At 70.4% G+C, this 56,387-nt stretch carries 49 protein-coding genes and 6 pseudogenes (1 of these 55 only partly in view); 27 read left to right on the top strand and 28 right to left on the bottom strand.

The window, feature by feature from the left end:
- A protein-coding gene (locus tag ABZ919_RS06305; protein ID WP_361243357.1) for an SDR family oxidoreductase crosses the window boundary here: on the bottom strand, positions 1-443 show its 5' portion. The gene continues 238 nt to the left of window position 1, outside the view; the window shows 443 of its 681 coding nt (coding positions 1-443); it begins with the start codon at positions 441-443; its stop codon lies beyond the left edge, outside the window.
- A gap of 20 nt (positions 444-463) precedes the next feature.
- Positions 464-1,507 carry a zinc-dependent alcohol dehydrogenase family protein gene (locus ABZ919_RS06300; RefSeq protein ID WP_361243355.1) on the bottom strand — a complete coding sequence of 348 codons (1,044 nt, stop codon included), beginning with the start codon at positions 1,505-1,507 and terminating at the stop codon, positions 464-466.
- A gap of 111 nt (positions 1,508-1,618) precedes the next feature.
- Here ABZ919_RS06300 and ABZ919_RS06295 point away from each other — a divergent pair, with 111 nt between their 5' ends.
- On the top strand, positions 1,619-2,557 hold the full coding sequence (locus tag ABZ919_RS06295; RefSeq protein WP_361243353.1) for a LysR family transcriptional regulator: 939 nt from the start codon (positions 1,619-1,621) through the stop codon (positions 2,555-2,557).
- 222 nt (positions 2,558-2,779) lie between these two features.
- Here the strand turns inward: ABZ919_RS06295 and ABZ919_RS06290 are convergent, their stop codons facing one another.
- Positions 2,780-3,736: a helix-turn-helix domain-containing protein gene (locus ABZ919_RS06290; protein ID WP_361243351.1), complete on the bottom strand. Its 957-nt coding sequence runs from the start codon at positions 3,734-3,736 to the stop codon at positions 2,780-2,782.
- Positions 3,737-3,796: 60 nt separating this feature from the next.
- Here ABZ919_RS06290 and ABZ919_RS06285 point away from each other — a divergent pair, with 60 nt between their 5' ends.
- Both ABZ919_RS06285 and ABZ919_RS06280 read left to right on the top strand, forming a co-directional pair.
- The gene (locus tag ABZ919_RS06285; protein ID WP_361243349.1) at positions 3,797-4,618 is read left to right on the top strand and encodes a crotonase/enoyl-CoA hydratase family protein; all 822 of its coding nucleotides are present in this window, start codon (positions 3,797-3,799) and stop codon (positions 4,616-4,618) included.
- A gap of 71 nt (positions 4,619-4,689) precedes the next feature.
- Positions 4,690-5,781 (top strand): lipocalin-like domain-containing protein, encoded by a 1,092-nt coding sequence (locus tag ABZ919_RS06280; protein ID WP_361243348.1) that lies wholly within the window; start codon positions 4,690-4,692, stop codon positions 5,779-5,781.
- A gap of 206 nt (positions 5,782-5,987) precedes the next feature.
- Here ABZ919_RS06280 and ABZ919_RS06275 read toward each other — a convergent pair whose 3' ends face one another.
- Positions 5,988-6,143 (bottom strand): hypothetical protein, encoded by a 156-nt coding sequence (locus tag ABZ919_RS06275; protein WP_361243346.1) that lies wholly within the window; start codon positions 6,141-6,143, stop codon positions 5,988-5,990.
- Positions 6,144-6,532: 389 nt separating this feature from the next.
- A complete protein-coding gene (locus ABZ919_RS06270; protein ID WP_361243344.1) occupies positions 6,533-7,180 on the bottom strand; it encodes a TetR/AcrR family transcriptional regulator in 648 nt (215 codons plus the stop codon).
- A 319-nt stretch (positions 7,181-7,499) separates the two neighbouring features.
- On the opposite strand from ABZ919_RS06270, the pseudogene ABZ919_RS06265 reads away from it, so the two are divergent.
- Both ABZ919_RS06265 and ABZ919_RS06260 read left to right on the top strand, forming a co-directional pair.
- Positions 7,500-7,547 (top strand): annotated as a pseudogene (locus ABZ919_RS06265) (hypothetical protein); the annotation flags it as partial.
- A 154-nt stretch (positions 7,548-7,701) separates the two neighbouring features.
- On the top strand, positions 7,702-8,718 hold the full coding sequence (locus tag ABZ919_RS06260) for a PHB depolymerase family esterase (protein WP_361243342.1): 1,017 nt from the start codon (positions 7,702-7,704) through the stop codon (positions 8,716-8,718).
- A 446-nt stretch (positions 8,719-9,164) separates the two neighbouring features.
- Here the strand turns inward: ABZ919_RS06260 and ABZ919_RS06255 are convergent, their stop codons facing one another.
- A complete protein-coding gene (locus tag ABZ919_RS06255) occupies positions 9,165-9,473 on the bottom strand; it encodes an FAD-dependent monooxygenase (RefSeq protein WP_361243340.1) in 309 nt (102 codons plus the stop codon).
- An 82-nt stretch (positions 9,474-9,555) separates the two neighbouring features.
- Here ABZ919_RS06255 and ABZ919_RS06250 point away from each other — a divergent pair.
- Positions 9,556-9,798 (top strand): annotated as a pseudogene (locus ABZ919_RS06250) (GTP-binding protein); the annotation flags it as partial.
- Positions 9,772-9,954 carry a 30S ribosomal protein S18 gene (gene rpsR, locus ABZ919_RS06245; RefSeq protein ID WP_361243496.1) on the top strand — a complete coding sequence of 61 codons (183 nt, stop codon included), beginning with the start codon at positions 9,772-9,774 and terminating at the stop codon, positions 9,952-9,954. The pseudogene ABZ919_RS06250 and the gene rpsR, both read left to right, overlap by 27 nt.
- 23 nt (positions 9,955-9,977) lie before the next feature.
- Here the strand turns inward: rpsR and infA are convergent, their stop codons facing one another.
- From infA to ABZ919_RS06225, 4 genes are all read right to left on the bottom strand, one after another.
- The gene (gene infA / locus ABZ919_RS06240; RefSeq protein ID WP_014675926.1) at positions 9,978-10,202 is read right to left on the bottom strand and encodes a translation initiation factor IF-1; all 225 of its coding nucleotides are present in this window, start codon (positions 10,200-10,202) and stop codon (positions 9,978-9,980) included.
- Between the two features lie 74 nt (positions 10,203-10,276).
- Positions 10,277-11,074 (bottom strand): GNAT family N-acetyltransferase, encoded by a 798-nt coding sequence (locus tag ABZ919_RS06235; RefSeq protein ID WP_361243337.1) that lies wholly within the window; start codon positions 11,072-11,074, stop codon positions 10,277-10,279.
- Positions 11,075-11,482: 408 nt separating this feature from the next.
- Entirely contained in the window at positions 11,483-11,707 is a 225-nt protein-coding gene (locus tag ABZ919_RS06230) for a hypothetical protein (RefSeq protein WP_361243335.1), read from the bottom strand.
- A 378-nt stretch (positions 11,708-12,085) separates the two neighbouring features.
- The gene (locus ABZ919_RS06225; RefSeq protein WP_361243334.1) at positions 12,086-12,913 is read right to left on the bottom strand and encodes an alpha/beta hydrolase; all 828 of its coding nucleotides are present in this window, start codon (positions 12,911-12,913) and stop codon (positions 12,086-12,088) included.
- 265 nt (positions 12,914-13,178) lie between these two features.
- Between ABZ919_RS06225 and ABZ919_RS06220 the strand changes: the two are divergent.
- Positions 13,179-13,358, top strand: a pseudogene (locus tag ABZ919_RS06220) (4-hydroxy-2-oxovalerate aldolase); the annotation flags it as partial.
- 81 nt (positions 13,359-13,439) lie between these two features.
- Here the strand turns inward: ABZ919_RS06220 and ABZ919_RS06215 are convergent.
- The 6 genes from ABZ919_RS06215 to ABZ919_RS06190 form a co-directional block, all read right to left on the bottom strand.
- Entirely contained in the window at positions 13,440-14,144 is a 705-nt protein-coding gene (locus ABZ919_RS06215) for a hypothetical protein (RefSeq protein WP_361243332.1), read from the bottom strand.
- A gap of 72 nt (positions 14,145-14,216) precedes the next feature.
- Positions 14,217-14,564, bottom strand: a complete 348-nt coding sequence (locus ABZ919_RS06210) for a DoxX family protein (RefSeq protein ID WP_361243330.1) — start codon at positions 14,562-14,564, stop codon at positions 14,217-14,219.
- The gene (locus ABZ919_RS06205) at positions 14,561-16,594 is read right to left on the bottom strand and encodes an acetoacetate--CoA ligase (protein ID WP_361243328.1); all 2,034 of its coding nucleotides are present in this window, start codon (positions 16,592-16,594) and stop codon (positions 14,561-14,563) included. The genes ABZ919_RS06210 and ABZ919_RS06205 overlap by 4 nt, the downstream gene beginning before the upstream one ends.
- Positions 16,591-18,231 carry a bifunctional 3-(3-hydroxy-phenyl)propionate/3-hydroxycinnamic acid hydroxylase gene (locus ABZ919_RS06200; protein WP_361243326.1) on the bottom strand — a complete coding sequence of 547 codons (1,641 nt, stop codon included), beginning with the start codon at positions 18,229-18,231 and terminating at the stop codon, positions 16,591-16,593. The genes ABZ919_RS06205 and ABZ919_RS06200 overlap by 4 nt, the downstream gene beginning before the upstream one ends.
- The gene (locus ABZ919_RS06195; protein ID WP_361243324.1) at positions 18,228-19,166 is read right to left on the bottom strand and encodes a fumarylacetoacetate hydrolase family protein; all 939 of its coding nucleotides are present in this window, start codon (positions 19,164-19,166) and stop codon (positions 18,228-18,230) included. The genes ABZ919_RS06200 and ABZ919_RS06195 overlap by 4 nt, the downstream gene beginning before the upstream one ends.
- Positions 19,163-20,308 carry a VOC family protein gene (locus ABZ919_RS06190; RefSeq protein ID WP_361243323.1) on the bottom strand — a complete coding sequence of 382 codons (1,146 nt, stop codon included), beginning with the start codon at positions 20,306-20,308 and terminating at the stop codon, positions 19,163-19,165. The genes ABZ919_RS06195 and ABZ919_RS06190 overlap by 4 nt, the downstream gene beginning before the upstream one ends.
- Positions 20,309-20,446: 138 nt before the next feature.
- On the opposite strand from ABZ919_RS06190, the gene ABZ919_RS06185 reads away from it, so the two are divergent.
- A complete protein-coding gene (locus ABZ919_RS06185) occupies positions 20,447-21,085 on the top strand; it encodes a TetR/AcrR family transcriptional regulator (RefSeq protein ID WP_361243321.1) in 639 nt (212 codons plus the stop codon).
- On the opposite strand, the gene ABZ919_RS06180 is transcribed toward ABZ919_RS06185, so the two are convergent.
- The 3 genes from ABZ919_RS06180 to ABZ919_RS06170 all read right to left on the bottom strand — a co-directional run bounded on the left by ABZ919_RS06180 (position 21,051) and on the right by ABZ919_RS06170 (position 26,240).
- Positions 21,051-21,701 (bottom strand): TetR/AcrR family transcriptional regulator, encoded by a 651-nt coding sequence (locus ABZ919_RS06180; protein ID WP_361243320.1) that lies wholly within the window; start codon positions 21,699-21,701, stop codon positions 21,051-21,053. The two genes, ABZ919_RS06185 and ABZ919_RS06180, sit on opposite strands and share 35 nt — an antisense overlap.
- Before the next feature lie 108 nt (positions 21,702-21,809).
- A complete protein-coding gene (locus tag ABZ919_RS06175) occupies positions 21,810-22,856 on the bottom strand; it encodes a zinc-binding dehydrogenase (RefSeq protein ID WP_361243318.1) in 1,047 nt (348 codons plus the stop codon).
- A gap of 162 nt (positions 22,857-23,018) precedes the next feature.
- The gene (locus ABZ919_RS06170) at positions 23,019-26,240 is read right to left on the bottom strand and encodes a cytochrome P450 (protein ID WP_361243316.1); all 3,222 of its coding nucleotides are present in this window, start codon (positions 26,238-26,240) and stop codon (positions 23,019-23,021) included.
- A 251-nt stretch (positions 26,241-26,491) separates the two neighbouring features.
- Between ABZ919_RS06170 and ABZ919_RS06165 the strand changes: the two genes are divergently transcribed.
- The 3 genes from ABZ919_RS06165 to ABZ919_RS06155 all read left to right on the top strand — a co-directional run bounded on the left by ABZ919_RS06165 (position 26,492) and on the right by ABZ919_RS06155 (position 28,694).
- Entirely contained in the window at positions 26,492-27,145 is a 654-nt protein-coding gene (locus ABZ919_RS06165; protein ID WP_361243314.1) for a TetR/AcrR family transcriptional regulator, read from the top strand.
- Positions 27,146-27,251: 106 nt separating this feature from the next.
- Positions 27,252-27,470, top strand: coding sequence for a hypothetical protein (locus ABZ919_RS06160; protein WP_361243312.1), 219 nt, complete (start codon positions 27,252-27,254; stop codon positions 27,468-27,470).
- A gap of 150 nt (positions 27,471-27,620) precedes the next feature.
- Positions 27,621-28,694, top strand: coding sequence for a PP2C family protein-serine/threonine phosphatase (locus tag ABZ919_RS06155; protein WP_361243310.1), 1,074 nt, complete (start codon positions 27,621-27,623; stop codon positions 28,692-28,694).
- A gap of 107 nt (positions 28,695-28,801) precedes the next feature.
- On the opposite strand, the gene ABZ919_RS06150 is transcribed toward ABZ919_RS06155, so the two are convergent.
- The 4 genes from ABZ919_RS06150 to ABZ919_RS06135 all read right to left on the bottom strand — a co-directional run bounded on the left by ABZ919_RS06150 (position 28,802) and on the right by ABZ919_RS06135 (position 31,030).
- On the bottom strand, positions 28,802-29,227 hold the full coding sequence (locus ABZ919_RS06150) for an SsgA family sporulation/cell division regulator (protein WP_361243308.1): 426 nt from the start codon (positions 29,225-29,227) through the stop codon (positions 28,802-28,804).
- Positions 29,228-29,573: 346 nt separating this feature from the next.
- Complete coding sequence (locus tag ABZ919_RS06145) at positions 29,574-29,903, bottom strand: NIPSNAP family protein (RefSeq protein WP_361243306.1); 330 nt, start codon at positions 29,901-29,903, stop codon at positions 29,574-29,576.
- A gap of 40 nt (positions 29,904-29,943) precedes the next feature.
- Complete coding sequence (locus ABZ919_RS06140; RefSeq protein ID WP_361243305.1) at positions 29,944-30,366, bottom strand: SsgA family sporulation/cell division regulator; 423 nt, start codon at positions 30,364-30,366, stop codon at positions 29,944-29,946.
- A gap of 244 nt (positions 30,367-30,610) precedes the next feature.
- Positions 30,611-31,030 carry a hypothetical protein gene (locus ABZ919_RS06135; protein WP_361243303.1) on the bottom strand — a complete coding sequence of 140 codons (420 nt, stop codon included), beginning with the start codon at positions 31,028-31,030 and terminating at the stop codon, positions 30,611-30,613.
- Between the two features lie 484 nt (positions 31,031-31,514).
- On the opposite strand from ABZ919_RS06135, the gene ABZ919_RS06130 reads away from it, so the two are divergent.
- The 4 genes and pseudogenes from ABZ919_RS06130 to ABZ919_RS06115 all read left to right on the top strand — a co-directional run bounded on the left by ABZ919_RS06130 (position 31,515) and on the right by ABZ919_RS06115 (position 35,771).
- A complete protein-coding gene (locus ABZ919_RS06130) occupies positions 31,515-31,733 on the top strand; it encodes a ferredoxin (RefSeq protein WP_361243301.1) in 219 nt (72 codons plus the stop codon).
- Positions 31,730-33,133, top strand: a pseudogene (locus ABZ919_RS06125) (FAD/NAD(P)-binding oxidoreductase). Before ABZ919_RS06130 ends, ABZ919_RS06125 begins: the two are co-directional and overlap by 4 nt.
- Before the next feature lie 73 nt (positions 33,134-33,206).
- Positions 33,207-34,475: a cytochrome P450 gene (locus ABZ919_RS06120; protein WP_361243300.1), complete on the top strand. Its 1,269-nt coding sequence runs from the start codon at positions 33,207-33,209 to the stop codon at positions 34,473-34,475.
- A gap of 72 nt (positions 34,476-34,547) precedes the next feature.
- Positions 34,548-35,771, top strand: a complete 1,224-nt coding sequence (locus tag ABZ919_RS06115; RefSeq protein ID WP_361243299.1) for an alcohol dehydrogenase catalytic domain-containing protein — start codon at positions 34,548-34,550, stop codon at positions 35,769-35,771.
- On the opposite strand, the gene ABZ919_RS06110 is transcribed toward ABZ919_RS06115, so the two are convergent.
- A complete protein-coding gene (locus ABZ919_RS06110; RefSeq protein WP_361243297.1) occupies positions 35,687-36,790 on the bottom strand; it encodes an AI-2E family transporter in 1,104 nt (367 codons plus the stop codon). The two genes, ABZ919_RS06115 and ABZ919_RS06110, sit on opposite strands and share 85 nt — an antisense overlap.
- Positions 36,791-37,161: 371 nt before the next feature.
- Here ABZ919_RS06110 and ABZ919_RS06105 point away from each other — a divergent pair.
- The 8 genes and pseudogenes from ABZ919_RS06105 to ABZ919_RS06070 form a co-directional block, all read left to right on the top strand.
- Positions 37,162-37,347, top strand: a pseudogene (locus ABZ919_RS06105) (diacylglycerol kinase); the annotation flags it as partial.
- Between the two features lie 300 nt (positions 37,348-37,647).
- A complete protein-coding gene (locus tag ABZ919_RS06100; protein WP_361243295.1) occupies positions 37,648-40,110 on the top strand; it encodes a SpoIIE family protein phosphatase in 2,463 nt (820 codons plus the stop codon).
- A 67-nt stretch (positions 40,111-40,177) separates the two neighbouring features.
- A complete protein-coding gene (locus tag ABZ919_RS06095) occupies positions 40,178-42,616 on the top strand; it encodes a SpoIIE family protein phosphatase (RefSeq protein WP_361243294.1) in 2,439 nt (812 codons plus the stop codon).
- A gap of 110 nt (positions 42,617-42,726) precedes the next feature.
- Positions 42,727-43,077: pseudogene (locus ABZ919_RS06090) on the top strand (IS110 family transposase); the annotation flags it as partial.
- Entirely contained in the window at positions 43,074-44,363 is a 1,290-nt protein-coding gene (locus ABZ919_RS06085) for an alpha/beta fold hydrolase (protein WP_361243292.1), read from the top strand. The pseudogene ABZ919_RS06090 and the gene ABZ919_RS06085, both read left to right, overlap by 4 nt.
- 51 nt (positions 44,364-44,414) lie before the next feature.
- On the top strand, positions 44,415-45,050 hold the full coding sequence (locus tag ABZ919_RS06080) for an MBL fold metallo-hydrolase (protein ID WP_361243291.1): 636 nt from the start codon (positions 44,415-44,417) through the stop codon (positions 45,048-45,050).
- A gap of 41 nt (positions 45,051-45,091) precedes the next feature.
- Positions 45,092-45,871 carry an exodeoxyribonuclease III gene (locus ABZ919_RS06075; RefSeq protein WP_361243289.1) on the top strand — a complete coding sequence of 260 codons (780 nt, stop codon included), beginning with the start codon at positions 45,092-45,094 and terminating at the stop codon, positions 45,869-45,871.
- 15 nt (positions 45,872-45,886) lie between these two features.
- Positions 45,887-46,342, top strand: coding sequence for a DUF6278 family protein (locus ABZ919_RS06070; protein WP_361243287.1), 456 nt, complete (start codon positions 45,887-45,889; stop codon positions 46,340-46,342).
- 266 nt (positions 46,343-46,608) lie between these two features.
- Here the strand turns inward: ABZ919_RS06070 and ABZ919_RS06065 are convergent, their stop codons facing one another.
- Positions 46,609-48,177 (bottom strand): alpha/beta fold hydrolase, encoded by a 1,569-nt coding sequence (locus ABZ919_RS06065; protein ID WP_361243285.1) that lies wholly within the window; start codon positions 48,175-48,177, stop codon positions 46,609-46,611.
- A 108-nt stretch (positions 48,178-48,285) separates the two neighbouring features.
- Positions 48,286-49,029, bottom strand: coding sequence for a hypothetical protein (locus ABZ919_RS06060; protein WP_361243283.1), 744 nt, complete (start codon positions 49,027-49,029; stop codon positions 48,286-48,288).
- A 143-nt stretch (positions 49,030-49,172) separates the two neighbouring features.
- Here ABZ919_RS06060 and ggt point away from each other — a divergent pair, with 143 nt between their 5' ends.
- Positions 49,173-50,975, top strand: a complete 1,803-nt coding sequence (gene ggt, locus ABZ919_RS06055) for a gamma-glutamyltransferase (protein WP_361243282.1) — start codon at positions 49,173-49,175, stop codon at positions 50,973-50,975.
- Between the two features lie 51 nt (positions 50,976-51,026).
- On the opposite strand, the gene ABZ919_RS06050 is transcribed toward ggt, so the two are convergent.
- Positions 51,027-53,564 carry an ATP-dependent Clp protease ATP-binding subunit gene (locus tag ABZ919_RS06050; protein WP_361243280.1) on the bottom strand — a complete coding sequence of 846 codons (2,538 nt, stop codon included), beginning with the start codon at positions 53,562-53,564 and terminating at the stop codon, positions 51,027-51,029.
- 135 nt (positions 53,565-53,699) lie between these two features.
- Positions 53,700-54,470 (bottom strand): type I methionyl aminopeptidase, encoded by a 771-nt coding sequence (gene map, locus ABZ919_RS06045; RefSeq protein WP_361243278.1) that lies wholly within the window; start codon positions 54,468-54,470, stop codon positions 53,700-53,702.
- Positions 54,471-54,533: 63 nt separating this feature from the next.
- Between map and ABZ919_RS06040 the strand changes: the two genes are divergently transcribed.
- Both ABZ919_RS06040 and ABZ919_RS06035 read left to right on the top strand, forming a co-directional pair.
- Complete coding sequence (locus tag ABZ919_RS06040) at positions 54,534-54,785, top strand: helix-turn-helix transcriptional regulator (protein ID WP_361243277.1); 252 nt, start codon at positions 54,534-54,536, stop codon at positions 54,783-54,785.
- 138 nt (positions 54,786-54,923) lie between these two features.
- The coding region (locus tag ABZ919_RS06035) for a hypothetical protein (RefSeq protein WP_361243275.1) at positions 54,924-56,387 on the top strand (1,464 nt) is incomplete at its 3' end.

Here is a 56,387-nt window from a genome sequence, read left to right as displayed (position 1 = left end):
TCGAGGTCCTGTGCCATGACGTGCTCGTCCGCGGCGGTCTTGGCGTGCACGTAGGCGGCCCAGACCTCGTCGGCGTGAGCCGGGGGCGGACTGCCGGCGCCGCGGGTGGAGACCATCACGTACCGCCGTACGTTCGCCCGCCGAGCGGCCTCGGCCAGGAGCACGGCGGCCTGATGATCGACGGTGTACTTGCGGGCCGCACCGCTGCCGGGGCCGGCCCCGGCAGCGAAGACCACGGCATCGGCTCCGGACAGGGCCGCGGCCACGTCCTCGGACGACGCCGCCTCGAGGTCGCAGACGATCGGCCGTACCCCGTCGTCCGACAGGTCATCGGCGTGGGTGGGATTACGGATGAGCCCCACGACGCTGTCTCCCCGGGCGGTGAGAAGTCGGCCCAGACGCCGGGCGATCTGGCCGTGCCCGCCGGCGATGGCGATCTTCATGAACATCTCCTCGTGGCTGATCAGAAGGTGATGCGGACTTTCAGCGCCGACCGGTCGTCCATGGCGCGGTAACCGTCCGGCACCCCGTCGAGGCCGACGGTGCGGTCGAAGACCGGAGCGGGATCGATGACGCCCGCCAGCACATCGGTGAGCAGTTCGGGTATGTAGGCGCGTGCCGGGGCGACGCCACCTGCCAGAGTGATGTTGCGGTCGAACATCTGGGCGATATCCACGCCGGCGCTGCCGCCGTGCGGTACGCCGACATAGCCCACGGCGCCGCCGTCGCGAGTGAGGGAGATGGCGGTACGCATCGACTCCTCCGTCCCGACGGCTTCCAGCACGGCGTGGGCGCCCTGGCCGCCGGTCATTTCCCGGATCGCCTCGATCGCTGCCTCGCCGCGCTCGGCGACGACGTCGGTGGCGCCGAACGAACGGGCGATGTCCGTGCGGCTCCGGTGGCGGCCGAGCGCGATGATCCGGTCGGCGCCGAGACGGCGGGCGGCGAGCACGCCGCACAGGCCGACCGCTCCGTCGCCCACGACGGCGACCGTGGCTCCGGGACGGACCCGCGCCGAGACGGCGGCGTGGTGTCCGGTGCTCATCACGTCGGAGAGGGCCAGCAGACCGGGGAGGAGCTTGTCGTCGGTGACGGCGTCCGGGGGCAGTTGGACGAGAGTCCCGTCGGCGTGGGGCACACGGACCGCTTCCCCCTGGCCGCCGTCGGATCCGACCTCTCCCCAGAACCCGCCGTGCGGGCAGGACGTCTGCAGGCCCTGCCGGCAGTAGTCGCACGTGCCGTCGGACCAGACAAAGGGCGCGACCACGAAGTCGCCCGGAGTGAAACCGGTGACGTCGTTGCCGACCTCCTCCACGACGCCGAGGAACTCGTGGCCGATGCGCTGCCCGGGTACGCGCGAGGCCACGCCGCGGTAGGCCCAGAGGTCGCTGCCGCAGATACATGCGCTGACCACGCGCACCACCGCGTCCGCAGGGTGCTGGATCCGGGGGTCCGGGACCTCCTCGATGCGGATGTCGTTCGGTCCATGGATCACGGTGGCGCGCATGGGGGGACTCCTGATGCTGCTGAACGGGGGTGGGACAGGCCGCCCAGCGTCGTCGCATGAGGTCACTTCTGTCCAGCTACATCAGGTACATCATTCCTTTAAGCTGAACTAATGCTCGATGTCCGACGACTGGTCCTCCTGCGCGACCTGGCCGCACACGGCACCGTGACAGCCGTGGCGGAACTGCACGGCGTCACTCCCTCCGCCGTCTCACAGCAACTCCGGCTCCTGGAGGAGGAGACCCACACGCGCCTGCTGGAACGCACGGGCCGGTCCATCTACCTGACGCCCGCCGGGCACCGGCTGGCCGAAGACACCGAGCACGTGCTCGACGCCCTCGAACGCGCGCAACGCCACCTGCGCAGCCATGCCACGGAGCCGGCCGGGCCACTCCACCTCGCCGCCTTCCCCAGCGCCCTCGCCCCACTGGCAGCCCCACTCGGCCAGGCGCTGGAGGACGCCCACCCCGGGCTGAGCCTGCACATCACCGAGGCCGAACCCGACCTCGCCGTGCGCCTGCTGCTCCAGCGACGCGTCGACCTCGCGCTGGTCTACCGCTACACGAACCTCGCTGATCCCGTGCCCCTGGGCGTCGAGACCCACGAGCTGCATGTCGATCCGCTGGCGGCCGTAGTCCGGCGTGATCACCCCGCGGCCGGCGCAGAAGGATCTCCCGTCGCACTGCGGGATCTCGCACACACGCCGTGGATCACGGCCCTCGCGGACACCGCCTGCGGCGCAGCCGTCCTCCATGCCTGCCGGTCGGCGGGATTCACCCCGCGGGTGCAACACACCTGCTCCGACTTCAACGCCATGATCGCCCTCGCAGCGAGCGGCGGCCACCCAGTCGTCCTCCCTCGCATGGCCGCGGCTCATCTCCCCCCCACGCTTGTCGCGCGGCCGGTGGCCGACCCCACGCTCGCTCGCACGATCGAGATCGTCACCCGGATCGACGCAGGCCACGAACCCGCGATCGGAGCCTGCCTCGATGTACTGCGCTCCCTTGCGCCGAGCAGTACGGATGACCGAGAAGTGCGGATGCCGGTGTAGGTACCGACGCCGTCTACCGGGAGGCCGGTGAACGCGGCGCCGAGGCGGCGCGCGGCACTCCGATCGCAGGTGGCTCCACTCCACCCGATCGCGGCGCCGACCGAAGGCGAGGATGCCGACGCGGCGACCCACCACCATGAGCAAGCCCCACTCCACATGCGTGCGAGCTCCTCCGCGTCGCAGGCAGTCGAAATCGATCCCCCCGACGGCCCGGCCGTCTTTTCATCTCGGGAACTGCTGCCTGCCGCCCCGGAGCCGACGCACCGTGGTTGCGTCCTGGTAGCCGACCTGCCGCGCAATGTCCGCGGCCGGCAATGCCGTTGTGACACGGAGATGTTCCGCCCGCTCCGCTCGCAGCGACCGGATGAAAGCGTAGGGGGACGTTCCCAGCCGGTCCCGGACACGACGTTCCAGAGTGCGCCGGGTGACCCCGAGAGCCAGCGCCGCGTCAGCCACTCCTACAGGTCTGTGCAGATGCGCACGAGCCCATGCCTCGAAGTCGCTGGTCAACTGATCATGATCCTCGAGATGGTCGGACATCGCCCCCGTGCTCGGCGAGGGACGCTCCTCGATGAGCAGGGCGCCGGCCGTCTCGGCAGCCAGTCGGGGACTGACCTGCGCGACGATACCGAGAGCCAGATCGATGTGCGCAAACGCCGCGCCCGCTGTGACGACGCCGGCATCGCTCACCACCATCCGCGACATGTCCAGCCGCACAGCGGGATAGCGATGCCGGAAGAGACCGGACAGCCACCACGTGGTGGTGGCCTGCCGCTGATCCAGCAGTCCCGCCTCGGCGAGAACGAAAGTGCTCGTGCAGGCCGCCGCAAGGGCTCCGCCACCGTCCGCCCAGCGCCGCAGTGCCGTGCGCACCCCTCGGACGTCTCGTCGCATCAGGAAATCGACCACGGTCGCCGGACTCTGCGCGGCCAGCGCGGGAACGAGGAGCAGATCCAGATCTGCCGCGGCCACACAGTCGTCGATCAAGCGGCCCGCCGGTATCAGCAGGCCACCCGCCGTGCGGACCGGTTCGTCCGTCGGGGCGACGAACATGCACTCCAGCGCGGGGATCGTGGCATCGACCCGAGTCCTGGCAGCATCGGCCGTCCGCAGCACATCAAGCACAGAAGTGACCCCCGAGTCCCAGCATCCGCCGAGCGCCACCACACCGATCTTCATGTCGCAAACTCCCTTGCCGATGTCGCATCGGGCACCATCGTGCTCCCTACGGTGAACCACATGGCACCCACGCAGCAGGCAAGCGGCTCGCACACCGCTTCCGCCAAGGTACTGGTCGAGCAGGACGGCCCTGTCCTGCGCATCGCGCTCAACCGGCCCGAAAAGGCCAACGCCCTCGACGCAGACATGATCATGGACCTGTCCCATGCCCTGACTCGGCTCTCGGACGACTCCGGCCTGCGCGTCGCGGTCATCCACGGCAACGGCAAGCATTTCACCGGAGGACTCGATCTGGCCTCCCTCGCACCGAGACTGGCCGTCGGCGACGACAGCCTCATCCCCGAGGGCGGACGTGACCCATGGGGTCTTTACCGGGCGCCCGCAACCAAGCCCGTCGTCACCGCCGTCCACGGCCGCTGTTTCACCGCGGGCCTGGAACTCGTCCTCAACAGCGAGACATGTATCGCAGCAGACGACACGGTCTTCGGTCAGCAAGAGGTCACACGCGGCATCCTGGCACTCGGCGGAGCAACGATACGCCTGCCCCACCGCGTCGGCTGGGGCAACGCCATGCGCTACCTGCTCACCGGCGACCAGTTCGATGCGCGGGAAGCCTGGCGCATGGGCATCGTGCAGGAAGTAGTGCCGGCAGGCCAGGAGCTGGGTCGCGCCATGGAGCTGGCCCACCGCATCGCCGCCCAGGCCCCGCTTGCCGTGCAGGCCACCCTGGCCGACGCGCGCACCGTACTGGCTGCACACATCGAGGCGTCCGGCGCCAGCCTGCGCAACGATGTCGGGCCGCGACTGTTCGCGACCGCCGATGTCACGGAAGGCATCGCCTCCCTCATCGAGCGCCGACCCCCTGTCTTCAAGGGCATCTGACAGCCCTGGGCAAGCCCTTCCAACGGACGCGGCGGGCCGTCGCTCCGGTGTACGCAGAAGCGGAGAACCACATGCATGCACTCATAGGGGACCAGCCGCGGCACTACGAGCGGCTGAACCTCACCCCCGGTGTCATCCAGCCCTGGGAGGACGGGCTGCGCACCGACCCCGCTGCAGGAACGTTCGAATGGTGGTACTGCGATGCCCACCTCGATGACGGCTCCACTCTGACCGTGGAGTTCCACACCAAGCCCCCCTTCATCTCGCCCAAGTCCCCGCTGACACCCTTCGTCCTGCTCACCCTCACCCGCCCCGACGGCACCAGGACGGACAAGACCTGCACCGCTGGGCCGAGCGCGTTCTCGGCCTCTTCCGAGCGCTGTGACGTCGTCATCGGACGCAACACCTTCCGTGGGGGAGACGGCGAGTACGTCATCCACGTCGAGATCGACGACGTCGTCCTCGACCTGGAACTCACCGCGCAGGTGCCGCCGTGGCGCCCGGCCACCGGCCACGCCTTCTTCGGGGCGCGGGAGGAGCACTACATCGCCTGGCTGCCCGTCGTGGCCCGGGGATCCGTGGACGGCACCCTGACCGTCGACGGCGCCACCCGGCATCTCACCGGCAGTGGGTACCACGACCACAACTGGGGCAACATCGCCCCGCGCAGGGTGCTCGACCACTGGTACTGGGGACGCGCGAGGATCGGCTCCTACACCGTCGTCACCCTCATGTTCGTGAGCCACGAGCAGTACGACAAAGCCCAGTTGCCCGCGGTGCTGGTGGCCCACGACGACGAGATCCTGGTCTCCGCAGTGGGTGACGACGAGGTCACCTTCACCGCACGGGACATCCGGGTCCACCCCACCACTTCGGCCCCGGTCGGGGCACACCTCGCATACCAGGTGGCAGACGACGCCGACACCTACACCGTGACCTTCCAGCACGAGCAGGACGCCTTCCTGCTCGACTTCGGCGAGGCCGGGTCGTACCACAGGTTCCTGGGAACCGTAGCCCTGAACCGCAGCGGACCCCGCAGCGCCGAGACCGTGCAGGACCGGACCCTCTGGGAGCTGCTCCACTTCACGGCCGGGAAGCCGACCGAAGAGAGCGATCAGCTGACCGGATCGGGGCACATCCCGGCCATCGGGCACCAGGCATGAACACCGTCGTGGTGCAGCGGAAGGGTGGCGCGCCTACCGCTGCAGGCGGCGGTTGATCCGGCACGTGGCCCCTGCTTGCACGGCTCGTGATGCGAGGACATCTGTACGACGCCGGGCGCTGTTCGGCGAGTACGCCGGCCTGCCCCGAGATTCGCCACCTCGTACGACGTGAAGTCCGGCCGCGCGAAGGCGGACGGCGCGCGCCCTCAGCGCAGACCGTCCCACAGGGACCGAAGACCAGGGCGCGGGTCGCGACCGGTGGCCGCCGTCGCCGCGAAGCGGCGGACGGTCCGCTGCGGAGCGTCGTAGGCGGACCAGCCGGGATCGCCGGCGGTCGCGAAGGAGACCCGGGCGGCGTGCATGCTTCGGCGATCGTTTGAGGCGGGGGGTCGCCGAGCAAGGGCGCGAAGGCCGGGTCGGCCAGATCGTCGAAGACGAAGGGGACGTCCAGCGCATGGCACGCGCCCAGCGCGCCGTCGAAGGCGGGGGAGGGCCAGGCGAACTCGTTCCATCGGCGGCGGGTACGGTGCCTGGGGCGCGGTGGGGCCGTACGCGTCACGGATCCCGTCCCGCGCGGCCGGCGGCCGCGGGGGCGCGAAGCGCAGCGGCCCGGTGGGAGCGGCCGCGTAGGGGATGTTCCTGAAGCCGGCGATCCCGGCAGGACAACACCGCGGACCAGGCCGTGGCGGGTCGCGAGGACCGGTCGCACGGGCACTCCTTCGCGCAGAGGGGGTACGGGGAGCCGGTCTGCTCAGTGTCCGGCGCTGACGATGCGCAGGGCGAACTGCGCGTACTGTTCGGCGACCTGTTCTCGGGTGCGCTGGAGGGCGGGGCCGAACCACTGCGCGACCTGCACCCCGAGGCCGCCGATCGCGGTGACCGCCAGCAGCGGGTCGTCGAGCTCGAACTCGCCGGTCTTGATGCCCCGGTCGAGGACGCCGGCGAGCAGGCGGCGGCATTCTTCGCGCAACCGGAGCGAGGGCGCGGCCAGTTCGGGTGACAGGGCGTGCAGTTCGCTGTTGGTGACCACCGCGAGCAGCGGATAGTCGGTGTGGAGCAGCACATGAGCACGGACCAGGGCGGTCAGTTGGCGGGCGGCGCTGTCGTCACGAGTGCCGTCGGCCGCTTCCGTCAGCCGGGTCCGCATCTCCTCGTGGCCGATGCGCACCAGCTCGGCCAGCACGTGCCCCTTGGACGGGTAGTGCGCGTACAGGGTGGCGGAGTTGATGCCGACCATGCCCGCGATCTGCCGGATCGAGGCGCCCGCGAAGCCGGACTCGGCGAACAGCTCCAGACCCGCCTCGAGGATCTTGCCCCGGGTGCCCGGCGGTGTGACGCCCTCAGGGAGAACCGCCTCCATCGCGACGACCCGGCGGGGCTCCCAGTCGGGAAGTTCCACGGCTGCTCCCGGAGATTCGGCGAGATTTCCAACCAATCGATTGGTTGACACCGTAACCCAGAAGCCGGATGGTGTCTCGCAACGTTCCTGAAACAACCGATCGATTGGTTGGAAACCTGGCCGTGCTGTCCGCTCCGGCAGCCGGCCGCGATCCCTGGGGAGCCGCCCGTGAGCCGTCCCGTCACCCTCCCTGCCGAGCCGGCGAACCTCGCAACCGTGCTGACCGCGAGCGCGGAACGCGTCCCCGCACGGATCGCCGTGCGCCTGGGCGCGGAAACCCTCAGCTACGCCGAACTGGCGGACGGCACGGACGGCAGCCGTGCTGCGGGACCACGGCGTGAGCCCCGGCGACCGGGTGGGGCTGATGGTGCCGAACGTCCCGGCCTTCGCCGTCCTCTGCTACGCCATCCTGCGCGCCGGCGCCGTGGGGACGGCACAGCCCTTCCGGTCCTGTCGCCGCCGTTCCCCCTACGAGACTGCCCGCACGGGCGGTCCTCCCCTCCCACAACGGAGTGTGCTCCATGAGATTCCGCTCCCTGCGCAGAGCGGCCCAGGCCCTCGCCGCCCTCGGCGCCGCATTCGCCCTCGCAGCGGCCGGCCCCGCCGTGTCGGCCCGGGCGGCCACGCCGACCCTTCCGGATCTGAACATCACCGGCACCTACGTCACCGGCGTCTCGTCCGGCGGCTTCATGGCGACCCAGCTCCAGGTCGCCTACTCCGGCACCTTCGACGGCGCCGGCGTCTTCGCCGCCGGGCCGTACGACTGCGGTCAGGGGCACGTGATCAAGTTCGTCACCTGCGACCTCGGCCTGGGCGTCGACGACCTGGAGCGGCAGGCGGAGGACTGGGCGTCCGAGGGCCTCATCGACCCGGTCGCGAACCTGCGGGGCAAGCCGGTCTACACGTACCACGGCTACCTCGACCCGGTGGTCAACCCGCTGGTCTCCCGGGCCGGCGTCGACTTCTACCGGCACTTCGGCGCCGACGTCACCTACCACGACACGGACCCGGCCGGACACTCGTGGCCCACCCCCGACGGCGTCGTCCCCTGCGCCCTCACCCTGCCGCCGTTCCTGAACAACTGTCACAACGACCCTCAGCGCGAGATGCTCACCACCTGGCTCGGCGGGGTCAATCCACGCAACACCGGCACCCCCGAGGGCACCCTCACGCACTTCGATCAGAACGCCTACGCCCCCGGCGGCTCGGCCCGTGCCCTGTCCATGGATTCCACCGGGCAGCTCTACGTGCCGCCGGCCTGTGCGAACGGCGCCCCCTGCAAGCTGGTGGTGGCCCTGCACGGCTGCCTGTCCGCCCAGCAGCTCCTCGGTACGGCCTTCGCGGAGAAGGGGAACCTCGACACCTACGCCGACACCAACAACCTGGTCGTCCTCTACCCGCAGGCCGTCTCCAGCGTCTGGCCGGTCAACCCGCAGGGCTGCTGGGACTGGTTCGGATACACCGGATCCGACTACGCCGTACAGAGCGCACCGCAGATGACCGCCATCGTCAACATGGTCCACGCCCTGGGCGCCTGAGCTCCACCACCGACAGTACCCGCAGCGCGCACCGGGCGCTGCGGGTACCGCACGTCCCAGGGAGTGGAGGTACGGCGGCCCGCTCAGGGGCGTGCCGTGAGCAGTGTGTCCACCAAGGCGCGGGCGGACTCCGTGGCTCCTCATACGCCGAATTCAGCGAGGTGGGCCAGGGTGAGACCGGCGAGGCCGGCGCCGGCGGTGGCGACACGGAGAGTGGGCATGAGTTCTCCAGTTCAAGCGCTGGGACATGAGGAAATGCCGGGAACCGACCCGCATCCCAACCGACGTGACTGCGGGCGGGAGGCCGGTGCAGCAGGGGCCTGGTAGCGCCTGCGGTGGGCGAGTGGTGCGGTCCCGGTGATGCCGGGCTGCTGTCAGGCCGGAGGTGGCCCGACAGCAGCCCGAGCGGGCCCGGCGCCGGCTGGGGTTGGGCCTGGGCGGGCCGGTCAGCGCTGCGGGTGGGCGTTGCCCGTCGGCGGCAACTGCGGTGCGGGCAGCCGGTCCTGGCCGACGAGGCGGTGACCGCGCTCGGCCGATTCGCGGACGGCGCCGAAGCCGTAGTCGCGCATCTCGTCCTCGTAGGCCCGTAGGGCGTCTGTGAGCGGTCGACCGGCGGCGGCCTCGACGAGACGGGAGGTGAGAACGCGGGCGTCGCGCAGCGCGGTGTTCGCGCCCACACCGATGGCGGGGCTCATGACGTGGATGGCGTCGCCGAGGAGCGTGACCGCGTTCGTTTCCCCTGCGGTGACGGGCACGCTGGTGCGGACCGAGACCGGGAAGATCGAGGCCGGGGCCTGGCGGGAGACGATCTCCGCCGGCCTGGGGTGCCAGCCCTCACTGGCGGACCGCCCCGACACACTGCTGTCCCGGGACGCCGCCGGCGGCGCGCTGAGCGTGGAGTCGGCCGGGCCCTGGCTGGCAGCTCTGCCCGACGCCGCCTGGGAGATGGTGCCCGCCGAGCGCCGCCTCGCCGCCTCCGTGGACTGGCACCCCGAACACGGCGACCGCTGCCAGTACCTCACCTTCACCTCGCCCGGCCTGGACCGCGACGGCCTGCCGGCCCTGCTCGACTCATGCCTGTACAAGGACACCGACTTGCTGCGGACGTTCGTCTCCGACCGCGGAAAGATCCGCAGCCGTCGGGTGACCCACGTGACGCGTCAGCAGCAGCGGCAGATGACACAGGCCATCAAGAACGCACGCGAGATGGCGCTCCTTCCCTGCAACTCCCGATAGGGCGATGGGTGCCGCACCTTCCGTCACGCCCTGTACCGGTAGCGGATCCGGCCGCGGGTGAGGTCGTAGGGGCTGAGTTCCACGAGCACTCGGTCGTACGGGAGGATCTTGATGCGGTTCTTCCGGATCTTCCCGCTGATGTGGGCGAGCACCGTGTGCCCGTTCTGGAGTTCCACCTTGAAGGTGGCGTTGCGCAGGCACTCGATGACGGTGCCTTCGGCTTCTACGCCCCCTGCTGCCTTTGTCATGGTCTCTCACTTCTCCCGTTATATGACGGTGAATTCGGTAGGAAAACGGTCGCTCTGTGCGATGTGGTGGCGCGTCAGTGGCGGACGAGCTCCAGGGTGCTGGCCGTGCGGCGGGCACCGATGCCCTCGAACAGGGCGGTGGCCGCCGCGTTGGACTCGTCCACCTCGGCCCAGGCCGAGGCGGTCCTGGAGTGGTGCAAGGAACCGAGGGCGTGGGCCAGCAGCGCCCGGGCGATGCCGCGGCGGTGTCTGTCGGACCGGACGGCGATCAGCCCGATCCGAGGCTGCCGGGTCAGCGGCCCCACCCGGACCAGTCCCACGTACTCGTCCACGTGCCTTGCCACCGCGTACTTCGACGGATCGAGCACAGTGACCCCCTCCGTGCGGGGCAGCACCTCGGCCGGCATCGTCTGCCATCCGACGGTGGCCTCGATCTCGTCGCGGACGATGCGGTCCAGGGCGCGCAGCGGGCCCTCCTCCGCCTCACCAGCGGGCACGATCGTCACGCCGGACGGGGGCCGTACCGAGCCGAGCCCGGTGATCCGCGGGTCGGTGGACACGAGATAGCCCCACTCGCGGCGTGCGGTGGCGAAGCCGGCCCGCTCCCAGGCGGACCTCGAGTCGTGGTCGGCCTCGTCGACGACGGTGTACAGCGGTGTCGGCAGGTCCGTCAGAATCGCGTCGGCGATGCGGTCGAAGACCGCGCCGTGCCACGCGTCGATGCTGACGAAGAGCCGCCCGTCGGGCCGACGCGAAGCGACGCCGCGGCCGACCGTCAGGTCGTCCTCCACAGCGTGCCACTGCGTGTCCGAGACCCGCGCGACCACAACGGGATGGTTGTCCGTGCCCGGAGTGGAATGCACAAAGTTCATAGGTGTTGCCTCTCAGGAGTGCCTTGTCCGAGGCGCTCCCGGCGACACCTACGTCAATCGCCCACCGTGACGACATGGGGGAGCACCCACATGGATACAGCCTTCATGGGTCTCACCTCCTCACGCTTTCTCACGGCCGCCCAGACGCTATCAGCGGGGGCCGGTCAGCCCAACGCATTTATCCGGAGCTCTTGGTGTCCATACCGGGCCGGGCGGTGCCGTGGCTGTGTTCGCCGCCCGGCCCGGGGTCCTCAGGGGCCCGCCCAGAGTTCGGGATGCTCGTGGTCGCACGTGTCGTCGATGCCGTAGGTGGGGACCTGCCCAGGCCAGTGCGGCGACCGCGGCGCCCGTGCCGTCCAGTTCGCGCACAGGCCGCGGGCGCGCCTGCGGCCGCCCGGCCGTGGCGTGTCACAGGGCTGCGGTGCCGTCGCCGCCGCTGGCCAGATGCCCGGCCGCGCCCGGCCGCCAGGCCAGCGCGGTCACCGTCTCGTGGCAGTGCAGCGAGCGCGGTGCGGTGCCCTCCGGACCCTTGCCGGAGAAGTCCCAGACGGTCACGTCGGGTGCGCCGTCGGCGGCCAGCCAGAAGCCGGTGTCGTCGAAGGCGAGCCGGGAGACCTCCGGGTAGCCGGACATGGTGAGTTCGCCGCCGTCGCGGGCGGGGGAGGCTTGGGCAACGTGGAGGGAGGCGTCCTGGTTGCCGCTGCAGATCCACCTCCCGGTGGGCGCGAGGGCGAGTGCGAGGTGGGAACCCTAGGGGGCGACCGGCTTCTCGGTGTGCCGCTCGTGGCAGCGCACGGCCCCGTACGCGGCCACGGCCAGGCGCCGCCCCTGCCGCATCCAGGCGAGGTCGGTGACGGTGGACAAGGATCCGGCACCGCGGTGTCGGGGCGCAGGGTGAGGCCGCTGTGCAGGAACTGCTCGATGTCGGCCGGCCCGAGTCCGAGGGCGCGGGCATTCCTTCGTCGTCCTGGGCGAAGGCGAGCAAGAACTTGCGGCCGGCAGGGTCGGCTTCTACTTGGTGAGGAATTCCAGCAGGTCCCGGTTGAACCTCTCCTTGTCGCCCGGCACCATCGCGATGCCGTGGGAGCTGCCCTCGTACACCTTCAGCTCGGCGTTCGGGATGATCTGGGCGGACTTGCGGCCGGTGGCGTCGATGGGCACGACCTGGTCGTCGTCGCCGTGCACCACCAGGGTGGGGATGTCGAATTTCTTCAGGTCCTCGGTGAAGTCGGTGTAGCCGAAGGCGTCCACGCATCGCACGCCGCCTTCGATGGTCTGCGCCATCGCCATGTACCAGAAGGCATCCTTGTTGCCCTGGGTGACTTTGTTGCCGGGACGGTTGGCGGAGAAGAAGCCCTCCGCGGTGTCCTTCCAGAACTGGGAGTGCTCGGCGAGGATGCCGTTCTTGAGTGAGTCGAACACCGTTTCCGGCACGCCCTCGGGATTTTTGTCAGACTTGATCATCACCGGTGGGATGGCGGACAGCAGCACCGCCGAGCGCAGCCGCCCGGTGCCGTGTCGGCCGATGTAGCGCGCGAGCTCGCCGCCACCCATGGAGTGCGCGACCAGGGTGACGTCTTGCAGGTCGAGGTGGGTGAGCAGGTCGTTGAGGTCGTCGGCGAAGGTGTCGAAGTCGTAGCCGTCCCAGACGGGCGTGGAGTGTCCGTGGCCGCGACGGTCGTGCGCGATTCCGCGGTACCCGGCGTCCACGACGGCCTTGAGCTGGTCCTGCCAGGCGTCGCCGTTGAGCGGCCAGCCGTGGATGAACACCACGGGACGCCCCTGGCCCCAGTCCTTGTAGAAGATCTCGACACCGTCGCGGGTGGTGCAGATGGGCATGTGGCCTCCGTTGGCGCGGCTCCGGCCGTACGTGGGCAGGCCGGGCGGAAGAGAGGGATGTTCTTGCACCCGCTTGCCAGCGGAACGCATGCCCGCACCGGGCGCAAGCGTCGACCGCCAGATGGCCTACGTGACGGTGCGGTGCTGACCCTTCGATCGTCGTTTGTGGCCGCCGCGGTCGAACTCGGTCCAGCGCACGATGTCGGCGTTTCGTTCGGCCATGGCCCGGATGACGGGCAGGCGGCCGTGTTGCTGAGCGCTCGCCCTCGGGTACGCGGGCGTGTACTCCGGTTTCCTCCGGCACGCCGATGCCGCGGCGCGCCGTCACGGACTGAGCACCCGGGCGATCCTTGTCGAAGCCGGCCGGCGCAGGATGGTCGGCGGCCAGGCGGACATGATCACGGACATTGCGCTCGACCTCGCGGCGGCCGGCTGCGTCGACTGACGCGAGTGATCGGTGCGGTGGCTGTGGTGGCCCGGCGGGGCCGGTGCCACCGCTGTCCACGTCAGAGGGCGGACGGCGATATCAGCGGCTCGTGTCGGCTTCACCTTCGTCATTCGGAGGGTCTTCCTGTCTCCTGCCGCCCGGAGGGGAGCCGTCCCCGTGCTCTTCCAGCAGTTCGAGGAGCGCGGCATCCGCTCTCCTCTGGTCTTCCTTCGTCAGCTCGACCGGTGCGTTGTTGTAAACGGTGTAGCGATCTGGATCGATGATGTTGGCGGCCCTCAGGCTGAACGTCAGCAGGGGCCGCCAACCCTTGCGGTGGCCGACCCGCACCTGTATCTGGGCCTTGTAGTCACGGGCCTCCGGGAGGAATCCGGAAAACGGTGCCTCGAACTCGAGGAAGAGTTGTTGTGCTTCTCTGCCGGGCACGACGAATCCGGCGGGCAGCTTCGTCTCCTCGTCCGGCCCCGGTTGGAGCCGGGACGTGGAGGACACCCACAGGAGCGGCAGATGTGAGGCGGGCTCATCAGGGAAGGTCAGGATGAGGTCCTGCACGACGATCGGTTTGGGACCGGTGTTGTGCAGGACGAGCGGCAGTCGTAGGCGTGCCGTGGAACCGTGGACGATCGCCGCGAAGGAATGAGGTTCCCACGCCTTCAGGCGTCCCTGCCTGGCGTTGAGCCACCAGAACGACGCGACGGTGAAGAGCAGTGCGCAGACCGATACCACACTGGCGCCGGTAAGCGATGAGGACGCGATCTCATCCGCCGCGACCATCAGCGGAACCACAGGTTCAGTCTGCCAGCCCCGCCGTGGGACCGCTAACAGGACGAGTGGCCGCCGACAGGCCGCCGGAACGGTTCAGAGGCCGGCGAGGAGTACGAGATACCAGGCGACCAGGGCCGCGCATGTCACCGCGGGGAGGAGTTTGGTCAGCCCGTCGCCCCTGCGTACGTGCGTGGCCACGGCACCGGCGAGCAGCATCAGCAGCCCGATGCCGGCCAGGCCGCCGCACAGCGGTATGACCGGGCCGAGAGCCACGCCGATGGCGCCCGCCAGCTCCAGGCCGCCGATGACCCGGTAGGCCGCGGTGGTGAAGCCGGCGTGGGCGGCCAGCTCGGGCATCGGACCCAGGGCCAGGATCTTGGCCGCGCCCAGCAGGGCGAAGATCAACGCGATGAGACAGGTCAGCGAGGCGGAGAGGATCACGAGGCGCCTTCAGGGGTGTGCGGACGACGGGCCTGGCGGCGTTCGGCTCCCAGGCCGGCGAAGTGGGCGATCAGGTCGGGGTTGTCGACCGCGGAGGGGTTGAGGACCTGCTCGGCGGGTGCGCCCTGGAGGAGGCGCTTGACCGGGACCTCGAGCTTCTTGCCGGTCTTCGTGTGCGGGACGGCCGGCACGCCGAGGATCTCGTCGGGGACATGGCGGGGGGAGGCGCCGGTACGGATCGCGTCGCGGATCTTCTCGCACAGGGACTCGTCCAGACCGACCCCGTCGGCGAGGACCACGAAGAGCGGCATCCAGTAACCGCCGTCGGGTTCTTCCGCGCCGATGACAAGGGCTTCGGTGATCTCGGGGAGGCGTTCGACGATGTCGTGGATGTCAGCGCTGCCCAGCCGTACGCCGTTGCGGTTGAGCGTGGCGTCGGAGCGGCCGTGCACGATCACCGAGCCGTGGGAGGTGAGAGTGATCCAGTCCCCGTGCCGCCACACGCCCGGGTAGGCGGTGAAGTAGGCGTCGCGGTAGCGGCTGCCGTCGGGGTCGTTCCAGAAGTACAGCGGCATGGACGGCATGGGCCGGGTGACGACCAGTTCGCCGACCTGGTCGACGACCGGCCGTCCCGCGCCGTCGTACGCCGCGAGCGCCACGCCGAGGTTGGGAGCCGACAGTTCACCCGCCCACACCGGGGTGGTGGGGGCGCTGCCGGCGAAGCCGGAGACGACATCCGTGCCGCCGCTGGTGGAGGCTAGCTGGACGCCTGCGCCGACGTGGTCGCGGACCCAGGGGTAGGCGGAGGCGGGCAGCGCGGAGCCGGTGCAGCCGATGACGCGGATCGCCGAAAGGTCGTGCACGGCGGGGTCGACGCCGAGCTTGGCCATGGCCAGCAGGTACTGGGGACTGGTGCCGAAGACGGTGACCTTGTGGCGGGCCGCCAGCTCCCACACGACGTCCGGGCGCGCCACCGGCGCCGGGCTGCCGTCGTAGGTGCAGGTGGCGGCACCGGTCAGCAGGGTGGAGACGACCAGGTTCCACATCATCCAGTGGGTGGTGGTGTACCACAGCAGGCGGTCGCCGGGGCCGAGGTCGGAGTGGAGACCGAGGGTCTTGAGGTGCTCCAGCAGCACGCCTCCGTGGCCGTGGACGATGCCTTTGGGCAGGCCGGTGGTGCCGGAGGAGAAGACGATCCACAGCGGGTGGTCGAACGGCACCGAAGTGATGGTGAGGTACTCCGAGCGGCCGGCCGCGTCCTCCCAGGGAACCGTCAGCCTCGCGGCCCGGGTCGCGGGCCACGCGAGGCCCAGGTGATCCACGAGGACCGTGGCCTTGAGCGTGGGCAGGGCGGCGGCGAGGTCGAGGGAGGCGGCGCGGCGGTCGTGACGGGTGCCGTTGAAGAGGTAGCCGTCCGCCGTGATGAGCACCGTGGGTTCGAGCTGGGCGAAGCGGTCGGCGGCCGCCTTGGGCGCGTAGTCCTGGCCGCACACGGACCACACCGCGCCGAGGCTGGCCGTGGCGAGGAACGCGATGACGGCGTGGGGGGTGTTGGGCAGGTAGCCGACCACCCGGTCGCCGGGTTCGACGCCCAGGTCGCGCAGGGTGGCCGCGACGGAGGCGACCTGGGCGCGCAGCTGCCGGCCCGTGATCTCGTAGGCGGCTCCGGTCTCGTCCAGTGCGGTGATCGCGGGGGCGTCCGGGTGCAGGTTGCGCAGGGCGTGGTGGGCGTAGTTGAGGGTGGCGCCGGGGAACCAGCGGGCGCCGGGCATGGCTTCCTCGGCCAGCACCCGCTCGTACGGAGTGGTGGCGTCGATGTCGAAGTACTCCCACACCGCCGCCCAGAATCCTTCCAGGTCGGTGACGGACCAGTGGTGCAGGGCCTGGTAGTCGGTCGGGTCCGGAATCCATTCGGCGCCCTGGTGCCGGGCGGCCCAGCGGGCGAAGTCCGCGATGCGGCTGCTGGCGGCCGTTTTCGGGTCGGGCGGCAGGAACGGTGCCGGATACGGCGTGGGATGAGGGATGGTCACGGTGCGGTGCTCCTCGGCAGGGAGACGGATCGGGCATCGGTGGTACGGCGGGCCGTGTGGAGCAGGGAGGCCCAGGCCGTGGGCTCCGGGAAGTGGCCGGATCCGGCGGGGACGGTGTCCATCACGACGCGGTCGGGGCGCAGCAGGACGGCGTCCGCTCGGCCGCGTGCCAGCCAGGCGGCGAGCGTGCCGTCGTCGTCCAGGTCATCGACGTGGATCGTCGGGGCGCCCAGTGCCGTGGTCACTGCCGTCATCTGCGCCGTGGCCGGTACGGCGGTCAGGACGACGAAGGCGTCCCGGACGACGTCATCGAGACGCACTCGCCTGCCGTCGTGCCGAATCCAGGGCTGCGGGCAGAAGGTGCCGGCCAGCGTGCGGCCGGCCAGCCTGGGCCGGCGCCGTACCAGCGGGCCGGCGGCCAGGGCGGGGCTGAGGTCACGGCTCACCGCCTCGGTCACGGCGGGGATGCGACAGACCGTGCCCACGACGGCCCGGCGAAAGGCCGCACCGCGGTCCTGTCCGCCGGTCATGGCCCAGCCGACGGCCACCGCCACGCGGATCACATGGCGGGCGTGCGGCTTGCGCTCGCGTTCGTAGGTGTCCAGCAGTTCCTCGGGCGCGCCCTGTTGCAGGACCCGGGCGAGTTTCCAGGTGAGGTTGTTGGCGTCGCGCAGGCCGGAGCACAGGCCCTGCCCGACGAAGGGCGGGGTCAGGTGGGCGGCGTCGCCCAGCAGGAAGACACGCCCCCTGCGCCACCGGTCGGCGAGACGGGCCTGGAAGGTGTACTGCGCCTGCCGTACCACCTCGAAGTCGTCGCTCTGCGAGGCCGGCAGGTCCACCCAGGGGGCGACCAGCTCGCGCAGGCGCTCCCATCCCTCCGGGCCCTCCAGGTTCTGGTCGTCGGCCAGCCGGAACTCCCAGCGGTAGCGGTCCTCGCTGATGCGCATGAAGGTGGCCGGCCGGGTGGGGCAGCAGATCTGCTCGGCGCCTTCCCAGGTCCGCACCGGGCGGCTGGTGCGCACGTCGATGACCCGCCAGCTCTCCTGGAAGTGCAGGTCCTCCCAGGCGGCGCCGATGGCGTCACGGGTGAGGCTGCCCGCCCCGTCGCAGCCGAGGACGGCATCGGCCCACAGGTGTTCCTCCTCGTCACTGCCGCCGCGCCGGAAGGTGACCCGGACGGGACCCGCCGGATCGTCGGGTGTGCCGGTGTCCGGCGTGTTGGACTCGGTGACGGACACGACCTCCACCCCGCTCCACAGCTCGCACTCCGGGCGGTGCGCCAGGGCGCCCCGCAGCAGACGTTCCAGCTCGGGCTGGTTGAACATGCTCAGCTGCGGGAATCCGTGGAGTCCGTGCATGGACCGCGGGAACTCGCTGATCACGCGGCGCCGGGCGTCCAGCAGCCGTAGCCCGGGGGCCGGCCGGGCGATGGCGGCGAACTCCTCGTGGACGCCGACGCTCTGCAGGATCCTGCGGACCTCGTCGTCCACGACGACGGCGCGCGGCAGGGGGTAGACATCGGGGTGGCGTTCGAGGAGGAGGCTGCGCACTCCGTAACGGGCCAGCAGGAGCGCGGCCGTGACTCCCACGGGCCCCGCCCCGATGATCACCACCGGTCTGCGGGGTGTGACGCTCACGTCGCGGCCCCCACAGCGGTCCGCTGCTCGCCCAGGTCGATCCGCCCGTCGGGGGTGGCGATCGTGGCGGTGACGAGGTCACCGTCGCGCAGGTACAGGGGGTTCTTGGCCTGGCCGTTGAAGAACGCCTTCCACTTCAGCGTGGGCGGCAGCAGCGCGGCGATCTTCTCGACCGGCTTGGGCGGGGCCTTCAGGGCGGTGCCGCCGGGCGTACCGGTCAGCAGCAGGTCGCCCGGGTCGAGAGTCTGGAAGCGGGCGAGCAGGGTGAGCGCCTGCGCGGGCCGCACGATCATGTCGGCCAGGGTGCGGTCCTGACGCGTTACACCGTTCACCGACAGCCGCAGTCGCAGGTCGATCAGACGGTCGAAGTCCTCCGGCTCCAGCAGGGCCAGGTACGGACCCGTCGGCGTGAAGGTCGGGTAGGACTTGCTCTCGTAGAACTGCGTCTTGGTCAGCTGGACGTCGCGGGCGCTGACGTCGTTGGTGAGGACGAGCCCGGCGACGTACGAAGGAAGGTCCTGCTCCTCGACAACCGTGCCCACCGGGAGCGTCGCGCCCATGACGAGGCCGAGTTCGACTTCGTAGTCGAGGAAGTTCACGTGTGCCGGGCGGACGATCGTGTCGTGCGGGCCGCTGACCGAGCCGGACGCCTTGCGGAAGAAGGTGGGCGGGATGTCGCCGGTGAAGCCCGAATCCTTGGCGTGGCTGCGGTAGTTGACCATCTGGGCGACCACCCGGCAGGGGGTGGTGACCGGGGGCAGTGCGACCAGGTCGGCGACGGGTGTGCCGCTGTCGGTGGAGGCGGCGGCTTCGCGGACGGCGGTCCGGTCGGCGAGCAGTTCGGCGGTGGTGACCGCCTTGGTGTCGATGCGGACGGCGCGCTCGTTTCGGACGGCCCACCAGCCGTCGGGGGTGCGCAGCACGTTGGTGCTCATGAGCTCATCGCTTTCATCAGGCCCAGCAGGCGTGCGGGGTCGAGTTCGTTGTCGTCGCGCAGGGCCGTCATGACCTCGCGGAGCTTGGCGGGGGAGGGGCTGGTGCCCAGGAAGTCGCGGGTGACGGGCGGGCCCCACTGGGCCAGGCCGCTCGCCGACATCGGTGCCCAGCCGGGTTCGAGGTCGCAGGAGAACAGGTCGCCGTCGGCGAAGTGCTCCAGCATGAAGTGGTCGGGGTCGCGCCAGTAGTCGAAGAGCTGGCTGCCCTGGATGTGCCGGCCGATGCCCCAGCTGCGCCGGTAGCCGCGCTCGGCCAGGTACTCCCCGCCGGCGGCGATCGCGTCGAGGTCGGTGACCTGGTAGGCGGAGTGGACGTAGCCGGTGCCCGGCCCGAGGTGCAGGGCGAGGGTGTGGTGGTCCACGGGCAGGCTGCCCTGGTCGCAGCGGATGAACGCCATGGTCGGCCCGCGCCGGCGCTGTCCGTCCAGGAACAGGAAGTCGGACACGATCATGCCGAGGGTGTCCAGGTACCAGTCCAGGGTGCGGGTGAACGTCCGCGTCTCCAGCACCACATGGCCGAGGCGCTGGATGCGGGACGGCTCACGGGGCGGGCGCTGGGTGGTGTTCGTACGACGGCCTTCGATGCCGGTGTTGAAGATCAGCGGCTGCTGCCCGGGCAGCGCGGGAAGCGGTTCGGCGCAGTGCACCACCCGGACCGGTAGTCCCGAGGGATCGAACAGGGCGACCGACCGGCCGCCGCCGGGGACGTCGATGTCCCGGACGGTGTGGCCGACGGCGGCGGCCAGCCGGTCCACATCGGTCCGCTCGGCCGCGCGGAACGCCGGCCCGAGGAAGCGGGAGGTGCGGCCGCGCCGGATGACCATGCAGGGCGAGCCCGCGAACGTGCCGCGCAGCCACAGCTCGTGATCGGTGCGGGCGGCGATCGCGAAGCCGAAGTCACGGGCGAACACCTCGGCCCGGTCCAGATCCGGCTTCTCGAACTCCAGCCAGGCCAGATCCGCCACTTTGATCACGGGATTCGGGGCTCGCCCGGGGTGTTCACCGCGTAGGGCGCCCTGCTCACTGTGGAGGTCTTGGTGGGGCGTCAGAGGACCGCCCTTGTTAACGGGGATGTGGGACATGGTGTCCTCCAAGCAACACTGCCGTAATGAGGAAATCATCAACTCTGCTGTTTCTCGTCGTCAATAGGTGCAGCCCAAATAATTGAGGATCTCATCAGTAATGGCAGGGTCATCGTTGCGGCGGTTACACTGGGCCCTATGCCGACGTCAGCCCCGCCCAAGAACCGCTTCGAGCGACGCCGTGCCGAGACCCGCCAGGCGCTCGTCCGCGCGGCCCGGCAGATCCTCGCGGAGACCGGGGACACGAGCGCAAGCATCCAGGCCATCGCCGAGCGCGCCGATGTCGGCTTCGGGTCCTTCTACAACCACTTCGAGTCGAAGACGGAGCTGTTCGACGCGGCGGTGACGGACGCCCTGGAGGAGTTCGGGCAGGTCATCGACGCGCGCGTGGAAGGCATCGACGACCCGGCCGAGCTGGTCGCGGCCGGCTTCCGGCTCACCGCCCGGATGGCCGACTCCCACCCCGAGCTCACCCGGATCCTGCGTGACCGTGGCCTGGCCTACATCCACTCCGACCGCGGCCTGGCCCCGCGAGCGCTGCGCGACCTGGAGATCGGCATCGCCTCAGGCCGTTTCGACTGCGCCAACGCGACCACCGCCCTGTCCGCCGTGGGCGGCACCCTGATGTCCCTCGTGGCGCTACGGCTGGCCCGCCCCGACCTCGACGGCGACGAGGCCGCCTCCGACCTGGCCGCAATGGTCTTGCGGATGCTCGGCGTCCCCGCGGACGACGCCCGTGAGGTCACCCGTCGCCCGCTGCCCGAACTCGCCCGATGACCTCCTGCACCTGAAGTGCGGCCCTCTGTGGTGCTACGCCGGCGGCGACGAGGAACGCGGTTGCCGCGGCCTCACCAGTGGGGTCCGCCCACAGGCATGCGGCGTTCTCCTCAGCGAGGGCCAGCATGAGTGCCTCCAGTGCTCGGGCGAGCACGGGTGCGGGAAGGTGGTCCGCGAAGACGCCTTCGCGCTGACCGCGCCGTAGGGTTGCGACGGCTTCTGCCCGGGCCGGTGCCAGGGTGGTGCGGATCTCGTCCTCTCCCAGATGGCGCCGTCCCAAGGTGATGAGCACGCGGTAGTGGTCGCCCACCGTCCATGCCGCCAGCACCATCCGTGTCATCGCCTCGACCGGGTCGGCATCCGCGGTACGGGCTCCGGCGAACGCCTGCCGGAGTTCATGGCCTGCTTCCCGCGCCAGGTCGGCGATCAGCGCATGCCGGCTGGGGAAGTGTCCGTAGAGGGTGCGCCGGGCGACGCCGGCCGCCTGAGCGATGCTGTCGAGACTCGCGTCGGGGTCGTCGCGCAGTTTCCGCCGGGCGGTCGCGAGGATGCGCCTGTGGTTGGAGTGAGCATCCTTGCGCTGCACAGTACGGCCCGGGGTGTCGGTCGTCTGCATGGTTCTTTCTCTCCACGGTTGCCGCAAAGCCGTGGGCGCCGGTGCACCCTCACACACCGGCGCCCACTCACCCCTGCCCAGGGTGGCTTGTCGTCCTGCTGACGGGCGTCAGGGGACGAGGATGAGGCGGATCGGGTCGCCGATCTTGTTCTCGAGTCGGTGGACGGCGTCGGCGGCCTCGATGAGGGGGATGTGGTCGGTGATGGAGGGGGCCAGGTCGAGGCGGCCGGCCGCGGTCAGCTGCACCAGCTCGGAGACGGACTCGGGGAAGCCGCCGTAGTGGCCGCGCACCTGCTTCTGCAGGTAGTTGAAGGTCAGGCCCTCGGTGATGGTGAGCGGCCGGGGTGTGATGCCCACCAGGATCAGGGAGCCGCCCAGGCCGAGCACGGAGGCGGCCTGGTCGCGGACGGCGGGGACGCCGGCGCAGTCGAAGGCGAAGTCGAGGCCGCGTCCGCCGGTGGCTGCGCGGACCTGGTCGGCGAAGTCGGGGGCTGCCGGGTCGAGCGCGAGGTCCGCGCCGAAGGCCAGGGCACGCTCGCGAGCGCTGGGCAGCGGGTCGACGGCGATGATCGGGGCGGCGCCGACCAGGCGGGCGAGGCGTACGTTGTGCGCGCCGACTCCGCCCACGCCCCAGACCCCGACGGACTGGGCGGCACGGACGCCCGCGGTGGCGACGACGGCGGCGTAGGGAGTGGAGACCGCGTCGGGGATGATCGCGGCCTGGTCGAAGGGGAGGCTGTCGGGGATGGGAATGAGGGTGTCCTCGCGGGCGATCACGTACTCGGCCCAGCCGCCGTCGTAGTCGATGCCGGCGGTGAGCATCTGGGTGCAGGGGCGGTGGCGCACGCATCCGGCGCACGTGCCGCAGGTCTTGCCGGCCTCCAGGGTGACGCGGGCGCCGACGGGCAGGCCGCGCTTGAGGTCGGGGCCGAGCGTGTGGATGACACCGGAGACCTCGTGGCCGACGGTGATGGTGTCGGAGGTGGCGAACAGCGGGACGAGGGAGCCGTCGAGGAGGTGGACGTCGGAGAGGCAGACGCCGGCGGCCTTGACCTCGATGAGGACCTCGCCCGGGCCCGGCACGGGGATCGGGACCTCTTCCACGGCGAACTTCTTGCTGTCCAGGTGGAAGCGTCCGGCGAGCATGGTGTCCATGGTGGTCTGCTTTCTGTGAGCGGCACGGCCCGGTGGTTCGGGCCATGGGTGCCATGAGGTGTCTGAATGGCTGGTGGGGCCGGGAGGGCGTGCGGGGGAGGCAGGACGTCCGCACGCCCCCCGGCGGCTGGGGGGTCGGCGCGCCGTGACGGCGTGCGACGGTCAGGCGAAGACGTCCTGCTGGTAGCGCTCGTCCGCTTCGAGCTGGGCGAGCCACTGCTGGGCCCTCTCGTCGTCGCTGCCGGTCTTCTGGCGGTGGATGGCGGCGAGTGCCTCGCGGACGGCGGGGGCCATGCGGCGGCCGTCACCGCAGACGTAGATGTACGCGCCGTCCTCGATGGCCTGCCACACCGTGTCGGCGGCACGGGCGATGGCGTTCTGCACGAACCGGGCCGGGTGGCCGGTCACCGCGGAATAGGCGGTGTGGATCTGCGCGATCCCGGCCTGCTCCCAGTCCTGCATCTCCTGCTTGTAGAAGTAGTCGTGCTCCGGGTGGCGGCAGCCGACGAAGACCTGCGACGCGCCCACCTGGGTGCCGTTCGCGTGCTGTGTGGCCCGCTCCTCCAGGAAGCCGCGCAGCGGCGCGATGCCGGTGCCGGGGCCGATGAGGATCAGCGGCGTGGCGGGGTCGGCGGGCGGGGCGAACGTCGGGGAGGGCACGCGGACGTAGCCGTAGACGACGTCTCCGGGTTCGAGGGCGGCGATGTAGGCGGAGCAGGTGCCGCGGTACTGGCCGTCGCCGGACAGGGCCGGGCCTTCCAGGAGGCCGACGGTCAGGCGGACATGGCGCGGGTTGGCGGACGGGGCGGAGGAGATGGAGTAGAAGCGGGGACGGATGGGGCCCGTCATCTCCAGGAAGACCGCCAGGGGCAGCTCGACGGCCGGGAAGCGCTCCAGCAGGCCCAGGACGGAGATGCGCTTGCCGAGGATCTCTTTCTGGTAGCGCTCCTCGGCCTCCTGGGTTTCGGCGGTGTACGCCTGGAGCTGCGGCCGGGTCCACGGGCACTCGGTGTGCTCGGCGAGCGTCTGGATCTGGGAGCGGGTGGCCACGTCCTGCAGTTCGAGGAACTCGGTGAGCAGGATGCCGGCGGTGACCGGGGTGCCGACCGGCAGGTGGGTGCGGCCACCGGCCGGCTGGTCGAGCCGGAGCACCTGGTCGTAGTCGACGCCGAGCCGACTCAGCGCGCGCTCGACCAGGGCGAGTTCGTTCTTGGCGAAGACGGCCAGGTGGTTGCCGGTGTCGTAGGTGACGCCCTCGGGCAGCTCGAAGGTGATGGACTTCGCGGACGGGCGCGGCGGCTCGATACTGAAGTCCCACAGCCCGGTCGCGTCGGCCACGAGTTCCTCGTTGGCCACCACGGTGAGCGGGTACGCCTGCTCGGAGACGATGGCGGGGCGCACGTCGGACTCGGTGAGCAGCTGGACCTCGTAGCGGGGGCCGCTCGCCTGGGAGGTGTCGGCGGCGTACTCCTCGGCCAGAGTGGCCCACAGGGTGTTCATCCACCGCGTGGCCATGCCGTCGAAGTCACCGGCGGCGTCCGCGATGCCGCGCTCGACGATGGGGGTGGCGCCGGCCGCCAGCAGACCTTCCTCGATCCGCTTGGGGAATGCCTGGTAGGTGGCCACCCACTGGGTGTTGCCGGCGCCCAGCAGCGCGTACCGCACGTTGGACAGTGAGCCCTCGGGCAGTCCGGCGGCGAGCAGGTCGTCGAAGCGCTGGGCGTTGTCGGGAGCCTTGCCGTTGTAGCTGGCGGCGACCACGGCGAGCAGGCCCTCGGTGGGCAGGTTGTCGCCCAGCTCGTCCAGGCTCACCAGCGTGGTGCCGAAGCCGGAGCGCTCACTGCGGTCGGCGATGGTGCGGGCCAGGTCCTCGCAGGAGCCGAGGCTGGAGCCGTAGGCGACGGTCAGGTTCACCCCGACGCCGCTGACCGCTGCCTGCGCCTGCGTGTCCCCGGTCTGCAGGTCCGCGGCGCCGAAGACGGTCCGCTCGTGCTCCTGACGACGGCGGACGATCAGCTCGAAGTTGCCGGGCTTGCGCGTCAGCGCCTCCCGGGGGTCCATCTTGTAGTCGTTGGTGTCGGAGAACTTGAACTTCTGCAGCACCAGCGCGAGGGCCAGGCGGGCCTCGGTGAGCGCGAACTGGCGGCCGATGCAGGCACGTATGCCGTTGCCGAACGGCTTGTAGGCGTGCGGGTGCTGCTGGACGCGGTTCTCCGGCAGCCAGCGGTCGATGTCGAACTCGTCCGGCCGCTCCCACGCCTTGGGGTGTGTGTGCAGCGGGCCTTCCAGGATGAGGACCTTCGCACCCTTCTTCAGCTCGTAGTGGCCGCCGATGACGGTGTCCTCCCGCGCCGTCTTGCCGAACGACGGGATGGGAGCCCACAGGCGCAGCGTCTCGTCCAGGATCCGCGGGATGACGTCCAGCTGCATGATCGTGTCGTAGTCCGGGACCGTGTCGCCGGGCATCAGCCGGTCCACCTCGGCATAGGCCTGGGCCAGCACGTGCGGGTTGCGCATCAGCGAGTACGTGGCGAACGACAGCAGGCCGCTGGTGGTCTCGTGACCGGCGATCAGGAACGTCAGCACCTGGTCGCGGACGTTGTCGTCGGCCAGCCGCTTGCCGGTCTCCGGGTCGGTGGCCTCGAGCATCAGGCCCAGCAGATCCTCCTCACCGCCGCCCTTCCCCTCGCGGCGCTCCTTGATCACGCTCTCGACCAGCTCCTGCATCAGCCGGATGTTCTCGCCGTACTTCTTGGCATCGGCCTTGCGGAGCTTGGTCATCATCGGCAGCTCCTGCGAGCGCCGCAGCGACTCCACCAGCGCGCCCAGCAGCGCGTTGAGGAAGGGGTGCAGCTCCTCCTTCTCGAAGGAGTCGAACCGGTAGCCGAACCCCGACAGGGCGATCGTGTCCAGCGTTAGCCGGGTGTAGTCGTCGGTGATGTTGACCGACTGACCCTCCTTGCGCTCCCACTTGCCCGCCAGGTTCTGGGCGATCTCCAGCATCTGCCCGAAGTACGCCTTCATGGCCCGCTGGCTGAACGCCGGCAGGAGGATCCGGTGTGCCATGCCCCATTCCTCCTCGTGCTGGTGGGCCGTGAACAGGCCCGCGCCCGCGAAGTCCCGGACATGCTGCAGCGGCGTCTTCTCGATCTGCTTGAAGAACCGCGTCTCGTCGGAGACCTCGGCCACCAGGTCCGGGTCGTAGACGAAGATCTGCTCGATGCCGGCGATGTCCAGGCCGTAGATGCCCTCGGGGAACTGCTTGGACAGCTCGGCGAAGTACTCGACCGGGTTGGTGTCGGGGATCTGCGGCGTGTTGCCGAGCAGGGGGATCCCGCGCGGGGACCGGATGGGGCGAAGGTCGTTCGCGGAGTGCGTGGTCATGTCTTGCTCCTCTGCGGAGGGGGTGGAGGGGGTGGGCAAGGGCGCGCTGCGCAGGTCGATGCCGTGGCGCCGTACGGAAACATACGCCGTATGGAATTAGAACCATACGTGGTACGGAAAGTGGAGTGCAACCTCGAGAGCCCAGGCGGCGCTGTGGTGAAGCTCATTTCCGTACCGTGTATGGAACTGGTACCGTACGGGGTATGGAAAAGAAGGTGAGACGTCCCCCGCGGGGAACGAGGAAGAGAGACGTGCCTCTGACGGAGGCCGGGATCTATGCCGCCGCCCTGCGGCTCATCGACGAGGACGGGGTCGAGGCGCTCACCATGCGCAAACTCGCCACCGCGCTCGACGCGAACCCGATGTCGCTGTACCACCACGTGCCGAACAAGGAAGCCGTGCTGCGCGGCGTGACGAGAATGGTCGGAGCGCAGTTCCGCACCGTGACACTGGAGGACGCTCCCTGGCAGGAGCGGATCCGGCTGCTCGCCACGGACTTCCGGACCCTGGCGCACCGTCACCCCAAGCTGCTGGCGTACTCGTTCAGCCACCAGCCGGACTTCATCCAGTCCAACGACCCGTTCTGGACCGCCCTCACCGCCATCGTGGCCGCTGCCGGTGTGCCGCAGTCAGAGGTCTCGGAGATCGCCGCGCTGATGGTCGCCGTCGTCATCGGCGTCCTCACCGCAGAACTCAACGGCGCTCTCCACCAGTGGTCGACCCTCAAGTCCCATGGCCCTGAAGCCGACGAAGACGGGGCCGCGGACGCAGACCCCGGCTCTACGAGTGCGGCCCCTGAAGGCCCTGACCAGGACCACATGTTCCGTCTCGTGATGGACACGCTGATCACGGGCCTGGAAGGCCGCCTCACCGCCGGTCGTGACGGCCGGCACGCCGGCCATTGAGGAAGGTGTACCAGGTGGAAGATCGAACAGATCCGCGTCTCTTGCGCAGTCGTGAGGCCATGGTCCGGCGGCCACCGCGTTGCTCACGGAAGGTGGGCTGGAGGCCGTGACACATCAGACGGTTGCGACTCGAGCCGACGTCGGCAGGGCAACCGTCAACCGGCACTGGCCGAGCCTTCTCGACCTCCGCCTGGCCGCGCTGGAGACCGGCACGCCCCCTCTCCCTCCGGTACCCGAGGAGCTTCGGGCCGCTTCGGACCACGGACCCGCTCGGACCTCGGCGGCACCGCCTGGAACCAGTTCCTCCGCTGACCTGGGCCCGTGACCAGCGGTATGGGCGAGTACTCCCGTCCGCGCTCAGATGCAACACCGCAAGCCGTACCGACCTCGACAGGAACCGACGCAGGGGCATGTACGGCTGAAGAGGGCGTAAAAAGGGCCTATGGGTGCGAGAGGTCTATCGGGAGACCGCCTCATGGAGCAGCGCGCGGGGCGCGGGCTGCTGGTGATCGCGCTCGCACTGATCGTTGCCATCACGGTGACGGACATCGGCATCGGCACCAGTGTTCATCTGGGCCCGTTGCTGGTCATCGCGCCGACTCTGACCGCCTCCTTCGCCGGTCCACGGCTGACCGCCCTGGTCGGGGCTCTGGCGCAGGCAGCCCTGGTGATCATCTCGGTCTTCCACGGCGGGCTGACCACGACCAACCACGTGGCCCAGCTCATCGCCCTGGCCGTGCTGTCGGCTCTGGTGGTCTTCATTACCTGGGTGCGGGAGCGGCGTGCCCGGGAGCTGAGCCGGGTGCGGTCGGTGGCCGAGACGGCACAGCGGATTCTGCTGCGGCCTCCACCTCTCCGGATCGGGTCGTTGCGGGTGGCCTGGCTGTATCTGGCCGCTGAGGAGGAGGCCCAGATCGGGGGTGACCTCTTGGCGGTCGCCCGCGCCGATCATCCCAGCACCCGGGTACTCATCGGCGACGTACGAGGCCATGGGCTCGCCTCCATCGGCGAGGCGTCGGTGGTGATGGGCGCGTTCCGTGAGGGCGCTCACCGGTACGAATCCCTGCCCGAACTCGTCACCGCAGTCGAAGACAGCGTCTGCCGGAACCTGGAGGAGGTCGCCGATACCGCGCACGACGCCGACGAGCACTTCATCACTGCTGTCATGCTCGACATCCCCGATGAGGGCCCCCAGGCCGAGATTCTCAACTGCGGCCATCCGCCGCCCCTGCTGGTCCGGGGAGACCAGGTGATCGTCCTGCACTCCCGCCGGCCCGCGCCCCCCTTGGGCCTGTGCGCCCTCTGCGTCCGGAAGGACAGCACCGATCCCTTCACCTTGGAGCCGGGAGACATGCTGCTCCTCTACACCGACGGCGTGATCGAAGCCCGCTCACCGACCGGAGCCTTCTACCCCCTCGCCCAACGGGTCGCCTCCTTCCCCGCCTCAGGCCCCGACGCCCTGCTGCACCACATTCACCGCGACCTGCTCGAGCACACCGGCGAGCAACTCACCGACGACGCCGCTTTCCTGATCATCGAACGCACCTGATCGCGTCATCTGCACCGGCCGCACCTCATGCCTTCTGCCGGGGGATCTCCCCTATGACAAGCGCTGTTGGATGCCGGCCCTCGTGGCTCAAGCTCCGGTCGCAGGACTCACCCTTCGGCGAGGAAGTGCGCCAGCAAGCGGTCGAAGTCGCTGTGGCCGAGCTCGGCCCCCCGGGGCACCACTGCCTCCGTTTCCTGCAGGAACGCCTTGAATTCCTGCGCTGGGGCCTTGAGCAGGGCCGTACCGGACGGCGGGTTGAGAAGGATGTACAAGTCGCGGCAGCCCTCCTCGCCGGTGGGCCATATGCGAACGTCTCCCTCGCCGGCGGGGCCCTCCAGGCCGTCGATCAGCACATCGCGCCCGATGATCCATTCCACCGGCTCGTCGCTGTCGACATCGGTGGTGAATGCGGCATGGACCACGTAGGGATCACTTGGCTCGTACCGCAGATTCATGATCATGGGAAAGGCCGTCGCATGCACGCCGACAAGCTTCACAGGCAGCCCCTGGATCACAGTTCTCAATGACTTCATCGGGTCTTACTCCTGGTGCTTCGAGTCATCCGGGGAGGGCCATCGGAAGGGTGGTCGCCGGATTCAAAGGGGTTGTACAGAGACGCGGTTACTGCGAGGACCGGTGGCGGTCGGCAGGAGGGCACCCGCAGGAGCAGTTCTTCGTGCCGTCGCAAGGGCGCCCGGCCGACGAGAGCAGGCGAGGCCACCACTGTCGGCCGGGGCCGTCACGGAGATGTGGCCAACGGTGGTTGCCGGACAAAGGGCGCCCTTGGTCTCAGCGATCGACGCGAAGACACCGGAACCACCCTCGCAGGGCCGCCGGATACCGGCCCTTCTGGCCGCGTCACCCGTGGCAGGCCGACCGTCAGCGCAAGGGAGAGTCCACGGTGGGCGTCAGCAGGATCTCGTCGAGGCCGACGATCTGGCTGATGTCGAAGCCCTCCATGTCCGCGCGGAATTCAGGACTCGACAGGTATGCCTCCAGCCGCTCCTGCACGTCGTCGGCGTCCTTGTAGGAAACGAGGGCGTACAGCCGGGGAGTGCCGCTTCCGGGCGCCGCGGGCACCGTCCAGACGCCGTGGGTGGTGATCCGGTGCTTGGCCATACCGGGAATGTGCTGGGCCCAGATCTTCTCGTAGGCGGTGAGCGCGTCGGAGCTGCGCAGGGTGTAGACGCGAAGCTGGTACTGGGACATGACACTGGTTCCTTTGCTTCTGAGCATGGATGGTCGGCGGTCAGCCTTGGGGGAGGAGGTGTGCCAGTTCGGCATCCCAGTCGATGAGTCCGGACTCGGTACCCCGTGGCACCAGAGCCTGGCTGTCCTGAAGGAAGGACGAGATGTCCTGCACGGGGACCTCGAGCAAGGCGGTGCCTGCGGAAGAACCGAGGGCGATGTAGACCGACTCGTCACCCCGCCCTGCGGCCGACCAGATCCGGACGTCCGCGTGGCCTGCGGAACCCTCCAGACCGTCAGCCAGAAGATCCCGCCCCAGGATCCATTCGACCGGCTCGCCACAGTCGACGAAGAAGGCGGCACGGACGACATAGGGATCAGCGGGCTCGTAGCGCAGACGTACGCAGAGAGGCAACGAGTAGACGTGCGAGACGACCAGTTGCACGGTCACCCGCCGTTCCACGACCTTCAGGGACTTCTTCATCGGCTTCCGCTCCCGGGTATGGCTCGGCGGTGTCTCACACCGGCCGGTGGCGAAGAGGCAGCGCGGGCGGAGGCGGTACAGCAGGGCGCGGGCGCCGGACGGCACCGGCGCACCGCATGAGGAGTGGTGCTGCACTCACTCGGCCGGCGGTCGGGGACGCCACCCTCCGACCGCCGGACGGATCCCCGCCGCCGGCAGGGACAGGGCCGAGGAGAACCGCTTGCACACATGGCCGATACCCGTCTCACCGGTCGTCGCGGCTCACGTCGTGGTGGCGCCTGCCCCAGCCGTCGTGCTCGCAGCGGTCCCCGTCGTGGCGGTAGGGCCTGTCGGACGTCCAGCCGTGTCCCTCGTCCTCCCAGCGGTAGAAGTGACCATCGCGGTAGTAGAGCCCGTCGCAGTCGTGCCGGGTTGAATCGCTGCCGTGGCGGTCCTGGTACCAGCCGCGGGTCTCGTCGCAGGAGTAGCCCCGCTCGAGCAGGTAGCCGACACCGTGGTCCCAGCTGTAATCAGCGGCCACGGCCACGGCCCCGTCGGTCGGGTGCTGGGCGTGCGTGGACGCAAGGGGCGCGGCCGAAGCGGTGCCACCGGCACCGAGGACGGCGGCACCGGCGACCGCGACGGAGGAGGCAGTGAGGGCGATGCGCTTCGCAAGCTTGTTCATGATCTTTCCTTCCTGAGGGGGGTGATCTGCGCCAACGGCGGTTCTGTCAGGCGATGTATGACGCCCGGTGTGGTCCGAGCCAGCAGTTCCATACGTCGTATGGAAGCGCGCTTCCAGTGTTACCATACGTCGTATGGAAATGTCGAAGTGACGAAGGTAACCGTTGACCGGCCGGCACGAGCGCCCGCAGATGTCGCTCTTCAGCGCGAGCTGCCCGTCGCCGTCCCCGGCCGCCGACCTTCCTCGCTCGAAGTCACGGATGCCTCCAGTTCGCCGCAGAGGCGGGTTTGCGATCGCCGGAAGGCGGGACGAGCATTTTTTTAGAACCTGCTCATTCGGTGGCCTGGCCGGGGCGACGGGAGGGACAGCCGGCCCCGTCGCCTGACGGGAGGCTTGAGAAACCGGCCCTTGGATTCATGACCGAGGCTGCATGACCGGGTCGACGGTCGCCGTGGGGCGGAGGCAGAGCGGAAGGAGTCTGCCCATGCGGATCGTCGTGGACCTGAATCGGTGCCAGGGATACGCGCAATGCGTGTATCTGGCGCACGAGGTCTTCAGGCTGAACGGCCAGGAGGCGCTCACCTATGAGCCGAACCCCGATGACCCGCGGCGCCTGCAGGTCGAGCGAGCGGCTGCGGCGTGCCCGGTGCAGGCGATCGTCATCGACCGCCTGGACGGCGCGGAGCGGGGCGAGACGCCATGACTCTGCGGGCAACGGTCGCAGAGCTGGTGCGGGAGTTCCGGGCCAGCGGCCGGATCGTCATCGTGGGTGCTTCTCTGGCCGGGCTCCGGGCCGCGGAGACGCTGCGCGAGGAGGGCTTCACCGGTTCCCTGACCATCATCGGGGACGAGCCGTACGAGCCGTATGACCGTCCGCCGCTGTCCAAACAGGTGCTCAAGGGCTGGGTGCCGGCCGACCACACCAAACTGCCCCGCATGCGAGAGGTGGACGCGGAATGGCGGCTCGGGGTGGCCGCCGTCGGGCTGGACCGCGTGACCAAACAGGTGCACCTGGCCGACGGGGAGCAGGTCCCGTACGACCGGTTGCTGATCGCCACGGGGACCCGCGCACGCCAGTGGCCGAACCCGGCCGAGGCAGCCCTGCACGGGGTGCACACGATTCGCTCGCGTGATGATGCTGCGCAGCTGCAGAAGGAGCTGGCCGAGCCGCCGTCGCGGGTCCTGGTTATCGGCGCCGGGTTCATCGGCTCGGAAGTGGCCTCTGTCTGCCGGGAGCTCGACATCCCGGTGACCGTCGTCGAGCGCGGTTCGGCGCCGCTGGTCGGCGCGCTGGGCGGGGTGATCGGGGAGATCGCCGCGCAGATGCAGCGCGATCACAGCGTGGACCTGCGCTGCGGGCTGGGCGTGTCGTCGCTGGAGGGCGACTCCGAAGGGCATGTGCGGCGGGCGCACCTGTCCGACGGAACCACTGTCGACGCCGATGTGGTGGTGGCCTCGCTGGGGTCGATCCGGAACGTGGAGTGGCTGGAGGGCTCGGGGCTGGCGGCCGGTTTCTAGGGTGTCGGGTGCGATGCCGGCGGCCGCGCCTTCGACATCAATGGTGTGGTCACCGACAGCGTCTACGTGGCAGGGGACGTGGCGCGTGCACCGCATGTGCTCTACGAGTACCAGTTCCTGGCGATGGAGCATTGGGACAACGCGGTTTTCGGTGCGGAGGTAGCGGCGCACAACATGGTGAACCTGGAGCCCCACTATCGTCCGCATCTGCTGCTGCCCGGCTTCTGGTCCGGTCAGTTCGGCGTGAACATCAAGTCCGTCGGCGTGCCGCCTTTCGGTGACGAGATCGTCTTCACTCAAGGATCGGTCGAGGAGCGCCGTTTCGCCGCCGCCTACGGTCACCGGGGCCGCATCGTCGCGGCCGTCACCTTCGATCACGGCAAGTGGCTGGAGTACTACGGGAAGTTGATCCAGCAGTCAGGGCCATTCCCGCCTCCGCCGGCGGGCTGGGACCAGCCGCCCGACATGAAGCCGATGCCGGCCGAGTTCCCGGACCCAAGGGTCCCGACTGCGATCCCCGACGTCGTCCTGACCGGACACGCCCCGAGCGAGCGGACGGCCGAGTTCCGGCCGCGCCGCCACTGACGCGCGCGTCGGGGCGGACAGCATCGACCAGAGAAGCGGACAGCATCGACCAGAGAAGAGGGAGGAAAGCCTCGTGGTGGAGGAAACCCCCTGGCAGCAGGCCCTCCGGTATGCCAACCGCGCCAATCCGTACCCGTTCTACGAGGAACTGCGCAAGACTCCGGTGGCGCGGCAACCGGACGGCACCTATGTCGTCAGCACCTACCGGGAGATCGTGGCGCTTCTGCATGACCCTCGGGTCAGTTCGGATCCACGGAAGTGTCCCGTCCCAGCCGGGGCCCAGGCGCAGGGCTCGGGGGAGTCGGTGGCCGAGCCGATCAGGGAGGTGTTGACCGAACCGAACATCATCACCTGCGATCCGCCCGAGCACGATCGGGATCGCCGGATGATGATGCCGCATTTCGTCGGTCCGCCCCATGCCCCTCACCTCATCTCCGACCTGGAGCCCGAGGTCCGCCGCATCGTCGACGGACTCCTGGACGACATGAAGGGCAAGAATCGGATCGATGCCGTCGACGAGTTCGCCTATCCCTTGCCGGTGACGGTGATCTGCAAGGTTCTGGGCGTGCCGCTGGAGGACGAGCCACGCTTCCACCACTGGATCGAGACCGCCCTGGACGCTTTGGACTTCGGTCCCGAGGCCGCCTCCGAAGAGATCCGCAGCCGGCAGGCTGGGGGCCGGCAGGCCGTGCGGGATTTCGGGCAGTTCGCAGCCGAGCTGCTCGACAGGTACGCCGAACAGCCCGGTCCCGGCATGCTCTCGGCGATGGTGAACGAGGACGGCCCGGAGGGAGGGATGCCCAAGGGTGTGCTCGCGAGCAACACCCTGCTCCTGATCTTCGCGGGACACGAGACCACGGTCAATCTCATCGCCCACAGCGTGCTCACCCTGCTGCGCCACCCCGACGCGCTCGAGAAGCTGCGGCGCCGGCCCGACCTGATCGTGCCGGGGGTGGAGGAACTGCTGCGCTTCGAGTCGTCGGTGCAGTTCTGGCATACCCGCTCCGCCCTGGAGGACATCGACATCGCCGGCATCACCATCCCGAAGGGGGCGCCGATCTTCCTGGCGTACGGCTCGGCCAACCGCGACCCGGAACGGTTCACCGACCCCGACGAACTCGACCTGGAACGCTCCGACAACCAGCACCTCGGATTCAGCCAGGGCATCCACTTCTGCTTCGGCGCCCCGCTCGCGCGACTCGAGGTTCAGATTGCGGTCGGCGAGTTCGTCCGCCGGGTGCAGAATCCCCGGCTCGTCGAGGACCCGCCGCCGTACCGGCACAACCAGATATTCCGCGGCCCGCGTCACGTCCTGGTCGACATCGACGGCATCCGCGACTGACCAGTGTGCGCGTGAAGGCGGGCTTTTCAACTCGTCGATTGGCGGCAGCCGCCCGAACTGCGCGAGGTGCCGGTGCCCGAGCCCGGCGCGGGCCAGGTGCTGGTGAAGGTCGCAGGTGCCGGTGCCTGTCACTCCGATCTGCACATCATGCAGGCACCTGCACCGCTACCCGGCTTCACGGATCCGCCCTTCACGCTCGGCCATGAGAATGCGGGGTGGGTGGAGCGGCTGGGACCGGGCGTCACGGGGTTCGAGCCCGGGGACCCTGTGATCGTCTACGGCTCTTGGGGCTGTGGCATCTGCGCCAACTGCCGTCAGGGCCAGGAGAACTACTGCCAGAAGCGCGCGGGTGAGGGACCGGGCCTGCGCGGTGGACACGACGGCGGCATGGCCGAGTACCTGCTGGTCCCGGCGGCGCGCTACCTGATTCCGCTCGGCACCCTCGATCCCCGCCAGGCCGCCCCGCTCAGCGACGCCGGACTGACCGGCTATCACGCTGTGAAGCGGTCGCTGCACCTGCTGGGACCGGGCTCGACCGCGGTCGTGATCGGGGCCGGCGGTCTGGGCCAGATGACCATCCAGATTCTGCGCGCGCTGAGCGCGGCGACCACCGTCGTCGCCGTGGACACCGACGCCGGCAAGCTGGAGAACGCCCAGCGCTTGGGCGCCGAGGAGGCTCTGCTCTCGGGCGACGAGGCGATCGCGCGCATCAGGGACATGACGGAGCAGCAGGGCGCTCAGCTCGTGCTGGACATGGTGGGCATCGACGCGACCCTGCGGATGGCTGCCCGAAGCCGGATCGACCGGACCCGGCGAGCGGCGACACCACACCACCTCCGCGGGCCGTCGGCCGGCGAGGGGTCCTTTCACGCTCATCTCGGCGCGGCTGTGATGGCGACGCCGGCGTCGTGCGGCGCGCTCAACCGGGCGGCGCCGTCTCGGACATCGGCTCATTCATCAGGGCGGCAGGCGGCCGTCGAAATATTCGGTCGGTCCGACGTCCAGGTCCCGCTCGAACACGGACCGGGCGAGGGCGATCAACAAGCCGCTCTCATCCCGGGTCCTCGCTGTCTGCCAGGTCCGTCCGCTCAAGCTGTGCCCTGCAACCCCGACCCGCCTGTCAACGATCTTTCGCCTGACGAGGAAAGGCGCAGCCGTCGGCCCGGGCGAACTCCCCGCTGCGCTTGTGGCGGCCGGCTTCCACGGGGCCGTCATCCGGGGGCGTCGGACCGGTCGGCCGTCTCGGGGCCGTTGTCTGCCCGTGTCGGCAGCCCCAGTGGCCGACCGCCGCGGTGAGCCCAGATGTCACCGAGGACGACCTGGATGATGCCGGTGACGGGAATCGCCAGCAGGGCACCGAGGATCCCGGCGACTTCGGCGGCGATCAGGGTGGCCAGCAGCACGGTGAGGGGGTTGAGTTTCACCGTCCGAGACAGGATGACCGGTTGCAGGAGGTGGTTCTCGGCCTGCTGATAGACGATGAAGAAGATGATGGCCCCGATGCCGGCCGGCAGGGAGTGGACGAACGCCACTGCGGAGGCGACGACAGCTCCTATCGTGGCTCCCACCAGGGGAATGAGGTCGGTCACGGCGACGAAGAGGGCCAGCAGGCCGGCGAACGGCACTCCGGAAACCAGCAGCACGACGTAGGTCAGAAGCCCGCAGATGACGCTGATCAGCAAGTTCCCGGTCAGATAGCCGTTGACGGTACGGGCGCACGCGGCTCCGACGCGGCGTATGCGGACCGCGGGCGCCTCTTCCACGAGGGCCAGGGACCGGTCTATGGCCTTGGGGCCCTCCAGCACCATCAGATAGGCCAGCACGAAAATAGTGAGAGCGCCCGCCGCGGTGCTCGCTGCACCGCGGAGAAACTTTGCGACGGGCGTGCTCAGTCCGGTGGCGAACGCGCGGATCTGCGCCCGATGGTGCTGGACATACTGCAGAGCGTGCGTCCGTTCCAGCAGGTTGCCGACTGGCCCGCGCCCGGCCTGGGCGTCCCTGATCATCGTGGGCAGGCGACCGGCGAACCGGCTTCCCTCCTGGGCCAGGGGGATGACGAACAGGGCGACCACCGCGCCGACGGCCGCGGCCGCGGCCAGGAAGACCAGCAAGGCGGCCACCGAACGTCGGCACCGCGGCACCCGTCGCTGCAGGGCCTCCACCGCCGGATGAAGGGAGACGGCCAGGAACAACGCGATGACCGCCCAGATCAGGACCCGGCGAGCCTGGACCACCAGCTCGAGTACGACGTAGGTGGCGAGCACCAGGCCGATGGTGGCGAGGATGGTTCGCACCGGAACCGGACGCGTCGCCATGGGCATCGGGTGCCCAGCCCCGGTCACGGGAAAACGAGGAGACCTCTTCGCCCGGTGGGCGACCCTTCCCGGCACTGTCGTACTTGACCCCTTCCAGCACGGGCTGCGGTGAGTCGCCACCGGCCACCAGGGACGGAGTCGGAGACAACCCATGGATGCTTCGGCCGTCCGCAACGGATCGCCCCCGAGGCTGCCGCGTCCGTCACGTCCTGGGCGTTCTCGCCTCGGTGCGGGTGGCGCTGGAGAAGGGCCCCGGCCGGACTCTCATCCGTCACCTCGCCATGGATCTCGGCCTGGACCGTGAGGACCCTTCGGCCGCGCTGGAGGCTCTCCCGGACGGCGTCGAGTCGCGCGTGGATCTGGGGTACGCAGTCGTCGTGTACGCCGACGCCCCGGTCCTCCCCGCCGGGCTGGACGGCGAAGCCGTCGGACTGCCGAGTCCCGTGCGGTGCCGCATCAGTCCTCGGGCGCTGCGGGTATGGGTTCCCCGGCATCGTCCCGGCGCCCGGTCTGCCGGGCGATCCCCGGGGTGGGCCGCCATCCGGCGGGTGGTCTGAGCCTCGGGGAGCCGATCCCACCCGCCGCGCATGCTCCGCGGAACCCGCTACCCGTCCGTTCACCTGTAGAGCCGTGACGACCTGGAGCCCCAGCATCTGACTCTTCGATCACCTATGAGGGTCTTGACGTCCAAGCCATTACATCTGATGATTTCGTCAGTAATGGGCGAATTGCTCGGATATGACCCATACCGCACTGTGTGCCGCTCACCGGGACATCCCTGTTCACCACCGCTGCACACAGGGTCGGCGGGCCACAGGCCGACGCTCCTACTTCCGCACCGATGGGATGGACCGCGAATGACCACCATTGACCACACCCTCCTCGCCGAGCCGGTGAGCCTTCCTGAGGTGCCCGATGCCGCGATAGCGGTGATCGACGCCGAGGGCATCGTCGTGGGGTGGACGCACGCCGCTCAGCAGCTCGTCGGTTATGCGGCCGGGGAGGTGGTGGGCCGGTCCGCCGCACACGTGCTGCCGCCTCCCGAGGACGCCCGGAAGGCGTTGGCGTTCGCCGAGCAGTGCCGTGCGCGGGGCGGCTGGTCCGGCACCGTCGCGATAGGCCACCGCGACGGCCACACGCTCAGGATGACGCTGCGGGTCTCGCTGCTACGGGGACAGGGCGACGAGACCCGGTGGCTGGCGTCCGTGACGGACATAGGTTCCCTGTCCTCGGGGGCGACCGGGGGACCGGTGCGGGAGTCGCTCCTTGCCCGAGCCCCGATCGGCATCGTCGTTTATGACGTGCAGCTGCGCTGTGTCTGGGTGAACGACGCCATGGAGCGGCACGACGGCGTGCCTCGTCACCGACGCTTCGGACGCGGTCCGAAAGACTCACTGCCCGCCGTCGAGGCCGAAGCGCTCAAGGTCGTGATGCGACAGGTGCTGGAGAGCGGCACGACGACGGTGCACGAGTACCGTGCGTGGCCGCCTGCGGACCGGCCCCGTGAGCATGCGTTCGCCGCCTCCTTCTTCTGTCTCCAGGGCGCGGACGGCACCCCGTTCGGCGTGTGCTCCATGACCGTGGACGTCACCGGAAACAAGCGGGCGCGCGAGCGCCTCGCCATCCTCAGCGAGGCCGGCACGCACATCGGCAGCACCCTCGACGTGATGCAGACCGCCCAGGAACTGGCGGAGCTCACCGTGCCCCTGCTGGCCGACCACGTCGTCGTCGACCTGGTGGAGTCGGTTCCGTTCGGACTCGAGCCCGCCGCACGGATCGGCACGACGAGCGGACGCCGCCCTGTGTTGCGCCGTGCCGGGGTGGCCTCCGTCGACCAGGGTGTCCTGGAGATGCCAGCGGTGCGTGAAGAGGTGATCCACGTCCCCGCGACCTCGTCGTTCGCCGCCGTCCTGCGCACGGGCAGATCTCACCTGGAACCGGTGCTGGACACTCATGCCGGCCCCTGGGTCGACCACGATCCGACGCGTGCGCAGAAGGTACGCGACAGCGGCGTCCACTCCTTGATGGTCGTACCCATCCGCGCCCGGCGCTGCGTGCTGGGACTGGCGCTGTTCGGCCGTTCCACGGAACAGACGCCGTTCCAGGAGGACGACCTGCTCCTCGCCGAGGAGCTGGTCACCAGGGCCGCGCTCTGTTTGGACAACGCGCTCCAGTACGCGCGCGAGCGCACCGCCGCTCTCACGCTGCAACGCGCTCTGCTCCCTCACCGGGTGCAGGGCGGTGCTGCCGTCGAGGTCGCCTCGCGCTATGTGCCCGCCGACATGGACCACGGTGTGGGTGGCGACTGGTTCGATGTGGTCGAGCTGTCCGGCGCACGGGTGGCCCTGGTCGTCGGCGATGTGGTGGGACACGGCATCAATGCCGCGGCGACCATGGGCAGGCTGCGCACCGCCGTGCGCACGCTCGCGGACCTCGACCTGCCCCCGGACGAACTGCTGTCGCACCTCGACGACACGGTCCGGCGACTGAACGACGAGGACGCCGACGACACCGACCGGGGTCCCCGGGTCGTCGGTGCCACCTGTCTGTACGCCGTCTACGACCCGGTCTCCCGACGGTGCACGCTGGCACGGGCCGGGCATCCGCCGCCCCTGGTCGTCGACGCACAGGGCAGGGTCACCATCCCCGACCTGCCGGCCGGAGCCCCGCTCGGTCTCGGTCTCGGCCTGGTGCCTTTCGAGTCCGTGGAACTGGAACTGCCCGAAGGAAGCGTGCTCGCCCTCTACTCCGACGGCCTGGTGGAGTCCCGCGGCGAGGACATCGACGTCGGCCTGCGGCGTCTGGGCGCCGCCCTGGCACAGCCCGGTGCCGCCCTGGAGGACCTGTGCTCACGGGCGATGGAGACCTTGTCGGCGCAGGCACCGGGCGACGACGTCACCTTGCTCCTTGCGCGGACGCGCGCCCTGCCACCCGCCCAGGTCGCGTCCTGGGATCTGCCGAACGAACTCGTCACCGTCCCCACGGCCCGGCGTCTGGCCGCCCGCCAACTCCGTGAATGGGGTCTGGAGCCGCTGGTGACGGCCATGGAGTCGCTCGTCAGCGAACTGGTCACCAATGCGATCCGCCACGGCGACGGCCCGATCCGCCTACGGCTCGTCCAGCACCGGGTGCTTACCTGCGAAGTCTCCGACACCAACACCGGTCAGCCACGCCCCCGCCATCCCGGCAATCTCGACGAGCACGGCCGCGGCCTTTACCTCGTCGGTCGGCTGTCGCGCAGGTGCGGTTCCCGCTCCGTAACAGACGGCAAGGTCGTCTGGGCCGAACAGGACCTGCCATCCCCAACAGGCGCCCACTGAGTTGCCGACAGCCTCCACAGGATCCCATCTCCCGTAGCCGCGGAACCTCGTAATGAAAGCCAGAGACATGCACACATCGGATGTTGAAAACGCCGACCCGGCAGGCGCCTTTCAGGGTGCGACGAGCGTCTCCGGCGCCGGCCGCGGCGGCCGGTCGCCCGCCTTCGACGGTCTGGCCGCGGCCGTGCTCGACGATCGGGGCACGGTGGTGGGGTGGACCGGCACAGCACAGGACCTGACCGGGTTCTGCGCCGACGAGGTCCACGGCCGCCCCGTGCAGGAGCTCGTGGCCGACCTCCCGCACGCCCCGCGCAGGGCCGCACAAGTGCCGGCGACCGGCCGGGTACGACTGCGTCACCAGTGCGGCAACACGATCGACGTCACATTCCGGACCACACGGCTGAGCGGCTCGGCGAACTTCCTCGTGCTCGCAGCCCCCACTCCTCACGTCGCCGACCACCGGCACGGCGCAGCCCTCCTGCGCGCACTGTCCGCACAGAACCGGATCACGATCGCCCTGCACGACACGGATCTCACCACCGTGCAGACGAACGCCACGCCGGACACTCCCGACGGCCGTCCCATACAGCCCGGCGCCCGACTGAGCGACGTGCTGTGCGCCGAAGACGCCGAGAGCATCGAGGCGGTACTGCGGCAGGTGCTCGAGACGGGCGTCCCGCTGATCCACAGGAACCAGCGAGTGAGCTGGCGACACCATCCGGCGCGGCGGCACGCGCTGTCGCTGTCCGCCTTCCGACTGGAGGACGCACGAGGACGCCCCGCAGGAGTCGCAGCCCTGTACACAGACAACACCGACCAATTGCGTGCCCGCCGACAACTGGATCTCGCCCACGCGGTCGCCGAGCGGGTGGGGTGCTCCCTGGACATCCTGCGGACCGCCCAGGATCTCGCGGACGTCCTTGTCCCCACCTTCGGTGATCTCGCAGCCGTCGAACTTGCGGACGCCGTCTTCGACGGCGACGAACCCGCAGAGCGGCTGGGTGGCGGAGATCCGCATCTGCGCAACGCTGCCCTGGCGCCGGTCACCGCGGACTGGCCGCCTGGCATCCGGCGCGGAAACCTCGTCCCGTCCCTGTCCGACCACCCCCTCCTGCGCCGCTTCCAGCACGGCGAGACGGTCGTCTACGGCCGGGACGACTACCTCGCCCTGATCGACGGCCCACATCCGGCCGGGCAATTCCTCCCGCACGACACCCACGCGGTGATGGTGGCACCGCTGCACGCCCGCGGCCTCACCCTCGGAGCGATCGTGGTCTGGCGAACCGGCCTCTCCGAACCGTTCACCGCGGACGAGGTGGATCTCATGAGGCAGATCGCCTCACGGGGAGCACTGGCCATCGACAACGCCCGCCGCTACACGCGCGAGCACAGAGCGGCCATGGCCCTGCAGCAAAGACTCCTTCCCCCGGCCACGACCGACACTCCGGCAGCCGAGACCGCCGGCGTCTACCTGCCCGCAAACCGTGGGGGCGGCACCAGCGGCGACTGGTACGACGCCATACCCCTGCCCGCTCTCCGGCTGGCCCTCGTCGCCGGAGACGTGATCGGCCGCGGCATACCCGCCAGTGCCACCATGGGCCGTCTGCGCGCTGCCATCCAGACCCTCGCCGACCTCGAACTGGAGCCGGACGAGTTGCTCACGCGTCTCGCTGACCTGATCCAGCGCCTCGCGGTGGAAGCACCCCCTGGCGACCACGACGTCATGGGCGCCACCTGTCTGTACGCGGTCTACGACCCGGTCACCCGGCGCTGCGCCATGGCCAGTGCCGGGCACCCGCCGCCCGTGCTCGTGCGGCCGAACGGGAGTGCCGAAGCCGTCGGCATACTCCCGGGGCCGCCCCTGGCCGTCTGCGGCATGCCGTACGAGACAACCACGATCGACCTCGAGCCGGGCAGCGTCCTCGTGCTTTACACCGACGGCCTGGTCCAGCAAGCCACACATGACGTCTGCGACGGGCTCCAGCGGCTGACCGATGCCCTCGCCACCTCCTGCCGCCCGGACCGCCCGCTGGAGGAGACCGGCAGGACCCTCCTCGACAGTCTGGTGGACGAAGCACCCCGTGACGACGCGACCCTGCTGCTGGCACGCACCCGCGCCGTACCGGCCGAGGACTCCGCTCACTGGCAGATACCTGCCGATCCGGCTGCTGTCTCGGACGCCCGGGGATGGGCGACCCGCCAACTCACCGCGTGGGGGCTGGACGACCTCCTCCTCCCCACCGAGCTCATCGTCAGTGAACTGGTCACCAACGCGATCCGCTACGGTCGTCCGCCGGCGGAGCTGCGACTGATCCGGCACCACGTTCTGGTCTGCGAGGTCACCGACTCCAACACCGCCCAGCCCCGTCTGCGCCGCGCTCGCACCACCGACGAGGGTGGACGCGGACTGTTCCTCGTCGCCCAACTCGCCGAGCGCTGGGGCTGCCGCCACGGCCAGAACCACAAGACCATCTGGTCCGAACAGCCGATCGCGCGCGCCCACTGATCACGCCCTGTGGCCGTCTTTTGCTCGTTCTGACGGAACGTGGGTGTGTTCCATGGGTCGAGGCGGTTCACGGTGGCTGCTGCCCAGCTGATCCATGCTTCGGCTTCGACACGATCGGGGACAACCCGGAACGCCTGGACAGTGAAGCGTCGTTTGCAGCGCTGTGCGGGGTCAGCCCCGTCGAGCGTTCCTCGGGCAGTCGGCAGTACCGTCGCCTCAACCGCGGCGGCGACCGGCAAGCCAACGCGGCCCTGCGCCGTATCGTGCAGACCTGCCTGCGCGTCGACCCGCGCAGCCAGGAGTACTACGAACGCCGCAGCAAGGAGGGGAAGACCCGGCGCGAGATAGTCCGCAGCCTCAAGCGCTACGCGGCCCGGGAGGTCTTCCACCTGGTCAGACCTGTGCAGTCGCAACCCTCGCCACAGGGGCAGTCGTCAGACGTGAGAGGGTCTGTGCCGTGAGTGAGACACCCCCGAACACCCTGCAATACCGCTTTGACGGGCCAGAAGACGCTCCGGTCCTGATCTTGGGTCCCTCACTGGGTACCACATGGCACATGTGGGACCGCCAGGTGCCGGAGCTGACCAAGCAGTGGCGGGTCCTGCGGTTCGACCTTCCCGGCCACGGCGGAGCCCCGGCTCACCCGGCCGGTTCCGTCGCCGAGCTGACCACCCGGCTGCTGGCCACGCTGGACTCGATCGGCGTTCAGCGGTTCGGCTACGCGGGCTGTGCGCTGGCCGGCGCGATCGGCATCGAGCTGGCCCTGCGCCACCCCGAGCGGCTCGCCTCGCTGGCCCTGGTGGCGGCCTCACCCCGGTTCGGGACCGCCGACGAGTTCCGGCAGCGCGGGGTGATCGTGCGTACGAACGGGCTGGACCCGATCGCGCGGACGTCGCCGGACCGCTGGTTCACCGGCTCCTTCTCCGCGGCGCAGCCGGCGATCACCGAGTGGGCGGTGCAGATGGTCCGCACCACCGACCCGGGCTGCTACATCGCCGCCTGCGAGGCGCTCGCCGCGTTCGACGTGCGGTTTGAGCTCGGCCGGGTCGGCGTGCCGACGCTCGTGCTCGTCGGTGCGGACGACCGGGTCACGGGACCGGCCGAGGCCCGCACCCTGGTCGCCGGCATCCCGGACGCCCGCCTCGCCGTCGTCCCCGGCTCCTCCCACCTGGTCCCGGTCGAGCAGCCGGCGGCCGTCACCGACCTGCTCGTCCATCACTTCTCCACCGCCTGGCAGCAGCCCTACGAGACCGGCCAGACGGTCCTGCCGGCGGCACCGTCGCTCCCGGTGCCGGCCATGCCGCCGCAGGTGGTGCCGGTCGCCGAGATAGCCCCGGCCGCCGCACCGGCCCAGCCGGCCGCGCGGCCCGACCGGTACGAGACCGGGCTGAAGATCCGCCGGGAGGTGCTCGGCGACGCGCACGTGGACCGGGAGCTCGCGGAGGCCGACGGTTTCTCCGGGGACTTCCAGGAGTTCCTCACCCGCTGCACCTGGGGCGAGATCTGGGACCGGCCGGGCCTGGACCGCCGCACCCGCAGCTGCGTCACGCTGACCGCGCTGGTCGCCGGTGGCCATCTGGAGGAGCTGGCCGTCCACACCCGCGCCGCGCTGCGCAACGGGCTCACCCCGGACGAGATCAGGGAGGTGCTGCTGCAGGCGGCCGTGTACTGCGGGATGCCGGCCGCCGACCGCGCGTTCCGGGTGGCCCGGCAGGTCGTCCAGGAGGAGACCACGCCCGCCGAGTGAGCCGCGCCGCGCCGCGCACGGAGGGCCGCCGTTTGGGCAGGATGGTGTGTCATGAAGCTCACCAAGAAGTCCCATGCCTGTGTCCGCCTCGACAAGGACGGCCAGACGCTCGTCATCGACCCCGGGGAGTTCAGCGAGGAGGACGCCGCGCTCGGCGCCGACGCCATCCTGATCACGCACGAGCACCCGGACCACTTCGACGAGTTCCGGCTCCGGGCCGCCATGGAGAACAACCCGGCGGCCCGGATCTGGACGCTGAGGTCGGTCGCCGAGCAGCTCGCGGCGGCCTTTCCGGGCCGGGTGCACACCGTCGGCCACGGCGACACCTTCACCGCGGCCGGCTTCGAGGTGCAGGTCCACGGCGAACTGCACGCGGTGATCCACCCGGACATCCCGCGGATCACCAACGTCGGCTATCTGGTCGACGGCGGCAGGGTCTTCCACCCCGGCGACGCCCTCACCGTGCCCGACCGTCCGGTGGAGACCCTGATGCTCCCGGTGATGGCCCCGTGGAACAAGATCTCCGAGGTCATCGACTACGTCCGCGAGGTGCGGCCGCAGCGTGCCTACGACGTCCACGACGCCCTCCTCACCGACCTCGCCCGGCCGATCTACGACCGGCAGATCGGCGCCCTGGGCGGCACGGACCACCAGCGGCTGACCCCGGGGGCCTCGGCCGAGGTGTGAGCCGGGACCGGTTGTCGGACCCTCCGGGTAGGTTGTGAGACATGCGCATCGCCACCTGGAACGTGAACTCGATCACCGCCCGTCTCCCGAGACTGCTGGCCTGGCTGGAGAGCAGCGGCACCGACGTGCTCTGCCTGCAGGAGGCGAAGGTCGCCGAGGAGCAGTTCCCGGCCGACCAGCTGCGCGAGCTGGGGTACGAGTCGGCGGTCCACGCGACCGGCCGGTGGAACGGCGTGGCGGTGCTCTCCCGCGTCGGCATCGAGGACGTCGTCAAGGGCCTGCCCGGCGACCCCGGCTTCGACGGCGTGACCGAGCCGCGCGCCCTCTCGGCGACCTGCGGCCCGGTCCGCGTCTGGTCCGTGTACGTCCCCAACGGCCGCGAGGTGGAGCACCCGCACTACGCGTACAAGCTCCAGTGGTTCGAGGCACTGAGGGCGGCCGTGCAGGGCGACGCACAGGGCAGCCGCCCCTTCGCCGTCATGGGGGACTACAACGTGGCGCCGACCGACGACGACGTCTTCGACCCCGCCGCCTTCGAGGGCTCCACCCACGTCACCCCCGCCGAGCGCGCCGCCCTCGCCTCCCTGCGCGAGGCCGGCCTGAACGACGTGGTGCCGCGCCCGCTGAAGTACGACCGCCCGTTCACGTACTGGGACTACCGCCAGCTCTGCTTCCCCAAGAACCGCGGCATGCGCATCGACCTGGTGTACGGCAACGCCCCGTTCGCCAAGGCGGTCAAGGACGCCTACGTGGACCGCGAGGAACGCAAGGGTAAGGGCGCCTCCGATCACGCTCCGGTGGTGGTCGACCTCGACGTCTGATGCCACGCTGGGTCCATGAACCTTCCGTTCCTGGGCCACCGGCACAAGAAGCACGGTGACGACGGGGGTGCCCCCGCGCGAGCTGAGGCGAGCGTGGGGGAGCCGCCTGCCGACCCCGAGGCGGTCGCCGCGCTGCTGTCCGAGTGCGAACTGCTCCGCTCGCAGGCGGCCCGGGCGGGCGTCCGCCTCGACGACACCCCGGCCTCCCTGGAGGCCCTGGACCAGCTCGTCCCGCGCTGGCGCGACGACGCCGAGTTCCTGCCCCGGCTGGGCAACGACGCAGGGCTGTACCTGGGCACGGTGGTGGTGCGCACCGTGCCCGGCGCCGGCTGGCTGATCCGCCCCGACGGGGAGCCCGTCGTACGGCTGGCCTCCGGCCGCGAGGTCGAGGTCGCGGGCGCCGGGCAGGACTGGGCCGCGAGCGGCGTCCCCGAGCTCTCCCAGATGTACGCGGAGATCGCCGAGACCTGAGCCCGCCCGGCCCCGCGACGACTCCGGCATCCGTGTCCCCGTCGAACCGGCCCTTCGGGCCTGCCTGTTCCGCGGTCCTCCGCTTCGGCTCGGCAGGCCCGGGGAGAAGTTCCTCCACGCCGGGAAACCCATCGCCCCCAACCTCGACTAGGATTTGCCGTTCATCCCTGTGGTGACGGTGACTCGCCGATCTCCATCAGGATGTGGAGGCTGCTCTCGGGGGGCGGCAGTTCAACGGGCCAGGCTCGTCCGGCGGCAGCCGGAGATCACTGCTCGCGCACGGGGACGGACACGTACGACGGGTCGTCCGAGGGCGAGGAGAAGGTCAGCTGCGCGCCGGACGGGTTGTGCTCGATGTACAGCGGGTCGACCGTGTCGACCACCAGCGCGAGGCGGTGTCCGGCGGGAACGTCGTAGGCCGTGGAGAACAGGTCCAGGTCGACGTCGAACGGTTCGCCGGGCGTCCGCCCGTGCCAGGTGTAGGGCGCGTTCGTCACCAACTTGCCGATGCCCAGCGGACCCACGTCGTACAGGTAGGCGACCAGGGTGCCGCTCTCGGCGGTCGGGGTGAGGGTGGTGTGCAGGGTGGCCGTGCCGCGCACCTGCTGGGTCGCGGCGTACCGCTCCGACTGCCACACGGCCGCCCAGCGGCGCGGCAGCAGCGGGACGAAGGCCATGGGAGGCAGCTGGGCGACCTGGTCCAGGATGCTGGACAGGAACACGATCCCGCCGTCGGCACCGGAGTCCACGTTGGCGTGGATGGTGGTGGAGTCGGCGAGTGCGATCTTCCGGCGTGTGGCGCCGACCGACTTCCAGTCCGGGTAGCCCTCGTATCCCCCCGCGCTACGGGACTTCAGCTGGACCGGCTGCTCACGGTCGATGCCGTTGTCGGCGCCCTTCAGATAGCGGTCGAGCCAGCGCTCGGTGTCCGTCCAGACGTCGTTGGGCAGCCCGAACAGCCCGGGCAGCTCGGCGGTCGCGTGGTCGCCGGGGCGCAGCTCCAGGCGCTTGGGAACGGTCAGCTTCTGGTAGAAGTCGGCGAACTGGTTCACCGGGAAGACCGTGTCGCCCCAGGCGTTGGCGAGCATGACGGCCGCGCCGTTCTTGTTCAACTGGTCGACATAAGTTGCGACGGAACGTTTCCTCCCCCAGTCGATCATCTCCTGCTCCTTCGACAGGTCCGAGGAGTACATGTTGTCGAAGATCTCGCGCAGTTCGGGGCTCTCGCGGCCGGTGAGGGTGGCCGATCCGTCCAGCACGCCCAGCGCCTGGACGTGCTGGGTGTGCCCCGAGTAGATCGAGTTCACCAGGTCGGTCCAGCCGCTGAGCGCGGCCACGGCCTTGATGCGCTTGTCGTGTGCGGCGGCGAGCAGGCTGATCCCGGCGCCGTACGACACCCCGGCCATGCCGATGTGCCCGGAATCGGCCGGGGTGTTGGCGAGGGCCCAGTCGATGACCTTGGAGGCGTCCGCTATGTCGGGCGGACCCGCCACTTCTATCTGGCCGCCGGACTGCCAGAAGCCGCGCACGTTGTAGGTGAGCACCACGTAGCCGGCGTCGGCGAGCTTCTGTGCCTGGGCGAGGTACTCCACCTGGGGCAGGCTCCAGCTCGTGGGCAGCACGATGAGCGGGTAGCTGCGCGAGCCGTCGGCGTCGGCGGGCGTGACGACGTTCGCCTTCAGTACGGTGCCGCCGTCGCCGGTGATGTCGACGAACCGCACGCCGGGGGTGCCGGCCTGGGCGGCGGGTGCCAGGCCGACGACGGAACCGGCGACCAGCGCCGCCGAGACGGTTCCGACGGCGGCGTGGCGCAACGCGGTGCGACCGTGTCCCATGGGTCACTCCTTCACTCGTCTCAGTGCAAAGTGACCCGACGGTAACCGGAGACCCTTACCGTAAGTAACCCGTCGGTAAGTTACGTACCAGTAAAGATTGTTGAACCGCTAAGCGGCCGTGTCGGCGGAGGCCGTCTCGGGCAGGGGGGTCCGCGCCGCCCGTGTGACGTCCGCCACCAACTCGACCACATCCGGGCCGTACGCCTGGGAGTTGACCACCTTCAGCAGCAGCACGAAGGAACCGGTGCCGTACTTTCGGTGCAGCCGTTCGTGGTGGCGGGCGAGATGGCGGGTGGCAGCCTGGTTGGTGATCGCGCTCTGTCCGCAGAACAGGAACACCGGGCGGGCCTGGCCGCTCGCGGTGACCCGCGCGAGCAGTACGTACTCGGCGACGCCGCGCTCCATGCGGTAGTGCTCGCCGCCGATGCGGAACGCGCCGCGCTCCGGCCCCGGTTCCGCATCGGTGTCGACCAACAGGCCCGGCAGCATCGCCGACATGTGGGCCGCCATGCGCCGGTTGGAGGCGGGGCCGCCCACGCAGAACTCGGTCCGCTCCCCGAAGCCCTGCTGCACCGTGTCCTGGGTGACCACCTGGGTTTTCGCACCGCACTCCTTGATGAGCGCGGACAACTCCAGCAGCGCGAAGACGTCGAAGCGGTGCACCGCCGGTTCGGTGGCGGCCGGGTCGCGGTTGACGACGAGCAACGACTCCGAGTTCTCCGGCAACCCGAAGAACGCCTGCTTGCGCCGCAGCCTGCGGCGCCACAGATACGTACGGGCGAGCCAGCCGAGCGAGGCGGACATGCCGGTCGCCACCAGGCCCAGCACGATGTTGCGCACGTCGTCGTTCATGGCCGCGCATGGTAGCGGGCCCAGGGAACGGGTACGTACCGGTGTTCGGGCTGTGACGGTCGTGTGGCGGGTGACCGAGGCGTACTGTCGGTACTACGGCAATCTGGTTACGCTGCGCGGACTTGTCCCAACGGGAGGTTCGGATGGGTCGTCCTGGCACGCGGAAGCTGGCGGTTCTGACGGTCTCGGCCGCGCTGGTGTCGGTGGGAGCGGCGGCGCCGCCCGCCGCGACAGCGAGCGGGACTTCGGCGAAGGTCCCGGTGGCCGTCGGTTACGGCGGCGCGGTCGCCAGTGTCGACGCGGACGCCTCCGCCGCCGGCATCGAAGTCCTCAGACACGGCGGCAACGCGGTCGACGCGGCCGTCGCCACCGCCGCCGCGCTCGGCGTCACCGAGCCCTACTCGGCCGGCATCGGTGGCGGCGGCTACTTCGTCTACTACGACGCCAAGTCACGCACCGTGCACACCATCGACGGCCGCGAGACGGCACCGCTCAGCGCGGGCCCCGACCTGTTCCTGGAGAAGGGCAAGCCCCTGTCCTTCACCGACGCCGTCAGCAGCGGCCTGGGCGTCGGCACTCCCGGCACGCCCGCCACCTGGCAGACCGCGCTGCACGAGTGGGGCAGCGAACGGCTCGGCACCGTCCTGAAGCCGGCCGAGCGGGTCGCCCGTGACGGCTTCACCGTGGACGACACCTTCCGCTCGCAGACCGCGTCCAACGAGACCCGGTTCCGCTACTTCCCGGACACCGCCAAGTTGTTCCTGCCGAACGGACAGCTGCCCGTCGTCGGTTCCAAGCTCAAGAACCCCGAACTGGCCCGCACCTACGAGGAGCTGGGCCGCAGCGGCGTCGACGCCGTCTACCGCGGCGACATCGGCGACGACATCGTCAAGACGGTCGAGCACCCGCCCGTGGACCCGGCCTCCGGCTGGAACGCCCGTCCCGGAAAACTGGCCGAGAAGGACCTCGCCGTCTACGGTGCCAAGCTCCAGGCGCCCACCAGGACGTCGTACCGCGGCCTGAACGTGTACTCCATCGCGCCCTCCTCCTCCGGCGGCACCACGGTCGGCGAAGCCCTGAACATCCTGGAGAACACCGACCTTTCGAAGGCGAGCGAGACGCAGTACCTGCACCACTTCATCGAGGCGAGCCGGATCGCCTTCGCCGACCGCGGGCGCTGGGTCGGCGACCCCGCCTTCGAGGACGTGCCGACGAAACAGCTGCTGTCGCAGCGGTACGCCGACTCACGGGCCTGCCTGATCAAGGACGATGCGGTCCTCACCAGCCCGCTCGCCCCCGGCGACCCGCGCCACCCGAAGGCCTGCGCCAAGGGCGGCACGGCGGCCCCGACCACCTACGAGGGCCAGAACACCACGCATCTGACCGTGGCCGACAAGTGGGGCAACGTCGTCTCCTACACGCTCACCATCGAGCAGACCGGCGGCAGTGCCATGACCGTCCCCGGCCGGGGCTTCCTGCTCAACAACGAGCTGACCGACTTCTCCTTCGCCCCGGCCGACCCGGCCGTGCACGACCCGAACCTGCCGGGTCCGGGCAAGCGGCCGCGCTCGTCGATCTCCCCGACGATCGTCCTCGACCGGCACAACAGGCCGGTCGTGGCACTGGGTTCGCCCGGCGGCGCGACCATCATCACCACCGTGCTGCAGACCCTCACCGAGTTCCTCGACCGGCACCTGCCACTGGTCGACGCGATCGCCGCACCCCGCGCCAGCCAGCGCAACGCGGCCAAGACGGAGCTCGAACCCGCCCTCTACAACAACGACCTGAGGAGCCAGCTGGAGCGCATCGGACACTCCTTCTCGCTCAACCCCGAGATCGGTGCGGCGACCGGTGTGCAACGGCTCCCGGACGGGAAGTGGCTGGCCGCCGCCGAGAAGGTGCGGCGCGGGGGCGGCTCGGCGATGGTCGTGGACCCCGCGCCGTAGACCAACGCCGTAGACCTCACAACGGCATGGACCTCAACGGCACATGCCTCATCACTGCGGCGCCGGCGGCTGGTCTTCCTGCGTACGGAAGTCCAGCCGTCCGTCCTTGGCGTCCACCGTCACCCGGCTGCCCTCGGAGATCGTGCCGTTCAGCAGCAGCCGGGACAGCTGGTTGTCCACCTCGCGCTGAATGGTGCGGCGCAGCGGCCGGGCGCCGTACTCCGGCTGGTAGCCGCGCTCGGCGATCCAGTCGACGGCCGCGTCCGTGAACGTGACCGAGACGCCCTGCCCGTCCAGCAGCCGTCGGGTGCCCTCCAGCAACAGCTGGGTGATCCGGCGCAGTTGCTCGCTGGTGAGCTGCCGGAAGACCACGATCTCGTCGATGCGGTTGAGGAACTCCGGCCGGAAGTGCTCGCGCAGCGGCCGCAGGATCTGCTCGCGCCGCGCCTCCTCGTCCGCGTCCGCGCCGCCCGGCCCGAACCCGATCCCCGCACCGCGCCGGGTGATCGCCTCCGAGCCCAGGTTGCTCGTCATCACGATGACCGTGTTGGTGAAGTCCACCGTCCGGCCCTGGGAGTCGGTCAGCCGGCCGTCGTCCAGCACCTGCAGCAGGATGTTGAAGACGTCCGGGTGGGCCTTCTCCACCTCGTCGAGCAGAAGCAGCGAGTACGGGTGCCGGCGCACCACCTCGGTGAGCTGGCCGGCCTCCTCGTGGCCGACGTAACCGGGCGGGGCGCCCACCAGGCGGGAGACGGTGTGCCGCTCCTGGTACTCGCTCATGTCGAGCCGGACCATGCGGTCCTCGCTGCCGAACAGGGCCTCGGCGAGCGCCCGGGCCAGCTCCGTCTTGCCGACGCCGGTCGGGCCGAGGAACAGGAAGCTGCCGATCGGCCGGTTCGGGCTGGCGAGTCCCGCGCGGGAGCGCAGGACGGCCTCCGCGACCACGGCGACGGCCTCCTCCTGGCCGACGACCCGCTGGTGCAGGTGTTCCTCCAGGCCGAGCAGCCGTTCCTTCTCCTCCTGGGTGAGCCGGCTGACCGGGACGCCGGTCTGCCGCGACACCACCTCGGCGATGGCCTCCGCCGTCACCTCCAGGTCCAGGCCCTCGTCGGCCTTGTCGTCGCCGCTCTCCTGGGCGATCCGCTGCTTCAGCTCGCCGATCCGGTCGCGCAGTTCCTTGGCCTTGTCGTAGTCCTCGTCCGCGACCGCCTGGTCCTTGTCCCGGACCAGCTGCTCGACCTCGCGTTCCATCGTGCGCACGTCCGTGCCCTTGGTCCGCGCGCCGAGCCGCACCCGGGCGCCCGCCTGGTCGATCAGGTCGATGGCCTTGTCCGGCAGCCGCCGGTCGGTGAGATACCGGTCGGACAGCTCCACGGCGGCGACCAGCGCCTCGTCGGTGTAACGGACCTGGTGGTGGGCCTCGTACCGGTCGCGCAGACCACGCAGGATCTCGATGGCGTCCTCGACCGTCGGCTCGGGCACCAGGATCGGCTGGAACCTGCGGGCCAGCGCCGCGTCCTTCTCGATCCGCCGGTACTCCTCCAGTGTGGTCGCGCCGACGACGTGCAGCTCACCGCGGGCCAGGGCGGGCTTGAGGATGTTGCCCGCGTCCATCGCTCCGCCCTCGCCGCCGGTGCCCGCGCCCACGACGGTGTGCAGCTCGTCGATGAACACGATCAGCTTGTCCGAGTGGGCGCGGATCTCCTCCACGATGTTGTTCAGGCGCTCCTCGAAGTCACCCCGGTAGCGGGTGCCGGCGACCACGCCGGTCAGGTCCAGGGCCACGACGCGCCGCTCCGCCAGCACGTCCGGGACGTCCCCGTCGATGATCCGCTGGGCCAGGCCTTCGACGATGGCCGTCTTGCCGACGCCCGCGTCACCGATCAGCACCGGGTTGTTCTTGCCGCGCCGGGACAGCACCTCGATGGTCTGCTCGATCTCGGTGTCCCGGCCGATCACCGGGTCGATCCGGCCCTGCCGGGCCAGGTCGGTCAGATCGCGGCCGTACTTGTCCAGCGTGGGCGTGCCGGTGGCGCGCGGCCGTTCCACGCGGACCTGGGTGCCCTCCGGGGCCTCGGGCGGCAGGGAGCCGGCCGAGAACCTCGCCGCGTGCAGGATGTGCCCGGCCGCGGAGTCCGGGTTGGCGGCCAGCGCGCTCAGCACGTGCTCCGGGCCGATGTATCCGGTGCCGCTCGCCCGCGCCATGTCGTGCGCGTCCAGCAGGGCGCGCTTGACGGCCGGGGTGAGCGACAGCGCGGTCGGCGGCGGGCCCTCACCGGGCTGGTGCTGGACCGGGCCGGCCCGGTCGTCGATCTCCGAGGCGAGCGAGTCCGGGTCGGCGCCCGCCCGGCTCAGCAGACTCCGGGTGGGCTCGGCCGCCACGGCGGCACGCAGCAGGTGCTGGGTGTCCAGGTCCCGGCTGCCGTGCTCGGCGGCGTACAGGGCGGCTCCTCTGACCAGCTCACGGGCCGGCTGACTGAGCAGACGGCCGATGTCGATGTGCCGTGGCGCCCCGGGGGCTCCGCCGGATCCGCCGAAGAAGCGGCCCAGGAACTCACCGAAGGGGTCAGGAGGGTAGCCGTTGGTCATGGCGATGCGCTTCCTTCGCTGACGACTGGCTCCGCCGGGTAACCGGGTGAGGGCTGTTCATGCCCACGATGACACGAACTGGTGGGGCGGGCACGTTCGCCGGACCGGTGGCCCGCGCACCCGGGCCGGCTGTGCCTAGCGCCTCTCGGTGAGAACCCGCGGACCGGCGTCGGTGATCGCGACCGTGTGCTCGACGTGGGCCGCGCGGGAGCCGTCGGAGGTGCGCAGGGTCCAGCCGTCGCCCGCCGCGTGGTAGGCGTCCTTGCCACTCGCGATCAGCATCGGCTCGATGGCCAGGACCATGCCCGGACGCAGCGGAAGCCCCCGGCCGGGGCGCCCCTCGTTGGGCACGTCGGGGTCCTCGTGCATCCGGCGGCCCACGCCGTGGCCGCCGAAGCCCTGCGGGATGCCGTAGCCGGCCGCACGGCAGACCCGGCCGACGGCGTGGGCGATGTCCCCGATGCGGTTGCCGACGACGGCCGCCTCGATGCCCGCCGCCAGGGCCCGCTCGGCCGTCTCGATCAGGCGTACGTCCGCCGGGCGCGGCCGGCCCACCGTGAAGCTGAGCGCCGAGTCGCCGACCCAGCCGTCCAGGACGGCGCCGCAGTCGACGGAGACCAGATCGCCGTCGCGCAGCCGGTACCGGGTGGGGATGCCGTGCACGATCGCGTCGTTCACGGAGACGCAGATGACCGCGGGGAAGGGAGTCGGGGCGAAGGAGGGGCGGTAGCCGAGGAACGGCGAGGACGCTCCCGCCTCGCGCAGCACCTCCCGCGCCACCTCGTCCAGCTCCAGCAGCGGGACGCCGACGTCCGCGGCCTGTCGTACGGCCGTCAGGGCCCGCCCGACGGTCTGGCCCGCCGCGTGCATCGCGTCGATCGATGTGTCCGTCTTCAGTTCGACCACGCCAATTACTATACCGGTATTTTAATAGGGGTGCCGCGTGGGGGCCGGTATTAGAATGGGTGCATGGTGCGCACCCCTCTGACCCCTGAAGAGCGCGAACGCGGCGAGCGGCTCGGGCAGTTGCTGCGCGTGGCGCGCGGAGGCCGGAGCATGACCGAGGTCGCCGCCGAGGCGGGCGTGTCCGCCGAGACGCTCCGCAAGATCGAGACGGGCCGGGCGCCGACGCCCGCGTTCTTCACCGTGGCCGCGCTGGCCGGGGTCCTCGGGCTGTCGATGGACGAGCTGGTCGCGCGGTGCGCGCTCGCGCCCGTGTGAGGAACCGGATCCGCGCAGTGGGCGGGGCGGTGCGATGAGCCGTCCGCGCTCTGCCGGAAAACTCTCCGTAGCAGCGCCGTAACACGACTGGTGTTGCCTACCGACCGAAAGTGCCGGCGGCCGGGCGGGAGCTGAGCGATGGCGGGGGATCGACTTCCCTACGGAGTACGGGAGTTCGCGAGCTACCTGGACGGCCTGCTCGCGCGTCTGGACCAGGGCGGGGGCTGGAGCGGGGTCTTCTGGCGCCGCGACCCCGACGGCATGCGGGCCTGCCTGGACGGACACGAGGTGCCGCCGTGGGACGTCGTCGAGGCGCTGCTGGAGGACCTCGCCGCGGCGTACGGCCCCGCCGCCGCCGACGCCGAGCGGGAACGGGCGCGCGCCCTGCACCGCGCCGCGCTCACGGCGTACGACGCCCGGCCCGGCGCGCGGGACGCCCTGGCCGACCGCCTCGACGTCATGCTCCGCGAACAGCGCCACGCCGCCGAACGCCAGGCCGAGCTGACCCGCCTGCTGTCCACGCCGGCCATCGAGGAGAACACCGCCGCCCTCCGCCTCGACCTCGCCTGGTCCCGTGACGACCACGAACGCGCCACCGCCCGCTGCGCGGAACTCCTGTCCCGCCTCGCCGAGTTGGACCGCCGGGGCGCCCCTGCCCCGGTGTGGGGCGACGACGGCTCGCGGAGCGTGGGGGAGGGGCCGGGGCGGGCGGGCGCCGGGGTGCCACCGCGCGTGCAGGACGACGACCGCGACGACGTCCGGCGCCCGCCCGGGTCGGCCGGCGGGCGTGCCGCGCACGGCGACCCCGCCGGACGGCCGACGGCCGGCCCGGAGCGTCGGCGTGCCGGATGGGGCCGTGACGGCGGCCACCTTGTCACGGCTGCCACCCCGTCACCGTCCCGGTCCCCGGAGGCCACCGCCCATGCCTACGGGGCCGCCGGGGACGCGCCCGGCGCCGCGCGCGCCCAAGCCGTGGACACCGGCGCCCCCGCCCGGGTCCCGCACGCCGCACCCGGACCGGCCTCGCATGCCGCGCCGCCCCACTCCACCCCGCCGGCCCCCGACACCGTCACGCCGACCCGAGGGGACACTCCACCCGCGCCCCCTGACCGGGCCCCGGCACCGCCGCACCCGTCGTCCTCGGCGGCGCCGACTCCGCCGGCCTTTGGCCAGGGGGCAGCGGTCCGAGAGGACCCCCGGCCCGCGCCCCCCGCCCGGGGTGCCGTACCGCCGCACCCGTCGTCCTGGACGGCGCCGGCTACGCCGTCCCCCGGGCAGGTCGTAGCGGCCCCGGAGGGCTCCCGGCCCTCGCCCCCCGCCCCGGACGTCGCAGCGCCGCATCCGCCCCCTGCCGTGGCCGGCTCCGAGGGCACGCCTCCCGGCGCTCCCGCCAAGTCCCGCAAGCGGCGGCGCGGTGGTGCGCGGTTCGCCGGGATGAGCGAGGATGCCGCGCCTCCTGCCGTCGTACCGCAGGATGCCCTGCAGGCCGCCCTGCCCGGGCGTCGTAGCGGTGGTGCGCGGTTCGCCGGGATGAGCGAGGATGCCGCGCCTCCTGCCGTCGTACCGCAGGATGCCCTGCAGGCCGCCCTGCCCGGGCGTCGT

The organism is Streptomyces sp. NPDC046759 (assembly GCF_040645475.1).
Lineage (GTDB): Bacteria > Actinomycetota > Actinomycetes > Streptomycetales > Streptomycetaceae > Streptomyces.
Note: the sequence above shows the minus strand (reverse complement) of the source record. Positions and strands in the feature narration are given on the sequence as shown.

Excerpts from the sequence above, each read along its gene's own strand:
- ABZ919_RS06300 (WP_361243355.1), bottom strand. The coding sequence starts at position 1,507 with ATGCGCGCCACCGTGATCCATGGACCGAACGACATCCGCATCGAGGAG.
- ABZ919_RS06295 (WP_361243353.1), top strand. The coding sequence starts at position 1,619 with ATGCTCGATGTCCGACGACTGGTCCTCCTGCGCGACCTGGCCGCACAC.
- ABZ919_RS06290 (WP_361243351.1), bottom strand. The coding sequence starts at position 3,736 with ATGAAGATCGGTGTGGTGGCGCTCGGCGGATGCTGGGACTCGGGGGTC.
- ABZ919_RS06285 (WP_361243349.1), top strand. The coding sequence starts at position 3,797 with ATGGCACCCACGCAGCAGGCAAGCGGCTCGCACACCGCTTCCGCCAAG.
- ABZ919_RS06280 (WP_361243348.1), top strand. The coding sequence starts at position 4,690 with ATGCATGCACTCATAGGGGACCAGCCGCGGCACTACGAGCGGCTGAAC.
- ABZ919_RS06275 (WP_361243346.1), bottom strand. The coding sequence starts at position 6,143 with ATGCACGCCGCCCGGGTCTCCTTCGCGACCGCCGGCGATCCCGGCTGG.
- ABZ919_RS06260 (WP_361243342.1), top strand. The coding sequence starts at position 7,702 with ATGAGATTCCGCTCCCTGCGCAGAGCGGCCCAGGCCCTCGCCGCCCTC.
- infA (WP_014675926.1), bottom strand. The coding sequence starts at position 10,202 with ATGACAAAGGCAGCAGGGGGCGTAGAAGCCGAAGGCACCGTCATCGAG.
- ABZ919_RS06235 (WP_361243337.1), bottom strand. The coding sequence starts at position 11,074 with ATGAACTTTGTGCATTCCACTCCGGGCACGGACAACCATCCCGTTGTG.
- ABZ919_RS06230 (WP_361243335.1), bottom strand. The coding sequence starts at position 11,707 with ATGTCCGGCTACCCGGAGGTCTCCCGGCTCGCCTTCGACGACACCGGC.
- ABZ919_RS06225 (WP_361243334.1), bottom strand. The coding sequence starts at position 12,913 with ATGCCCATCTGCACCACCCGCGACGGTGTCGAGATCTTCTACAAGGAC.
- ABZ919_RS06195 (WP_361243324.1), bottom strand. The coding sequence starts at position 19,166 with ATGAGCACCAACGTGCTGCGCACCCCCGACGGCTGGTGGGCCGTCCGA.
- ABZ919_RS06190 (WP_361243323.1), bottom strand. The coding sequence starts at position 20,308 with ATGTCCCACATCCCCGTTAACAAGGGCGGTCCTCTGACGCCCCACCAA.
- ABZ919_RS06185 (WP_361243321.1), top strand. The coding sequence starts at position 20,447 with ATGCCGACGTCAGCCCCGCCCAAGAACCGCTTCGAGCGACGCCGTGCC.
- ABZ919_RS06180 (WP_361243320.1), bottom strand. The coding sequence starts at position 21,701 with ATGCAGACGACCGACACCCCGGGCCGTACTGTGCAGCGCAAGGATGCT.
- ABZ919_RS06175 (WP_361243318.1), bottom strand. The coding sequence starts at position 22,856 with ATGGACACCATGCTCGCCGGACGCTTCCACCTGGACAGCAAGAAGTTC.
- ABZ919_RS06170 (WP_361243316.1), bottom strand. The coding sequence starts at position 26,240 with ATGACCACGCACTCCGCGAACGACCTTCGCCCCATCCGGTCCCCGCGC.
- ABZ919_RS06155 (WP_361243310.1), top strand. The coding sequence starts at position 27,621 with ATGGAGCAGCGCGCGGGGCGCGGGCTGCTGGTGATCGCGCTCGCACTG.
- ABZ919_RS06150 (WP_361243308.1), bottom strand. The coding sequence starts at position 29,227 with ATGAAGTCATTGAGAACTGTGATCCAGGGGCTGCCTGTGAAGCTTGTC.
- ABZ919_RS06145 (WP_361243306.1), bottom strand. The coding sequence starts at position 29,903 with ATGTCCCAGTACCAGCTTCGCGTCTACACCCTGCGCAGCTCCGACGCG.
- ABZ919_RS06140 (WP_361243305.1), bottom strand. The coding sequence starts at position 30,366 with ATGAAGAAGTCCCTGAAGGTCGTGGAACGGCGGGTGACCGTGCAACTG.
- ABZ919_RS06135 (WP_361243303.1), bottom strand. The coding sequence starts at position 31,030 with ATGAACAAGCTTGCGAAGCGCATCGCCCTCACTGCCTCCTCCGTCGCG.
- ABZ919_RS06130 (WP_361243301.1), top strand. The coding sequence starts at position 31,515 with ATGCGGATCGTCGTGGACCTGAATCGGTGCCAGGGATACGCGCAATGC.
- ABZ919_RS06110 (WP_361243297.1), bottom strand. The coding sequence starts at position 36,790 with ATGGCGACGCGTCCGGTTCCGGTGCGAACCATCCTCGCCACCATCGGC.
- ABZ919_RS06100 (WP_361243295.1), top strand. The coding sequence starts at position 37,648 with ATGACCACCATTGACCACACCCTCCTCGCCGAGCCGGTGAGCCTTCCT.
- ABZ919_RS06095 (WP_361243294.1), top strand. The coding sequence starts at position 40,178 with ATGCACACATCGGATGTTGAAAACGCCGACCCGGCAGGCGCCTTTCAG.
- ABZ919_RS06080 (WP_361243291.1), top strand. The coding sequence starts at position 44,415 with ATGAAGCTCACCAAGAAGTCCCATGCCTGTGTCCGCCTCGACAAGGAC.
- ABZ919_RS06075 (WP_361243289.1), top strand. The coding sequence starts at position 45,092 with ATGCGCATCGCCACCTGGAACGTGAACTCGATCACCGCCCGTCTCCCG.
- ABZ919_RS06070 (WP_361243287.1), top strand. The coding sequence starts at position 45,887 with ATGAACCTTCCGTTCCTGGGCCACCGGCACAAGAAGCACGGTGACGAC.
- ABZ919_RS06065 (WP_361243285.1), bottom strand. The coding sequence starts at position 48,177 with ATGGGACACGGTCGCACCGCGTTGCGCCACGCCGCCGTCGGAACCGTC.
- ABZ919_RS06060 (WP_361243283.1), bottom strand. The coding sequence starts at position 49,029 with ATGAACGACGACGTGCGCAACATCGTGCTGGGCCTGGTGGCGACCGGC.
- ggt (WP_361243282.1), top strand. The coding sequence starts at position 49,173 with ATGGGTCGTCCTGGCACGCGGAAGCTGGCGGTTCTGACGGTCTCGGCC.
- ABZ919_RS06050 (WP_361243280.1), bottom strand. The coding sequence starts at position 53,564 with ATGACCAACGGCTACCCTCCTGACCCCTTCGGTGAGTTCCTGGGCCGC.
- ABZ919_RS06040 (WP_361243277.1), top strand. The coding sequence starts at position 54,534 with ATGGTGCGCACCCCTCTGACCCCTGAAGAGCGCGAACGCGGCGAGCGG.